Source organism: Streptomyces sp. NPDC059679 (genome assembly GCF_042734105.1).
GTDB lineage: Bacteria > Actinomycetota > Actinomycetes > Streptomycetales > Streptomycetaceae > Streptomyces.
Map to the genome: position 1 here is coordinate 15,749 of NZ_JBHWES010000028.1, position 57,671 is coordinate 73,419.

The 57,671-nt window shown below is 73.2% G+C and carries 15 protein-coding genes and 2 pseudogenes (1 of these 17 cut by a window edge); 10 read left to right on the forward strand and 7 right to left on the reverse strand.

Annotation, left to right across the window (positions count from 1 at the left end):
• Window positions 1-138: 138 nt before the first annotated feature.
• Window positions 139-1,605, reverse strand: coding sequence for a non-reducing end alpha-L-arabinofuranosidase family hydrolase (locus ACFV2X_RS27610; RefSeq protein ID WP_385621298.1), 1,467 nt, complete (start codon window positions 1,603-1,605; stop codon window positions 139-141).
• A gap of 778 nt (window positions 1,606-2,383) precedes the next feature.
• Between ACFV2X_RS27610 and ACFV2X_RS27615 the strand changes: the two genes are divergently transcribed.
• The 3 genes and pseudogenes from ACFV2X_RS27615 (at window position 2,384) to ACFV2X_RS27625 (ending at window position 5,097) form a co-directional block, all read left to right on the forward strand.
• Window positions 2,384-3,814 (forward strand): endo-1,4-beta-xylanase, encoded by a 1,431-nt coding sequence (locus ACFV2X_RS27615; protein ID WP_385621300.1) that lies wholly within the window; start codon window positions 2,384-2,386, stop codon window positions 3,812-3,814.
• Between the two features lie 99 nt (window positions 3,815-3,913).
• Window positions 3,914-4,368 (forward strand): annotated as a pseudogene (locus ACFV2X_RS27620) (RICIN domain-containing protein); the annotation flags it as partial.
• 405 nt (window positions 4,369-4,773) lie between these two features.
• Window positions 4,774-5,097, forward strand: coding sequence for a hypothetical protein (locus tag ACFV2X_RS27625; RefSeq protein ID WP_385621303.1), 324 nt, complete (start codon window positions 4,774-4,776; stop codon window positions 5,095-5,097).
• An 85-nt stretch (window positions 5,098-5,182) separates the two neighbouring features.
• Here the strand turns inward: ACFV2X_RS27625 and ACFV2X_RS27630 are convergent, their stop codons facing one another.
• Both ACFV2X_RS27630 and ACFV2X_RS27635 read right to left on the reverse strand, forming a co-directional pair.
• The gene (locus ACFV2X_RS27630) at window positions 5,183-6,208 is read right to left on the reverse strand and encodes an amidohydrolase family protein (protein WP_385621305.1); all 1,026 of its coding nucleotides are present in this window, start codon (window positions 6,206-6,208) and stop codon (window positions 5,183-5,185) included.
• A 20-nt stretch (window positions 6,209-6,228) separates the two neighbouring features.
• The gene (locus tag ACFV2X_RS27635; protein ID WP_385621308.1) at window positions 6,229-7,119 is read right to left on the reverse strand and encodes an NAD(P)H-binding protein; all 891 of its coding nucleotides are present in this window, start codon (window positions 7,117-7,119) and stop codon (window positions 6,229-6,231) included.
• A 66-nt stretch (window positions 7,120-7,185) separates the two neighbouring features.
• Between ACFV2X_RS27635 and ACFV2X_RS27640 the strand changes: the two genes are divergently transcribed.
• Genes ACFV2X_RS27640 through ACFV2X_RS27650 form a run of 3 tightly spaced genes read left to right on the forward strand, consistent with a single transcriptional unit; the run spans window position 7,186 to window position 8,984 of the window.
• A complete protein-coding gene (locus ACFV2X_RS27640) occupies window positions 7,186-7,824 on the forward strand; it encodes a TetR/AcrR family transcriptional regulator (RefSeq protein WP_385621310.1) in 639 nt (212 codons plus the stop codon).
• Window positions 7,724-8,683, forward strand: coding sequence for a carbon-nitrogen hydrolase family protein (locus tag ACFV2X_RS27645; protein ID WP_385621312.1), 960 nt, complete (start codon window positions 7,724-7,726; stop codon window positions 8,681-8,683). The genes ACFV2X_RS27640 and ACFV2X_RS27645 overlap by 101 nt, the downstream gene beginning before the upstream one ends.
• Before the next feature lie 4 nt (window positions 8,684-8,687).
• A complete protein-coding gene (locus ACFV2X_RS27650) occupies window positions 8,688-8,984 on the forward strand; it encodes a TetR/AcrR family transcriptional regulator (RefSeq protein ID WP_385621315.1) in 297 nt (98 codons plus the stop codon).
• A gap of 7 nt (window positions 8,985-8,991) precedes the next feature.
• Here ACFV2X_RS27650 and ACFV2X_RS27655 read toward each other — a convergent pair whose 3' ends face one another.
• From ACFV2X_RS27655 to ACFV2X_RS27670, 4 genes are read right to left on the reverse strand one after another with little or no spacing between them, the layout of a single operon-like run.
• On the reverse strand, window positions 8,992-10,245 hold the full coding sequence (locus ACFV2X_RS27655) for a glycosyltransferase (RefSeq protein WP_385621317.1): 1,254 nt from the start codon (window positions 10,243-10,245) through the stop codon (window positions 8,992-8,994).
• Between the two features lie 49 nt (window positions 10,246-10,294).
• Window positions 10,295-11,032, reverse strand: a complete 738-nt coding sequence (locus ACFV2X_RS27660) for an NAD-dependent epimerase/dehydratase family protein (RefSeq protein WP_385621320.1) — start codon at window positions 11,030-11,032, stop codon at window positions 10,295-10,297.
• A complete protein-coding gene (locus tag ACFV2X_RS27665) occupies window positions 11,032-12,057 on the reverse strand; it encodes a Gfo/Idh/MocA family protein (RefSeq protein WP_385621322.1) in 1,026 nt (341 codons plus the stop codon). Before ACFV2X_RS27665 ends, ACFV2X_RS27660 begins: the two co-directional genes overlap by 1 nt.
• The gene (locus tag ACFV2X_RS27670; RefSeq protein ID WP_385621325.1) at window positions 12,057-13,838 is read right to left on the reverse strand and encodes an NDP-hexose 2,3-dehydratase family protein; all 1,782 of its coding nucleotides are present in this window, start codon (window positions 13,836-13,838) and stop codon (window positions 12,057-12,059) included. The genes ACFV2X_RS27665 and ACFV2X_RS27670 overlap by 1 nt, the downstream gene beginning before the upstream one ends.
• A gap of 209 nt (window positions 13,839-14,047) precedes the next feature.
• Here ACFV2X_RS27670 and ACFV2X_RS27675 point away from each other — a divergent pair, with 209 nt between their 5' ends.
• From ACFV2X_RS27675 to ACFV2X_RS27690, 4 genes and pseudogenes are all read left to right on the forward strand, one after another.
• Complete coding sequence (locus tag ACFV2X_RS27675) at window positions 14,048-24,928, forward strand: type I polyketide synthase (RefSeq protein ID WP_385621326.1); 10,881 nt, start codon at window positions 14,048-14,050, stop codon at window positions 24,926-24,928.
• 164 nt (window positions 24,929-25,092) lie between these two features.
• A pseudogene (locus tag ACFV2X_RS27680) lies at window positions 25,093-36,180 on the forward strand (type I polyketide synthase); the annotation flags it as partial.
• Between the two features lie 60 nt (window positions 36,181-36,240).
• A complete protein-coding gene (locus tag ACFV2X_RS27685; protein ID WP_385621329.1) occupies window positions 36,241-52,659 on the forward strand; it encodes a type I polyketide synthase in 16,419 nt (5,472 codons plus the stop codon).
• A 50-nt stretch (window positions 52,660-52,709) separates the two neighbouring features.
• Window positions 52,710-57,671 carry the 5' portion of an SDR family NAD(P)-dependent oxidoreductase gene (locus tag ACFV2X_RS27690; protein ID WP_385621418.1) on the forward strand. It continues 1,551 nt past the right edge of the window, so the window shows 4,962 of its 6,513 coding nt (coding positions 1-4,962); its start codon is at window positions 52,710-52,712; its stop codon lies off the right edge, out of view.

Genomic DNA, 57,671 nt, shown 5'->3' on the forward strand with positions numbered 1-57,671 from the left:
GCGGCGTGTGCCGGCCCCCCCCCCCGGGCGCGCGGCGTCGTTGGGGCCTGGTTGTTCGTGCCCGCCCGGGGGGGCCCCCCGCCCCCCCCCCCCCCCCCCACGCCGGCTCCATACCGGAGCCGGACTCGTGTCACGCCGTCAGCGCTGCAGTGTCAGCAGGCCCGGACGGTAGGGCAGGAGGCCGTAGTCGCCGCCGGAGTTGGGGCTGCGCCCCTGGTAGAGCAACTGCAGATTGCAGGGATCGACGGTCATGGTCTGATCGGGGCTGGTGCGGATCAGTTCGCCATGGCTGATGTCGTTGGTCCAGGTGGCGCCACTGTTGGCCTTGCCGGCGAAAGGATTGCTCTCGGTCGCGGCCTGGGGTGTCCATGAGCCGTTCAGACTGGTGGCCGTGAACGAGCGGAAGTAGCGGCCCTGCGAGCCGATCGCCTCGACGATCATGAGGTAGCGGTTCTGGCCCTGCAGCTTGTAGACCTGCGGGGCTTCGAACAGGTTGTTCGTCGTATCGCTCATGATCACTGTCGAGGTCGTGCCGAAGCTGCCCGGGAAGTTCCCGATCGGCATACTGGCCCGGTAGATCTTGCCGTTGTCACCGGCGAAGAACAGGTACATGTTCGTCCCGTCACCGATGAGCGTCTGGTCGATGGGTCCTGTTCCGGAGCCGGAGATGCTTCCGGAGAAGAGCACCTGCTGGGATGACCAGCCATTCGGGTTGGTGGGGTCGCTCGACGTCCGGTAGGAGAAGGCGGTCCCACCCCATTGGTAGGCGAGCACCCAGATGTCCTTCGGCGCGAAGTAGAAGAGCGTGGGCGCGACGGTGGAAGCCGACATCGTGTTCTGACTGGCCGAGGCCATCTCCGACCAATTGGTGAACAGGCCGAAGTTCATCGAACCCCATCTCGTCCCCGTGTCGTGTGTCGTCGCATAGACGAGTTGCCTGCCGTTGTAGGGGACGACGGTGAAGTCCTTGAGCGAGACCCATCCCGGCTTGGGCTGCGCCAGCGCGCCCGTTGATGTCCAGCGGTATGTCGATGGAAGATCGCACGGGCCAGGGTTGCCGCCGCCGACCTTGACGAGCTGCCACTGCTGGTTGGTGCCGCCCCAGTCGTCGTACTGGACGACGTTCGCGTCGTCGGCGGTGGAGGCACCTTGTACTTCGAGTGCCTTGTTGCTGTGGCGCGAAATGAACCTTACGTAGCCATCCGGGCTGTCGGCCAGCCGCCACTGCTGGTTGGTGCCGTTCAGGTCGGCCCACTGGACGATCGAGCCGCCGTTCGCGGTGGACCAGTTGTGGACGTCCAGGACCTTGCCGGAGTGGCGGGACTTGATGCGGTAGTAGCCGTCCCCGGAATCGACGAACTGCCACTGCTGCTGGTTCTGATCGTTCCTGGTCCACTGGGTGATGCGGGCACCGTCGTCGGTCGCCATGTTGTAGACATCCAGGGCCTTGCCGCTGTTGCGGTTGACCAGCACATACGAGGCGTTGAGGTCTACGGTCGCCGCGCCGGCGGGCTGGGCACCGAGGAAGGTAGCCACGAGCAGCAAGGGCGCAAGGGCGGCGAGTAAGCGTCTCAGACGGACCGGGGACGGGTGGCGGAACCACATAAGAGGGCCTCCTTTGGGGGGCGGGGGTGAGGTGACCTCGATGAACCGCGGAGCGCATGTGCCGAGGGACAGCAGCAATCCGGAAAGTTTCGAACAATTTCCGGATGCTTTGACGCCACAAGCTAGGAATGTGGGGCCCTCTGGTCAAGGCCTGTCGCCGATCTGTCCACAAACAGCGCCTCCCTTTTGGGCTTGACACGTCAAGTAAGTGGCGTCCGCGCAGCGTCCCGACCCCGACCTCGACTCTGGAATGTTTCGGGCGAGGAACCGAAATTTTTCTGCAGGGAGTATTGACGATCCATCGTCAATGCCTCAATCATCCCTGTCTGAGAAAGCGGTCATGGTTCGAGATGTCGAACCACATCGGCCCTGAGCAATCTGTGCTGCACGGCAGATCCATGCACAGCTGCACGACAGATCCGCGCACCAAAGCACCTGCGCCACCCCGTTTCGTTCCGGTGAGGTTCGCACCAGCGCCTCCTGGCTCTTCGCGCAGTTGGAGAGGTACGCGACGCCGCGGGGCGGTCCCCCCCGGCTGAGCTGCGATGGAGCACCCCATGCCTGTGTCGAAACACCGCCGCCGCCCGCCGTACGTCACCCGACGACCGACCGGGTGCCGTCCGTGCCGGTTGAGATCGTCCCGGTCCCATGATCGCGGTGTCCGGTGATTCCGTGCTGCCCGGGTTCCGGCCCGCCCCGTCCATCTGCCGACTGGGAGCGGACGACGCATTCCCCTGCCCTTCAGTCCTTCCGTGATTCCTACCTTGGAGGCACAGTCATGGGCTCGTATGCCCTTCCCAGACGCGTTATCCGCCAGAAGATCCGCGGCCTGCTGTTGGCGCTGGTCGTCGGCGTCCTCGGTGCGGTCGCCACACTGGTCGCGCCGCCGACCGCACACGCCGCCGAGAACACGCTCGGCGCCGCAGCGGCGCAGAGCGGCCGCTACTTCGGCACCGCCATCGCCTCGGGCAGGCTGGGCGACTCGGCGTACACGACGATCGCGGGCCGTGAGTTCAACTCGGTGACGGCCGAGAACGAGATGAAGATCGACGCCACCGAACCGCAGCGGGGCCAGTTCAACTTCACCGCCGGTGACCGCGTCTACAACTGGGCGGTGCAGAACGGCAAGCAGGTGCGCGGTCACACCCTGGCCTGGCACTCCCAGCAACCCGGCTGGATGCAGAGCCTCAGCGGCAGCACACTGCGCCAGGCGATGATCGACCACATCAACGGCGTGATGGGCCACTACAAGGGCAAGATCGTCCAGTGGGACGTCGTGAACGAGGCCTTCGCCGACGGCAACTCAGGAGCACGGCGCGACTCCAACCTCCAGCGCACCGGCAACGACTGGATCGAGGTCGCCTTCCGCACCGCGCGCGCCGCCGACCCGGCCGCCAAGCTCTGCTACAACGACTACAACGTCGAGAACTGGACCTGGGCCAAGACCCAGGCCGTGTACGCCATGGTCCGGGACTTCAAGCAGCGCGGCGTACCGATCGACTGCGTCGGCTTCCAGTCGCACTTCAACAACGACAGCCCCTACAACAGTAACTTCCGCACCACCCTGCAGAACTTCGCCGCCCTCGGCGTCGACGTGGCCATCACCGAACTCGACATCCAGGGCGCCTCGGCCACGACCTACGCCAACGTGACCAACGACTGTCTGGCCGTCCCGCGCTGCCTCGGCATCACCGTCTGGGGTGTGCGCGACTCCGACTCCTGGCGACCGGAGCAAACGCCGCTGCTGTTCAACCGCGACGGCAGCAAGAAGCCCGCCTACACCGCCGTCCTCAACGCACTCAACGGCGGCTCCACTACGCCCCCTTCGGATTCCGGACAGATCAAGGGCGTCGGTTCAGGCCGCTGCCTCGACGTGCCCGGCACCAGTACCACCGACGGCACCCAGCTCGACCTGTGGGACTGCAACAACGGCACCAACCAGCAGTGGACGTACACCGCCGCCGGTGAGCTCAGGGTCTACGGCGACAAGTGCCTGGACGCCGCCGGCACCGGCAACGGCACCAAAGTTCAGATCTACAGCTGCTGGGGCGGCGACAACCAGAAATGGCGCCTCAACGCCGATGGATCCATCGTCGGCGTCCAGTCCGGCCTCTGCCTCGACGCCGTCGCAGGCGGCACCGCCAACGGCACCCTGATCCAGCTCTACTCCTGCTCGAACGGCAGCAACCAACGCTGGACCCGCACCTGAGAGGACCTGCCACAAACGAAAGGGTGAATCGATGAAGACCTACGGTGCGGCTTCCCTTGCCCCCCACGAAGACTTCGCTGGTGGTCCCGGGTCGCCGCCGTGGTGGCGGCGACCCTCGCGATCGGCATGCTCGCCGCGGTGAATCCGGCGCCCGCCGAGGCGGCGACGGTGGACGCCAATGCCTGGTATGTCCTGGTCAATCGCAACAGCGGCAAGGCGCTGGACGTCTCCGGCGCGTCCACCGCCGACGGCGCGCGGGTCAGCCAGCGGACGCGCAACGACGGAGCCAACCAGCAGTGGAGTTCGTGGCCTCCGGCGACGGCTGCTACCGCCTCAAGGCCCGGCATTCGGGCCAGGTTCTCGACGTGGCCGGCGCCTCGACCGCAGACGGTGCCGCGATCCAGCAGTGGGCCCACCACAACGGGGCCAACCAGCAGTTCCGCCTGGCCGACTCCGACGCGGGCCACGTCCGGCTGATCAACCGCACCAGCAGCAAGGCGGTGGAGGTGCAGGGCGCCTCCACCGCCGACGGCGGCAACGTCGTCCAGTACAGCCCGCGCCGGGCAGCCGAACGCACATCACCACCTGCGGGCTCGAATAATCATCGCTCCTGGTCAAGCGGCATAGCCGTACTCGTTGATCACGCCGCCGAGAATGCGACCCTCACAGCATCAGTGCTGCATGGCCCACACCTACGGAGGCTCGATGAATGGGGCCTCCGAGGCGGCTGCCCCAGCCTGACGGGGAACGATCACCAGTCTCACGGGGAACGATCTGCAAAGCGCCGAGACGTTCCTGACCAGATGCACTCGTGAACACCCCGAGGCCCTGGTGGACCAGAGATTCAAGAGTGCCGTCGCCGCCCGCGGACAGAAGGTGGGTATCGAAGTCGAAGTGGTGAAACGCAACCCCGGCGACAGCGGGACCCCCGCCTGGCGAGGCGCATGAGTGGTGGGGAATTGCCTCTGGCAGCGGTGCCGGCCCGGCTGGAGGAGCGTGAGCGGGAGATCGCCGCGCAGGCCGAGGCGGCCCAGGAACACATCGCGGAGTTGACCGCGCAGTTGGATGGACTCGGCAAAGCTGCCGAGGAGATCCGGATCACCCGCAAGACCCTGCTGGAACTGCCCGAACCTCAACCGCCCGCGCCGCCGCCCGCCCAACTGCCCGACCATCCGGCCTACCAGCAGATCATGGCGGTGTTCGCCCAGGCCGACACCCCGCTGCGGGCACGCCAGGTGCCTCCGGCTTGGGCGGCGACGGCCTCGGCGTGGACGGTGTGGTAGCCGAGCATCCCAGCGCCGCACCGCCGCCTCCGGCGGCGCCTTGAGCCGCGGCGGGCCGAGCTGGTCGGCCCGTCGCGGCTACCGGTCAGAGCCCGAACAGCTGCTCCGCGTTGCGGTGGGTGATCGCCGCCCGTTCCTCGGCGGTCAGGTCGAGCCCGTCGATGAAGTCCGGCACCTTGCCGAGCCGCAGGAAGGGATAGTCGGTCGACCAGATCACCCGGTCGAGTCCGACGGTCGAGCGTACGAACTCGAATTCGGCGCGGTGCTCCATGCCGCTCGGGGTGATCCAGACGTTCGAGCGGTAGGTCTCGGTGATGGTCCGCGACAGCCCCGTGTCACCCGGCGACAGGACGTCGTCGAGGCGGTTCAGGAAGAACGGCACCATCTCGCCCCAGTGACCGCTGACGACCTGAAGGTCCGGGAGACGGTCGAAGACCCCGCCGAGGATCATCCGCAGCACCTGGATTCCTGCCTCGTGGTGCCAGCCCCAGCCGCCCAGCGACAGCTCCGCCGTGACCTTGTCACGGAACCCTGCGTAGTACGCCTGCTGGACCTGGGGAACCGGGACGAACGGGTGCACGTAGAGCGGCACTCGCAGCTCGGCGATCCGGGCCAGGACCGGCCGGTACACCGGGTCGTCGAGGAACCGCTCGCCCGGCCGGCCGAGGATCAGCACTCCACACATGCCGAGCCCGGACACGGCCCGGTCCAGCTCGGCGACCGCGGCGGCCGGGTCCTGCCATGGCAGGGCCGCGAACCCGTGCAGCCGGTCGGGGTGGGCGGCCACCGCGGCTGCGAGGCGGTCGTTGGCGGCACGACACAGCGCGATGCCCGGATCGGCCGGCACCATCTGGACCGGACTTGTCCAGGACACGATCTGCACGTCGATGCCATGCTCGTCCATCTGCCGGATCCGGTCTTCGCCGAGATCGGCGCCGAGCCGGTAAGCCGTCGTCCGGTCGACCGCGGGGGACCGTCCAGGACCCGGCCGCACAGGCGCCGAGCTTGCGCTCTGGAAGCGTAGGTAGGGCGCCTCGCGGGCAAGCACCGGGGCGGCTGCCTCCATGATCGCCGGGTCGATCGCGTGTTCCTCGACACAGATGAGAGTCATCTCGTCCTCCTGTGGTGCGGTCAGGAGCGGGCCGTGTCGACGGCGGGTCGGAGGGCCTCCGTGCACCACTGACGGAAGGTGGTCGGCGTGCTGTTCTCGGCGATGCGGAGGACGCCCTCGTCGAGGCCGTCGACCTTGGCCCTCGCCATGTCGGCCATCGCCCGAGCCATGCCGGGCGAGGCCCCGAAGGAGAGCATGGCGGTCTCCAGCGACGCAGCCTCGACCTGCACGTAGCGCACCGGGATACCGACCGCGTCGGTGATGACGGCGGCCATGTCGTTGCCCGACAGGTCCTCCGGGCCGAGCACCGGGACGTCGGCGAACCCGGCCCAGGTGCGGTCGAGGAGCAGGCCGGCGGCGACGGTGCCGATGTCCCGGGTGGCCACCAGCGGCAGCTTGCGGTCGGGCGCGAAGGGCCCCGAGATCACGCCCTCGCCCAGGATCGTGCGGATGTCGCGCAGCGTGTTGTCCATGAAGGTCGGGTTGGCCAGCGAGCGGTAGTTCGTGACCTCGGCGAACAGGTCGTCCATGGCCAGTGAGGCGGTGACGTTGCCGGCCCGGCCGGCGACGGCGGTCCCTCGGCCCAGCGCCGAGACCCCGACGACGTGGCGGACGCCATGCGCGGTGACGGCCTCGACGCCCGGCCTGCTGGCCTCGACATAAGCGGTCATCACGTCGGGGGCACGGAGGTCGCTGGGCATCAGCCAGAACACCGCGTCGGCGCCCGCGAACGCCTTGTCGACCACTGCGGCGTCCCGGTGGGAGCCCTCCACGATCTCGACACGGTCGCGGACGGTGGGAGAGAGTCGCCGCGGGTCGCGGACGACGACCCGGACGGGCTCGCCGGCGTCGAGCAGCTGCTCGACGACATGGCGGCCGATTTTGGCGGTGGGTGCGGTGACGACGATCATGAGCAGTCCTTTGTACGGCGCAGCATGTAAACTCGACCGTACCGTTTACTTTTGGAAGGGGCAACCATGGCGGCTCGACGAGGCGAGAAGCTCCGCGAGCACATCCTGTGGACCGCGAAGGACGTGTTCCTCGAATCCGGCTTCGAGCGCACCTCGATGGACGTCGTCGCCCAGCGGGCCGAGACCTCCAAGCGCTCGCTCTACGCCCACTTCCCCAGCAAGGACGCCCTCTTCTCCGGAGTGGTCGCCCTGGTGCGCGAGCTCTACCTCGATCGCCTGGGCTCACCGGAGCACTACGTCACCACGGAGCGGGCCGATCCGGCCGACGCCCTCGTGCGCTACTGCGGACGGCTGCTGCAGCTGCTGCTGTGGTCCTCGTCCCTGCGCACGCTGCGGATGGGGATCGCGGAGGCCGAGCGGGTACCCGAGATCGCGTCCGGCTACTACGAGGCGGTCTTCGAGGCCCCCATGGCGCGTATCGGCGCGTATGTCTCCCGGACCTGGGGCCTGACGCCGGAGGAGGCGCGGGAGGCGGCCGAGATCCTCGTCGGCCGGACGGTCTACCCCGGACTGGTGCAGGGCCTGCTCGGCGTGCGGGAGCCGATTGCCGAGCGCCCCGACGAGGCCACCCTGGCCGCCGACGTCGACCTCGACCGGATCGCCGCGAGCGTCCGGCGACTCGTCCCGGGCGAACCAGCGTCCTAGCCTCAATACCGGTAAAGCCTCCCTGCCGCACCCGCTCGGCGCGGACCTGGCCGTCTTCCCGGAAACCTGGCTCGGCGGCTATCCAGGGTGGGTGTTCGGGCTCGCGGCATGGAACGACGCCGAGGCCCGCCACTGGTTCCAGCGGCTGACCATGGCCAGCGACACCGCCGACGGCGACCACATGCGGGCCCTGCGCCAGGCCGCGGCCACCCACGGCATCAACGTGGTCATCGGTTTCAATGAGCGCAGCAGACCCCACTCGGCCACCCTGTACAACAGCGCCGCCACCATCAGCTCCGACGGGGACCTCCTGGGCGTGCACCGCAAACTGCTCCCCACCCACACCGAGCGTCTGGTATGGACCCCTGGCGACGCCCACGGCCTGCGCGCGTACGACACTTCGGCCGGACGGGTCGGCAGTCTGGTCTGCTGGGAACACTGGCGCCCCATCGCCCGGCACGCGCTGCATCACAGCGACGAACAGATCCATGTGGCACTCTGGCCGGACATGCCCGAAGCCCACCGGCTGGCATCCCGCTCATACGCCTTCGAAGGCCGCTGCTTCGTGGTCAGCGCCGCGACCTGGCTGCCGGTGACCGCCGTACCGGAGGAGGTCAGGGAAGCATACGCCTGCGGGGTGGGCACGGATGCCGACAGCGAGGCATTCTTCCCCGGCGGCTCAGGCATTGTGGGACCCGACGGAGAGTGGCGTACCGAGCCGGTCCTCGGCCCGGCCATGGTGCTGGCGGCCATCGACCTCGCGGATACCGTCGCCTACAAGCACGACCTCGATGTCACCGGTCACTACGACCAGCCCGACCTTCTTCAGTGGTCGGTCCAGGAAGCACGGATACGCTGAATGAATGCCGCGCACTCACAAGACCACGAACAGCACACGCCGTCGCATCCTCACGGAGGCCGCACTGCTGTTCCGCCGCCACGGCTACCGCGGTACCTCTACCCGTCAGATCGCCGAGGCAGTAGGCATCAAGCAGCCCTCCTTGTTCCACCACTTCCCGACAAGCAGCCGTCCGCACACCGACCGGCCGCTACAACGGCGGCCTCGCCGGCTGCGGTCCCGTCCGCCGGGCGACCGATGTCCCCGGTCTCGACCTGCCGACGTGGTCCGCGCCGGCGTCCTGGTGTCCCGGTTGCCGTAGCCGGGTGTCAGGCGGCGGGTTCGGCGGCCCGCTGTTCGCGCCAGCGCCGCACCCACTCCTCCATGATCTCGACCGCCTTGCCGGTGCCGTCCTCGGCGCGCACGGTCTCGCCGACACTCGCCGCCTTGGCGCGGAGTTTCTCGTCGTTCAAGGCCGTGCCGAGCGCCGCGTCCAGGGCCTCGGCGGTGAACTTCGCGTACGGCACGGGTTTGGCCGCCACCCCCAAGGTGTGCACCTGGGCCGCCCAGAACGGGGCGTCGCCGAAGGTCGGCACCACGACCTGGGGCGTGCCGGAGCGCAGCGCCTCTCCCGTGGTGTTGCAGCCGCCGTGGTGGATGACCACCGAGGAGCGTGGGAACAGCCACGGGTAGTGCACATCGTCGACGCGGAACACATCGTCCGGCACGGTGTCCGGGCCGCCGCCCACCAGAATGAGCCGGCGGTCGTGGGAGCGGACCACGTCCAGCACCTTCTCCAAGGTCTTGGCCGGCGGATGCACCGGCCAGATGGAGCCGAAGGACAGGGTCACCGGGGGAGTGCCGTCCGCCATGAACTTCTCCAGCTCGGGTGAGGGGTTCCACTTGCGGTCCCAGAACCAGTAGCCGGTGATGTGCGACAGCTCCGGCCAGTCGGACGGCTCGGTGAAGAGTGTCCGGCTCACCGGGCAGATCAGCGGGACTTCCCGGCCCAGGTTGCCGTATGGCTTGCCGAACGGGAGCTTGGACAGCCCCGCATCCTTGCGGTAGCCGCCCATGGTGACCGAGTCCAGCATCCCCGCCAGGCGGTGGGTCAGCCGGTTGTAGGCCCCTCCCAGCTTGACCTGGGGCGCCATCATCGCGGGCCACTCGGCGGTCGGGTTCAGCGGCCACCAGCTCAGCGAACACCACGGGACGGTGCCGTCGTCCTCGAACATGATCCGGCTCAGGATGCTGTTCACGACCAGATCGGCGCCCGAGCACACCTCCGCGATCCTGGCGGCGAGGCGGCGGTTGTGCTCGGGGCTCTGTCGCGGGACCTTGCGGGCGGCGCGGAACAGCGAGGCCCCCTGCTGGAGGGCCTCCGCGAGGGCCGGGTGGGCCAGGAAGTCGCGCGGGCTGCCCGGCAGGGCGGCAAAGTCCAGCCCGGCCTCTCCGACGAGTGCCTCGAAGTCCTCGTGGGTGGCCAGGGTCACCGTGTGCCCCCGGGACTCGAGGGCTCTGCCCAGCGCGATGAACGGCTGGACATCTCCGCGTGACCCCGTGACGACGAGCGAGACCTGCATGAATCCTCCGTACGAGTGTGACTGGTGGGACGGCTCGGACCGGGCGGGCTCAGTAATACGCGACGTACCGGTCGAGGATCCGGTCGAGATAGCCGGGCTCGGTGACCGAGCGCATCGGTGGCAGCAGCTTGCACAGCTTGTCGATGGAGACCCTGGTCAGCGTGGGTGCCACATCGACCACGTCGTATCGGGGGCGGGTGGACATACGGCGCTCGATGCCGCGCACGATCGACTCGACCGGCCAGGGGACTCCCGAAGCGACGTTCACCACCTCGTCCTGAACCCCCTGGGCGAGCAGCCCGTCGATCGCCAGCACCACATCGCTCACATCCACCAGATCGCGGTGTGCGTTGCGGTACAGGGTCACGCTGCCACTGCGGACCTGGCCCACGAACGACGGCAGCAGCTGGTGGGACCGCTGCCACCGGCCGATCGCGTGGCTCAGGCGTAGCGTCAGCCACCCCGGCCCGGCCTCGGCGACGGCGCCCTCCAGCATGAGCTTCTGTCTGCCGTACGGTGACGGAGGGTCCACGGGCGCGTCCTCGGCCACCGCGATCTCGGTGGATCCGTACATGGCGTGTGAGGCACTGGACAGATAGACGAGGAGACGGCCCTCGCGCCGACAGCGTCGTGCGACGTCGTGTACCAGCTCCGCCTCGCGGGCGAAGTCCCCCGGGGTGCCCGCGTTGGTACTGGACACCCCCGCGGCCAGTACGGTGGCGTGCGGGTGCCGGTCCGCGACGGCGGCCAGATTGCGAGCGATGAAGCCGTTGCCGATGATTTCCATCAGGGCCGCTTCCCGGAGGCAACACGGGTGGCGGACCCGGCGATCCGGTCCAGCAGCTCGGCCGTGCGCACCGTGGTGGCGGCCCAGGCGGCGTGGCCGGGGTCGGCCCCGGTGTCCTGGGCCCGGCGCACCGCCCCGGCGAAGGAGGCCACCGAGCTCGCGAACTGGTGCTCGGCGGGGAGCACGATCTCCTCCGCGTGGTCCTGCTCGTCGATGCGTAACAGCGGGGACAGAGTGGCGGGCGGGGTGAACGCCCGGTCCACGGTCAGCCGCCCGGTGTTGCCCCACAGGGTGTACCTCGCCCCGTAGCCGTGCTCGAAGCCGAAGGTCAGCGTCACCGTTTCCCCGGCCGCCGCCACCAGCAGGGCGCTGCCCGCCACATCCACCCCCGTCTTCGGGTCGTCGCGCAGCACCGCACCAGCCACGGAGAGGTCGTCGCCGAGGAAGTACTGGGCGAGCCGTACGGGGTAGATCCCCGCGTCGAGCAGGGCGCCGCCACCGAGTTCGGGCCGGTAGCGCACATCGGAGGCGGGCAGCGGGGGGAAGCAGAACGCGGCGTCGATGTGCTGGAGCCGACCGATGCGACCGGCCGCCAGCAGCTCGGCCACCCGACGGTGCAGCCCGTGGTGGACGAACGCGATGTTCTCGCGCAGCACCAGCCCGCGCTCCGCCGCCAGCCGCGCGAGCTCCGCGGTGTCCGCCGCCCTGGTGGTGAGTGGTTTCTCGGCCAGTACGTGAGTGCCGCACTCGAGGGAGCGGCGCGCCCACAGGTGGTGCAGGGCGTTGGGGACCGTGACGTAGACGGCGTCGATGTCGTCCCGGTCCAGCAGTCGCTCGTAGCCGTGGACCGGGACGCAGTCGAAGTCGTCGGCAAACCGTGCCGCCTTCTGCGGATCGCGGCTGGCGATGGCGGCGATGGTGACCTCTGGGAGGTCCCGCATCGCGGGGAGCGTCCGCCGCCGGGCTATCGAGGACGCGCCGAGGACGCCGACGCGCACGGGAGTGGGTTCGGAGGGCTTGTCCATCAGTCACTCAGTCCCGTTTCGGACATCAGGCCGTGCAGACAGGCGATGAGGCTTCTCGCCTGGACGTTCACATAATGGCTATGGCGCAGGAGGCGGGCCAGCTGGCGCATGGTCACCCAGCGGAAGTCGTCGGGGACCGCCAGATCGCGGTCCGCGTCGACCTCGACGACGAGATAGCGGCTGCGGGTGTGGAAGAACCGGCCGCCCTCCTCGGAGAGCATGGTGTCGAAGCGGATGGCGTCCGCCGGCGCGCCCAGCACCTCGTCCAGGAACGGGGGGTACGCCTCGGCCGGCAGGACCTTGTAGTTCTGTGGAGTGCACTGCACGGTCGGGGCCAGCTCGACCACGTCCACGAAGCCCGGCTCCGCCTTGAGATGAACCAGTGCGTGCAGCCACCCCGTCGCCGCGTCGCGCCTGACCAGGAACGCCACGATCCCGGTGTCCCGGCACTCGATCATCGGCTGCGCCCAGCCGCCGACCTCACGGCTGCCGGTGCGTACATCCACCGCCATGACGTCGAAGAACAGGCCGGATTCATGCGCTATCCGGTCCGCGGACCGGTGCCAGCCCTGGACCTCGCCGAGGCCGGTGAGGGTGGCGTCGAGGTCCGAACGGACCCGCGCGTCGTTGATCCAGCTGCGGAGGTGACCCATGGTGTGCGGCGCTCGCCTGTCGCCGTTCTCGTCGCCCCCGTCCGGGCCGCCCGCGAACGGGAGGCAGGACAGCACGGTCCGCGAGTCCATGTTCACCAGGTCGTCCTCGGCGAGCAGGGCGTGCAACTGGCCGATGGTCAGCCAGTGGAAGCCGTCCAGCGGCTCCACGTCCTCGGTCACTTCGACAATCATGTTTCGATTGCGTTTCCGATGGAACCAGGAGCCCTGTTCCGAATGCAGGACGTCGGCCAGCACCTGTCTCGACGGCGGATCCCGGAAGTACTCCAGATAAGGCACAGGCCGTCCGCCGTGCACCCCGGTGTAGTTGCTCCTGGTCGCCTGCACGGTGGGGGAGAGCTGTATACCGTTGCGGTTTCCGGGTTCCATCTTGGCCTGCATCAGACAATGCAGTACGCCATTGAACTCCTTGACCAGGATTCCTAATATGCCGACTTCTCGCTGGACGATGATCGGCTGTGCCCAATCGCGAACGGGTCCCTGGTCGTTCCGTATCCGCAAACCTTGTATCGAAAAGAATCGGCCGGTCTCATGGACGAGGTTCCCCGTCCTATCCTCGAATCGCCAGCCTGTCAAATCGTCCCACGGGATGCGGCGCACCCGCGACGAATCGCTCGCACTGTACTCCCCGAACCACTGGTGAAATTCCCAGAGGCTGCGGCCCGCGCCGTCGACGGCCTGCGCGGACCGCGCGATCCGCGCCGGTAAGCAGGCGTCCGGCTCGCCTGACGACGTGGGACGGCCTGGAGAGTTGCAGGTCACCGGTCCACTCCTCGTTTCCCCTGCTACCGCGCAGCGCTGTGTGGTCGCTTGTGGGTTGGCTTGAATTCGACCGCCGCCTGCGGGCGGTGTGGCAGCCGGAATCCGGCGATCCGATCCGATGCCGACCGACGTCGCTGTCGTGTCGCACGGAGTCTGTTGGCCGGATGGTTTCCGGTCAGATTGATTGGGGTCGCCGTGTTGTCCGGTGATGCGTTGCGTGATCACAGCCAAACGTGATGCGCCCCGGGCTGTCAAGCGGCCACCGTGTTCATGTTCCGGCCGTGTGTCGCGGGAGGTTGTGAGACCGCCGGTCGGTTCCACAAGTCCGTGACATGTGATCAGCGTCACTTTTGACTTGTGGTCCGAACAGGCAGCTATAGAGTGATTGCGGAGATCACGTTGACGCCGGAGTTCACCCCGACGGCTGTCTGAAGTTGCAACAGATGTTCGGAAGATTTATTCGAACGGTTATCAGGTCGTCGGCAGATGGCCTTTCAGTGATCATCTCTAATATGCTGAGCATAGGAACCGAAGCGCGACGGGGGATGTAATTGTCCATGTCAGTGGATGCGTTACGGCATGCTCGCGTCGACAGGGGGATCGCAGTAGTCGGGATATCCACCCGCTTACCCGAAGCGAATTCACCGGCGGACTTCTGGCGCCTGCTCCACGACGGCGCCGACGCGGTGACCCCGGTGCCGCCCGGCCGGTGGGCCCGCCACCCCGACGAGGCCGCACAGGCCCCGGGACACGGCGCCTTCCTCGATCAAGTGGACTGCTTCGACGCCGACTTCTTCGGCATCTCGCCGCGTGAGGCGGCGGCCATGGACCCCCAGCAGCGACTCGCCCTCGAACTCGGCTGGGAGGCCCTCGAGGACGCGGGGCTCACCCCGGACCGGGTCTCGGGGAGCCGGGCGGGCGTTTTCATCGGAGCCATCAGCGACGACTACGCCACGCTGACCCGGCGGCGGGACACCACGGCGGTCACCCATCACACGCTGACCGGCCTGCACCGCAGCATGATCGCCAATCGGCTCTCCTATCTGCTCGGCATCCGCGGACCGAGCCTGGTCGTCGACTCCGGCCAGTCCTCCTCCCTCGTCGCCGTGCACATGGCCTGTCAGAGCCTCCGCAACGGAGAGTGTGAACTCGCCCTCGCCGGCGGGGTCAACCTCAATCTCACCTTCGACGGCACGCTGAGCGTCTCCCGGTTCGGCGGACTCTCACCGGACGGCCGCTGCTTCACCTTCGACGCCCGCGCCAACGGCTATGTCCGGGGCGAGGGCGGTGGTTTCGTCCTCCTCAAGCCCCTCGCGCGGGCGCTCGCCGACGGCGACCGTATCCACGGTGTGCTGCGCGGCAGCGCGGTCAACAACGACGGAGGCGGCGACAGCCTCACCACCCCCAGCCAGGCCGCCCAGGAAGACGTGCTGCGCCGGGCCTGCGCCGACGCCGGGATCGGCCCCGGCGAGGTGCAGTACGTGGAACTGCACGGCACCGGCACCGCGGTCGGGGACCCCATCGAGGCGGCCGCCCTGGCGTCGGTGTTCGGCGCGTCGCGGCAGCCGGACACCCCGCTGCTGGTCGGTTCGGCCAAGACCAACGTGGGACACCTGGAGGGCGCCGCCGGTATCACCGGTCTGATCAAGGTGCTGCTCGCCCTGAAGTCCGGCCGGCTCCCCGCCAGCCTCAACTTCGAGACGCCCAACCCCCGTATTCCGCTGGAGGAGTGGAACCTCCGGGTGCAGACCGGGCTGACCCCGTGGCCGCGGCCCGAGGCACCGCTGCTGGCCGGCGTGTCCGCGTTCGGGATGGGCGGCACCAACGCGCATGTGGTGGTCGAGCAGGCGCCCGCTGTCGACGAGCCGACCCCCGTGGACCAGGCGACCCCGGTCCTGGACGTCGGCTCCGTGCTGCCCTGGCCGGTGTCCGGCCGCAGCGCGCGCGGACTGCGCGGACAGGCGGCACGGCTCAGGGAGTTCGCCGCCGACACAACCGGCGCCGCGACCGTCGCCGCACCCGCCGACCCGGCGGACATCGCATGGTCGCTGGCGTCGTCGCGGGCCGCGCTGGAACACCGCGCCGTGGTGCTGGCCGGAAACCGTGAGGAGTTCCTCGGCGGGCTGGCCGCGATCGCTTCCGCCGACCCCGCGGAACACGTCGTACACGGCACCGCCACGGGCGAGGCCGCCGATGTGGTGTTCGTCTTCCCGGGGCAGGGGTCGCAGTGGGTCGGCATGGCGACCGAACTCCTCGACTCATCGCCGGTGTTCGCCGACTCCGTCGAGAAGTGCGCGGCGGCGCTGGCGCCGTACATCCAATGGGACCTGCTGGACGTCCTGCGGAACACCTCGGGCGACAACCCGCTCGAGCGCGTGGACGTGGTACAGCCGGTGCTGTGGGCCGTGATGGTCTCGCTCGCCCAGGTGTGGCGCGCGGCAGGCATCTCCCCGGCAGCGGTGGTCGGGCACTCCCAGGGAGAGATCGCGGCCGCCTGCGTCTCCGGCGCACTGTCGCTGGACGACGGCGCCCGGCTGGTGGCGCTGCGCAGCCGCGCCATCGCCGAGGAGCTGGCGGGCCTGGGCGGCATGGTCTCGATCGCGGCCCCCGTCGCATGGGTGCGGGAGCTCCTGGCCGACCGGGACGGCGTCTGGGTGGCGGTCGTCAACGGCCCCGCCGCCACGGTCGTCGCGGGCGGCCCCGACGCCCTCGCCGGGACCGTCACCGCCTGTGAGCGGGCCGGTGTACGGACCCGGACCATCGCGGTGGACTACGCCTCGCACACGCCGCATGTCGAGCGGGTGCGTGAGCGGCTGCTGGAACTGGCCGCCCCCATCGCCCCGCGCACCGGCGAGGTGCCCCTGTACTCGACCGTCACCGGCGCGCCCGTCGACGGCGCGGAGCTGGACGCCGGGTACTGGTACCGGAATCTGCGGGAGCCGGTGCTCTTCCAGGACACCCTCGGTGCCCTGCTGGGGGCCGGGAAGACGGTGTTCCTCGAAGTAAGCCCGCATCCGGTGCTCACCACCGCGGTGGCCGAGGCCGCTCAGGCAGCCGGCGCCGACGTCTTCGCCGGCGGAACGCTGCGCCGCGACCAGGGCGGCGCCAGGCGGTTCCTGACCTCCGTAGCCGAGCTGTGGGCCCACGGCGTCGCTCCCGACTGGGCCCGGCTGTTCGCGGGCACCGGTGCCCGCCGTACCGACCTGCCCACCTACGCCTTCCAGCGCGACCGCCACTGGCTCGACGCCCCCGGCGCCGACGCGCCGCCCGTCGCCGTCGCGGAGCCGGAGCAGGAGCAGGAGCCGGAGCAGGAGTCCCCGGCCGCGGACGGGCCGGAGGATGTGCTGCGGGTGGTGCGGGGCAACACCGCCGCCGTGCTGGGGCAGCCGGTGTCGGCGGAGCTCGACGTACGACGGACGTTCAAGGACCTCGGGTTCGACTCCGTCATGCTTGGCGAACTCTGCGGCCGGGTGAACACCGCCCTCGGCATACGGCTGACCACCGCCACCCTTTTCGACCACCCCACCCCGGCCGGGCTGGCCGGCCACATCGAGACCGCGCAGACCGGCCACCGGCCCGCGGCGGCCACCGGTCAGGGCGTCCGCGCCCTGACCGCGGCCGACCCCGACGAGCCGATCGCCATCATCGGGATGAGCTGTCGCTTCCCCGGCAAGGTGGCCTCCCCCGAGGATCTGTGGCGGCTGGTCGCCACCGAGGGGGACGCGATCTCGGGGTTCCCCGAGGATCGCGGCTGGGACCTGGAGCGGCTGCGCAAGGCCGACGCCACCGGCGGCAGCTTCGCCGAGGGCGGTGGATTCCTCGACCAGGTCACGGACTTCGACGCGCGCTTCTTCGGGATATCGCCGCGCGAGGCGCTGGCGATGGACCCGCAGCAGCGGCTGCTGCTGGAGACCTCCTGGGAGCTGCTGGAGCGGGCGGGCATCGACCCGGACACCCTGCGGGACAGCAGGACCGGTGTCTTCGTCGGCACCATGGACCAGGAGTACGGGCCGCGGCTGCACGACGCCCCCGAGGCCCTGGACGGCTATCTGCTCACCGGCAAGACCACCAGCATCGCCTCCGGGCGCATCGCCTATCTGCTCGGGCTGACCGGCCCCGCCATCACCGTCGACACGGCGTGCTCCTCGTCGCTGGTGGCCCTGCATCTGGCGGTGCGGTCCCTGCGCCAGCGGGAGTCCTCGCTGGCGCTGGTCGGCGGGGTGACGGTGCTGTCCACCCCGGGCATCTTCACCGAGTTCAGCCGCCAGCAGGGCCTGGCGCGGGACGGCCGCTGCAAGGCGTTCGCGGCCGCGGCCGACGGCACCGGCTTCGCCGAGGGCGCCGGGATGCTGCTGGTCGAGCGGCTGTCGGACGCGCGGCGCAATGGACACCGGGTACTGGCCGTGGTGCGCGGCTCGGCGGTCAACCAGGACGGCGCGTCCAACGGTCTGACGGCACCCAGCGGGCTGTCCCAGCAGAGGGTCATCCGCGACGCGTGGGCCGACGCGGGCCTGGCCCCCTCCGACGTGGACGTGGTGGAGGCCCACGGCACCGGAACCGCGCTGGGCGACCCGATCGAGGCCCAGGCGCTGCTGGCCACCTACGGCCAGGAGCGCCCCGGCGACGATCCCCTGCTGCTGGGTTCGGTGAAGTCCAACATCGGTCACACCCAGGCGGCCGCGGGCATCGCCGGAGTCATCAAGACCGTGATGGCCATCCGCCACGGGATGGTCCCCGCCACCTTGCACGTGGACGCGCCGACGTCACAGGTCGACTGGGCCACCGGCGCGGTCGCGCTGGTGACCGAGGGCACGCCCTGGCCCGAGCGCGACCGGGCGCGGCGCGCGGCGGTGTCGTCCTTCGGGATCAGCGGGACCAACGCGCATGTGATCATCGAGCAGGAGCCCCTCGCAGCCGAGCCCGCACCAGCGGGCGCGCCCGCGCCCGCGATGCGCGGCCGCGGCGCGCTGCCCTGGGTGGTGTCGGCCCGTACCGCCGGCGGGCTGCGGGCCCAGGCCGAGCGGCTGCGCGCGTTCGCCGCCGCCTGCGACGCCACGCCCGAGGACCTGGGCCGGTCGCTCGCGACGACGCGCGGCGCGCTGGAACACCGCGCCGTGGTGGTCGCTGAGGACCGGGACGCCTTCTTGGCCGGTCTCGGCGCCCTCGCGACCGGGGAGCCGGCCGCGGGCGTGGTGAGCGGGACCGCCCCGGCCCAGCCGGGCGGAGTGGTGTTCGTCTTCCCCGGCCAGGGCGGCCAGTGGGCCGGCATGGCCACCGAACTGCTCGCGTCCTCCCCGGCGTTCGCCGCCTCGATGGACGCGTGCGCCCAGGCGCTGGCGGCCGAGGTCGACTGGGACCTGATCGCGGCCGTACACGACGCGGACGCACTGCGGCGCGTGGAGATCGTGCAGCCGGTGCTGTGGGCCGTGATGGTGTCCCTGGCACAGATGTGGCAAGCGGCCGGCATATCCCCGGCCGCGGTGGTCGGACACTCCCAGGGAGAGCTCGCGGCCGCCTGTGTGTCCGGCGCGCTGTCGCTCGCCGACGGGGCGCGGCTGGTGGTCCTCCGCAGCCGCCTGGCCGCGGCCGAACTGGCCGGCGGCGGCCGGATGCTGTCGATCACCGCCTCGGCCGACCGCGTCTCGGAGCTGCTCGCGGACCGCGCCGACGTATGGATCTCGGTGGTCAACGGCCCGGCCGCCACGGTGGTCGGCGGCACGCCCGAGGCCGTCGCCGAGGTGATGGCCGAGGCCGAGAGCGCCGGGCTGCGCCCGAAGATGATCGCGGTCGACTACGCCTCGCACACCCCCCATGTCGAGCGCATCCGGGAGCCGTTGCTGGCCGGTGCCGCCTCGGTGGCGCCGCGGCCCGGCGCCGTCCCGATGTACTCGACCGTCACCGGCGCACCGGTCGAGGGCCGGGCACTCGACGCCGAGTACTGGTACCGCAATCTGCGGGAGCCGGTGCGGTTCCAGGACACCGTGCGGGCCGTGCGCGACGCGGGACACACGGTCTTCGTCGAGGTCAGCCCGCACCCGGTGCTCACCGCGGTACTTCAGGCCGAAGGCGGCGGCGAGGCCGAGGGCCCCGATGTCCTCGCGGTCGGCACCCTGCGGCGCGAACAGGGCGGGATCGACCAGGTCCTCACCTCCCTGGCCGCGCTCTGGATCCGCGGACTGGCCCCCGACTGGTCGCGGGTGTTCGCCCCCGGCGGCGACCTTGTCGAGCTGCCGACCTACGCCTTCCAGCGCGACCGTTACTGGCTCGCGCCCACGTCCTCCGGCGCCGAGGTCCGCGTCGACCTACCGTCCTCGCCCGTGCCCGAGGCGCTCGAGGGCTTCCCCCGGAGGGTGGCCGAGGCGACCTCCGCCGCGCACCGGACGCGCGTGGTGCTGGACGAGGTGTGTGCCCACGCGGCCGCTGTACTGGGCTGGTCAGCGCCCGGAGACGTCGAGGTCGGGCGGGCGTTCCGCGAGGCGGGCTTCGACTCGCTGACGGCCGTGGAGCTGCGGAACCGGCTCGCGGCCGCGACCGGGGTGAACCTCTCGCCCACCGTTGTGTTCGACCACCCCACGCCGCTCGCGCTCGCCGAGCACCTGCGGGACCGGCTCCTCGGCGAGGACGGGACGGCCACGGCGGACGACGCCCCCGTGGCCGCCGACGACCCCATCGCGATCGTGTCGGCCGGCTGCCGGTTCCCCGGCGATGTGCGCTCCCCGGAGGACCTGTGGCAGCTTCTGCTGTCCGACCGGGACGTGATCTCCGGCTTCCCGGTCGACCGCGGCTGGCCCCTGGAGGACCTGTCCCACCCGGACCCCGGCCGGCCCGGCACCAGCTCTGTCCAGCAGGGCGGTTTCCTCCACGACGCCGCCGAGTTCGACGCGGAGTTCTTCGGGATATCGCCGCGCGAGGCGCTGGCGATGGACCCGCAGCAGCGGCTGCTGCTGGAGACCTCCTGGGAGGCCCTGGAACGGGCCGGGCTCGACCCTGCGGCGCTGCGCTCCAGCCGGACCGGCGTGTTCATCGGCGCCGTCCCGCACGGCTACGGCAGCGGCTCGGCCGATCCGCAGGGCACCGAGGGCTATCTGTTCACCGGCGCCGCGGGCAGCGTGGCCTCGGGCCGCGTCGCGTACACCTTCGGCCTGGAGGGTCCGGCCATCACGGTGGACACCGCGTGCTCCTCGTCGCTGGTGGCGTTCCACCTGGCGGTGCAGTCGCTGCGGCAGGGCGAGTGCTCCCTGGCGCTGGTCGGCGGGGTGACGGTCATGTCCACCCCGACGGTGTTCACCGAGTTCAGCCACCAGGGCGCGCTCGCGCCCGACGGCAGGTGCAAGCCCTTCGCCGCCGGCGCGGACGGCACCGCGTGGGGCGAGGGCGTCGGCGTGGTGCTCCTGGAGCGGCTGTCGGACGCGGTGCGAGGCGGCCATCAGGTGCTGGCCGTGGTGCGGGGCAGCGCGGTGAACCAGGACGGCGCGTCCAACGGGCTCACCGCGCCGAACGGTCCGTCGCAGCAGAGGGTGGTCCGCCAGGCCCTGGCCAACGCCCGGCTGTCGGCGGCGGATGTGGACGTGGTCGAGGCGCATGGCACGGGTACGTCGCTGGGCGACCCGATCGAGGCGCAGGCGCTGCTGGCGACGTACGGCCGGGACCGGCCCGCCGACCGCCCGCTGCTGCTCGGCTCGGTCAAGTCCAACATCGGCCACACCTCCGCGGCCGCCGGCGTGGCCGGGGTCATCAAAATGGTGATGGCGATGCGCCACGGGGTCGTGCCCGCGACGCTGCACGTGGACGAGGTGTCCCCGCATGTGGACTGGGAGTCCGGTGCGGTCGAGCTGGTGACGGAGAATCTGGCCTGGCCCGAACTCGACCGGGTGCGGCGGGCTGCCGTCTCCTCGTTCGGGGTGAGCGGCACCAACGCGCATGTGATCCTCGAGCAGGCCCCGGCGGCCGGAGACCTCTCCGCCGACGAGCGGCCGGCGCACACGGGGGCGCTGCCCTGGGTGGTGTCGAGCCGCTCGGCGGAGGGCCTGCGCAGCCAGGCGCACCGGTTGCGGGAGTTCGCCGCCGCCTCGGAGGCCGACACCGCCGACATCGGCTGGTCGCTGGCGTCGACCCGGGCGGGGCTTGAGCACCGCGCGGTGGTCGTGGCGGACGATCGGGAGGGCTTTCTGCGGGCGCTCGACGCCCTCGCGGCCGGGGAACCCGCGGCCCATGTGGTGACCGGCGAGGTGTCCGGCGGGTCCCGCGGCGCGGTGTTCGTCTTCCCCGGGCAGGGTTCGCAGTGGGTCGGCATGGCGACCGAACTCCTCGAAGTCTCAACGGCGTTCGCTGATTCCATCGAGAGGTGTGCGGGGGCGTTGGCGCCGCATATCGAGTGGGATCTGTTGGAGGTGTTGCGCGAGGAGGGTCCGCTGGAGCGGGTGGATGTGGTGCAGCCGGTGTTGTGGGCGGTGATGGTGTCGCTGGCCGAGGTGTGGCGTTCGGTGGGGGTGGAGCCGTCGGCGGTGATCGGCCACTCGCAGGGTGAGATCGCGGCGGCTTGTGTGTCGGGGGCGTTGTCGTTGGAGGACGGGGCGCGGCTGGTGGCGCTGCGCAGCCGGGTGATCGCCGAGGACCTGGCCGGCCAGGGCGGGATGGTGTCCGTGGCGGCCTCCGTCGAGCGCGTCGAGGAGCTCCTCGAAGGACGCGACGGCGTGTGGATCGCGACCGTCAACGGCCCGGACAGCGTCGTCGTCGCGGGCGATCTGGCCTCCCTCGACGAGACGATGGCGGCGGCTGAGGGGGCGGGGGTGCGGGCGCGTCGGGTGGCGGTGGATTACGCGTCGCATACGCCGCATGTGGAGCGTATCCGGGGGCGGTTGCTGGAGTTGGCGGCGCCGATCGTGCCGCGTGCGGGCGATGTGCTGATGTATTCGACGGTGACCGGGGCGCCGGTGACGGGTGTGGAGCTGGACGCGGAGTACTGGTATCGCAATCTGCGGGAGCGGGTGGCGTTCCATGACACCGTGCGGGTCCTGCTCGACCAGGGCGACCGGGTGTTCCTGGAGGTCAGCCCGCATCCGGTGCTGGCTGGCGCCATCCAGGAGGCCGGCCGCGTCCGGTCGGTGGACACCGCGGTGACCGGCACCCTCAGGCGCGGCGAAGGAGGCTCCCGGCGGTTCCTGACCTCGCTCGGCGAGCTGTGGGTACGGGGCACCGGCCCCGACTGGGCCCGGGTGTTCGCGGGCACCGGAGGCCGCCGCGTCGACCTGCCCACGTACGCCTTCCAGCCCAAGCGCTACTGGCTCGACTCCGCCGCCCCGCGCTCCGCGGCGGCCGCCGACGAGAACGCCGCTTTCTGGGAGGTCGTGGAGCGCGAGGACCTGGAAGGACTCGCGCGAACCCTGCGGCTGGAGGACGCGGGCCCCGAGCTGACGGCCGTCCTGCCCGCCCTGACGGCGTGGCACCGGCGCCACAAGGCGGCCTCCGCGATGGAGTCCTGGCGGTACCGGGCCGACTGGAAGCCGCTGACCGGCCACGCGCCGGCCACCCTCTCCGGCACCTGGCTGGTGGCCGGCACCCGCGAGCAGCTCGAGGGCGAGCTGTACGAGGCGGTCGCCGGGGCCCTGCGCGACCACGGAGCGGCCGTCGAACCGCTGACGGCCCCCGAGGACGGGCAGCGGTGGGCCGATGTGCTCGCCGCGCACACCGAGGCGGCCGGGGTGCTGTCGCTGCTCGCCGACGACGAATCGCCGCTCGACGGCACGCCCGCCGTGCCGGCCGGTTTCGGCCGGACACTGCTGCTGATCCAGGGACTTGAGAAGTCGGGCGCGACCGCCCCGCTGTGGTGCCTCACCCGGGGCGCGGTGTCCGTCGGCGGCCAGGACCCGCTCACCGGCCCGGCCCAGGCGCTGGTCTGGGGGCTGGGCCGCGTCGTGGCGCAGGAACTGCCCACGCGCTGGGGCGGCCTGGTGGACCTGCCCCTCGCCCCGGACACCAAGGACCTCGGCCGGCTGTGCGCGGCGCTGGCCGATCGGAGCGGCGAGGACCAGGTCGCGGTCCGTCCGTTCGGGACCTTCGGCCGCCGGATCGTCCGGGCGCCGCTCGGCGACGCGGCGGGCGACGGCTGGACCCCGGGCGAGGGAACGGTGCTCATCACCGGCGGCACCGGGGCCCTCGGCGGGCAGGTGGCCCGCAGGATGGCCGCCCAGGGCGCCCGGCATCTGCTGCTCGTCAGCCGCCGGGGGCAGGCCGCCCCCGGCGCGGCCGACTTGGTGGCCGAGCTGGCCGCCGCGGGCGCCGAGGTGACGGTGGCCGCCTGCGACATCGCGGACGCCGACGCGCTGCGCGACCTGCTGGCCTCAATCCCCGACGCGTACCCGCTGACCGCGGTGTTCCACACCGCCGCCGTACTGGACGACGGGGCCGTGACCGCCCTGACGCTCGACCAGGTCGACAGCGTGCTGCGGGTCAAGGCCGAGGCGGCCTGGCGGCTGCACGAGCTGACCGCGCGACTGGGCTCGGACCTGTCCGCCTTCGTGCTGTTCTCCTCGCTGGCGGGCACCGTCGGCATGGCGGGCCAGGGCAACTACGCCCCCGGCAACGCCTACCTGGACGCGCTGGCCGCCTACCGGCGCTCGCGCGGGCTCGTGGCCACCTCGGTGGCCTGGGGATCCTGGGCGCAGGGCGGCATGGCCGAACGGGACGCGGTGACCGATGTCCGGGTCCGGCACGGTGTACCGCTGCTGCCTCCGGAGTCCGCCGTCCTGGCGCTGGAGGCAGCGCTCGCCCACGGCGACGCGGCCGTCGTCATCGCCGACATCGACTGGGACCGGTTCGCCCACGCCTACACCGCGACACGCCCCAGCCGTCTGCTCGACGAGCTGCCCGAGACCCGGCAGGCCCTGGGCACTGGCCAGGCCACCGGCACGGACACCACCCACGCGCTGCGCGACCGGCTCGCCGGCCTGGGCCCGCAGGAGCGCGAGCGGCAGCTGTTCGACGCCGTACGCACCCAGGCGGCGGCCGTGCTCGGACACGACTCCGCCGATGCGGTGGACCCCCGGCGGCAGTTCCTCGAACTCGGTCTGGACTCGGTCACCGCGGTGGAGCTGCGCAACCGGCTGGGCCTCGCGACCGGTCTGCGGCTGCCCGCCACCGTGGTCTTCGACCGGCCGACCGTGGCCGACCTCGCCCGACACCTCGACGACGAGATGTTCGGCGGGCTCCAGGAGCCGGAGAACCCCGGCGCCGCGGAACTCGACCGGCTCGAAGTCCTGCTGAAGGAGCTGCCGGACGGGGCCCCGGCGAGAGCGGCCATCGCCGGGCGGCTGCGGCATCTGCTGTGGTCGTCCACCGGCGACCGCCCGGCCGAGGACGCCGTGGACTCCGCGGAGCTCGAGGACGCGTCGAACGACGAGATCTTCGACTTCATCGAGAAGGAATTCGGGATCTCCTGACCCGCCCCGCGCCATCGGCAACGACATCGCGCGGACACGCCCACAACTGACCCACGATCGAGGGCAAGAACATGGATGACGTCAAGAAGCTTCGCCACTTCCTGACCCGGGTCACCGCGGAGCTTCAGGAGACGCGGTCGCGGCTGCGGGCCGTGGAGACCGCGGACAGCGAGCCCGTGGCGATCGTCGGGATGAGCTGCCGCTATCCCGGCGAGGTCGCGTCGCCCGAGGACCTCTGGCGGCTGGTGTCCGGCGGCGGGGACGCCATAACCGGGTTCCCCGCCGACCGCGGCTGGGACCTGGCCGGCCTGGTCGACCCCGCGGGCGACCGGCCGGGCACCTCGTATGTGGACCGGGGCGGATTCCTGCACGACGCCGCCGAGTTCGACGCCTCCTTCTTCGGGATATCGCCGCGCGAGGCGCTGGCGATGGACCCGCAGCAGCGGCTGCTGCTGGAGACCTCCTGGGAGCTGTTCGAACGCGCCGGTCTCGACCCGGCGGCGCTGCGCGGGAGCCGGACGGGTGTCTTCATCGGCTCCAGCTTCCGCGACTACGGCAGCAGGCTGCCCGCGGTCCCCGAAGAGGTCGAGGGCCACGCCATGACGGGCGTGGCGGGCAGCGTGGCGTCGGGCCGGATCGCGTACACCTTCGGTCTGGAGGGCCCGGCCCTCACCGTGGACACCGCCTGCTCGTCGTCGCTGGTGGCGCTGCACCTGGCGGTGCGTTCGCTGCGGCAGGGCGAGTGCTCCCTGGCGCTCGCCGGCGGTGTCGCCGTGATGTCGACCCCGGACCTGTTCACCGAGTTCAGCAAGCAGCAGGGCCTGTCACGGGACGGCCGGTGCAAGGCGTTCGCGGCCACCGCGGACGGCATGGGGGCGGCCGAGGGCGTCGGGCTGCTGCTGGTGGAGCGGCTGTCGGACGCGGTGCGAGGCGGCCATCAGGTGCTGGCCGTGGTGCGGGGCAGCGCGGTGAACCAGGACGGCGCGTCGAGCGGCCTGACCGCGCCGAACGGTCCGTCGCAGCAACGGGTGATCCGTCAGGCGCTGGCCGACGCCGGAGTGTCCGCCGCCGCCGTGGACGCCGTGGAGGCGCATGGCACGGGTACGTCGCTGGGTGACCCGATCGAGGCGCAGGCGCTGCTGGCGACGTACGGCCAGGACCGGCCCGGGGGCCGGCCGCTGCTGCTCGGCTCGGTCAAGTCCAACATCGGCCACACCCAGGCCGCGGCGGGCGTGGCCGGGGTCATCAAGATGGTGCTGGCCATGCGCCACGGCGTCGTACCGCGCACCCTGCACGTGGATGAGCCGACCCCGCATGTGGACTGGGAGTCCGGCGCGGTCGAGCTGGCCACGGAGAATCTGGCCTGGCCCGAACTCGACCGGGTGCGGCGGGCCGCGGTGTCCTCGTTCGGGGTGAGCGGCACCAATGCGCATGTGATCCTCGAACAGGCCCCGGCGGACGAGCGCGAGCCCGCCGAGGCCCCCGTCCCGGCCGCGCTCACCGGCGCGCTCCCGTGGCCGGTGTCGGCCCGGTCCGCCGCCGCCCTGAAGGCCCAGGCAGGACGGGTGCGCGCCGTCGCCGCCGAACACGGGGACCCGGCCGGTATCGGCTGGTCGCTGGCGTCGGCCCGGTCGGGCCTTGAACACCGCGCGGTAGTCGTGGGCGACGCCCCGGACACCTTCCTGAGCGGCCTCGACGCCCTCGCGGCCGGGGAACCCGCGGCCCATGTGGTGAGCGGCGAGACCACCGGTGCGCCCACGGGCGTGGTGTTCGTCTTCCCGGGCCAGGGCTCGCAGTGGGTCGGCATGGCCTCCGAACTCCTCGGCTCCTCCCCGGCGTTCGCTGATTCCATCGAGAGGTGTGCGGGGGCGTTGGCGCCGCATATCGAGTGGGATCTGTTGGAGGTGTTGCGCGAGGAGGGTCCGCTGGAGCGGGTGGATGTGGTGCAGCCGGTGTTGTGGGCGGTGATGGTGTCGCTGGCCCAGGTGTGGCGTTCGGTGGGGGTGGAGCCGTCGGCGGTGATCGGCCATTCCCAGGGTGAGATCGCGGCGGCTTGTGTGTCGGGGGCGTTGTCGTTGGAGGACGGGGCGCGGCTGGTGGCGCTGCGCAGCCGCGCCATCGCCGGAGAGCTGGCGGGCCTCGGCGGGATGGTGTCCGTGGCGGCCTCCGTCGAGCGCGTCGAGGAGCTCCTCGAAGGACGCGACGGCGTGTGGATCGCGACCGTCAACGGCCCGGCCGCCACCGTCGTGGCCGGATCCCCGGAGGCGCTGGACGCGGTGCTGGCGGCGGCTGAGGGGGCGGGGGTGCGGGCGCGTCGGGTGGCGGTGGATTACGCGTCGCATACGCCGCATGTGGAGCGTATCCGGGGGCGGTTGCTGGAGTTGGCGGCGCCGATCGTGCCGCGTGCGGGCGATGTGCCCATGTATTCGACGGTGACCGGGGCGCCGGTGACGGGTGTGGAGCTGGACGCGGAGTACTGGTATCGCAATCTGCGGGAGCGGGTGGCGTTCCATGACACCGTGCGGGTCCTGCTCGACCAGGGCGACCGGGTGTTCCTGGAGGTCAGCCCGCATCCGGTGCTGGCTGGCGCCATCCAGGAGGCCGGGCACGCCGTCGACACCGACGTCCTCGCCGTGGGCACCCTGCGACACGACGAGGGCGGCCCGCGCCGGGTGCTGACCTCCCTGGCCGAGCTGTGGGTACGGGGCGTCGAGCCCGACTGGAAGGCGGTCTTCGGCGGCGCCGCCGCGCCTGTGGACCTGCCCACCTACGCGTTCCAGCGTGACCACTACTGGCTGCGCGGCACCGCCGGCGTCGGCGATGTCGCCGGGGCCGGGCTGTCCGTCGTGGGCCATCCGCTGCTGGCGGCCGCCGTCACGCTGGCGGACGGCGACGGCTGTGTCTTCACCGGCCGCCTCTCCACGGCCGCCCAGCCGTGGCTCGCCGACCACGCCGTACTGAACCGGGTCCTGCTGCCGGGCGCGGCCGTCATGGAGCTCGCGCTGCGCGCGGGCGAGTCGGTCGGCAGCGACCACTTGGACGAGATCGTGCTGCACGCGCCCCTGGTCCTGCCCGCCGACGGCACTCCCCTCGACATCCAGGTCGGCGTCGACGCCGCCGACGAACTGGGCCGCCGAGCCGTCCGGGTGCACTCCCGGCCGCACCGCCCGGACCAGACCGAGGACGAGGCGGAGTGGACCGGCCATGCCACCGGAACCCTCATCACCGCCCCATTCGGCGAGCCCGCGGGCGAGGACACCGCCTGGCCGCCCGCCGACGCGGTCGCCGTGGACATCGACGGCCTCTACGAGCGCCTCGCGGAGGCCGGTTACGCCTACGGACCGGCGTTCCGGGGCGTGCGCGCGATATGGCGGCGCGGCGCCGAGATGTTCGCCGAGGTCGCGCTGGACGAGGCCGGCGCGGGCGAGGCGGACCGGTTCGGCGTACACCCCGCGCTGGTCGACGCGGCGCTTCAGACACGGCTCGTGACGGTGCTGGAGGGCGAGGCGGAGCGGATGATGCCGTTCTCGTTCACCGGCGCCCGTATCCACGCCACGGGCGCCACCTCGGCTCGGGTCCGGGTGGCCCCGGCCGGCCCCGACGCGATCTCGGTGCGGATGACCGACCAGGCCGGGCTGCCGATCCTCACGGTCGACCAGATCGTCTCGCGCCCGCTGTCCGCCGACGCGATGTCCGGCACCGCGGTCAACTCGATGTACGAGGTGACCTGGGTGCCCCTGGACGCGGTCGACGCGCCGGAGCAGGGGCTCGCGATCCTCGGCGACGCCCTGCCCGGCCTCGACGCGCCGCGCTACCCGGACGCCGCCGCCGTGGCCGAGGCCGTCCGCGCCGGCGAGCCGGTGCCGTCGTTGGTGCTGCTTCCCTGCCCGCGCGGGGACGGCGGCGACATCCCCGCCGCGAGCCGGGAGGTACTGACCGCGGTGCTCGGCCCGGTGCGCGAGTGGCTCGCGCACGACGAGCTGGAGGCCGTACGGCTGGTTCCGCTGACCCGGGGCGCGATCGCCGTGGCCCCGGGCGACCGGCTCGACATGGCGCAGGCCGCCGTGCGCGGACTGCTGCGCTCGGCCGCGTCGGAGCACCCGGACCGGATTCTCCAGGTGGACATCGACGGTGCCGCCGACCCGGAGACCGACCCGGGGGCGGTGGCGGCGCTGTCCGCGGTGGCTGCCGCCGCGGTGGCCGCGGGCGAGTCGGAAGCCGTCGTCCGCTCCGGTGTGGCGTCCGTACCGCGGCTGGCCCGCGTGTCCTCGGCGGACCCGGGGACGCTGCCGCTGCCCGGCACGGCCGGAGCCTGGGGGCTCGACCTGGACACCGCGGGCACCCTGGAGGGGCTGACCCTGACCGCGTCCCCGCGGGCCGAGGCGCCCTTGGCGGCGGGCCAGGTGCGGGTCGCGGTGCGCGCGACCGGCGTCAACTTCCGGGATGTCCTGGTCGCGCTGGGCGTGGTCCCCAACACCGAATCGCTCTTCGGGTGCGAGGGCGCGGGTGTGGTGGTCGAGGTCGGTCCGGAGGTGACCGGTCTCGCGGTGGGGGACCGGGTGATGGGTCTGCTGTCGGGTGCGTACGCGGGTCCGCTGGCGGTGGCGGATGCGCGGATGGTCGTGCGTATGCCGGGTGGCTGGTCGTTCGCCGAGGCGGCTTCGGTGCCCGCCGTGTTCCTGACCGCCTACTACGCGCTGGTGGACCTCGCCGATCTGCGGGCCGGCGAGTCGCTGGCGGTGCACGCCGCCGCGGGCGGGGTGGGCATGGCGGCCGTCCAGCTGGCCCGCCACCTGGGCGCCGAGGTGTACGCGACGGCGAGTGAGCCGAAGTGGCCCGTGGTGCGCGGCATGGGAATCCCCGCGGAGCGGCTGGCGTCCTCGCGCTCACTGGAGTTCGCCGACCGGTTCCTCGAGGCGACCGGCGGCCGGGGTGTCGATGTCGTACTGAACTGTCTGGCCCGGGAGTTCGTCGACGCCTCGCTCGGGCTGCTGCCGCGCGGCGGGCGGTTCGTCGAGATGGGCAAGACCGATATCCGTGACGCCGGTGAGGTCGCCGCGGCCCGCTCCGGGGTGCGATACCGCGCGTTCGACCTCGGCGAGGCCGGTGCCGACCGGCTCGGGGAGATGCTCACCCACCTGGCGGAGCTGTTCGAGCAGGGGGTGCTCTCGCCGCTGCCGGTGACCGCCTGGGACACCCGGCAGGCGCCGCAGGCCTTCCGCCACCTCAGCCAGGCTCGTCACACCGGCAAGGTCGTGCTGACCACCCCGCCGTACGGTCCGCTCGACGGCACCGTGCTGATCACCGGCGGCACCGGCCTCATCGGATCCGCCCTGGCCCGCCACCTGGCTACCGAACACCACGTCACTGACCTGGTGTTGACCAGTCGTCGTGGGCTGGAGGCGCCGGGTGCCGCGGAGCTTGTCGTGGACTTGGCCGAGCTGGGGGTCACGGCGCGGGTGGTGGCGTGTGATGTGGCGGATCGTGAGGCGTTGGCGGGGCTGTTGGGTGAGTTGCCCGGGTTGTGTGGTGTGGTGCATGCTGCGGGTGCGCTGGACGATGGGGTGGTGTCGGCGCTGACCCCGGAGCGTTTCGACACCGTGTTGCGGCCGAAGGTGGACGCGGCGTGGCATCTGCACGAGCTGACCCGCGATCGCGATCTGTCGCTGTTCGCGCTGTTCTCCTCCGCCGCAGGTGTCCTGGGCGCCGCCGGGCAGGGCAGCTACGCGGCCGCCAACGCCTTCCTGGACGCCCTCGCCTGGCACCGCCGCGCCCAGGGGCTGCCCGCGCACTCCCTGGCCTGGGGCCTGTGGGCCGACCGCAGCGTCATGACCGGCGCGCTCGGCGCCGCCGACCTGGAGCGGATGCGCCGCAGCGGGGTCCAGGCGCTCACCACCGACGAGGGCCTGGCGCTGTTCGACGCCGCCGTCCGGATGCCGCGTCCGCACACGGTCCCGGTGAGGCTCGACGTGTCCGCGCTCGGCAGGCACAAGGACCCCGCCCCGCTGTTCCGCGCCCTGGTGCGCACCCCGGCCAAGCGGGTGGCGGCGAACGCGCCCGCGGATGGCGGCGGTCTGCGTGAGCGTCTGGCCCTGTTGCCGGTGGTCGAGCGGGATCGGGTGCTGACGGAGTTGGTGCGGGCTCAGGCGGCGGTGGTGTTGGGGCATGGTGGTGCTGAAGCGGTGGGTGCGGACCGGGCGTTCAAGGATGTGGGGTTCGACTCGCTGACGGCGGTGGAGTTGCGGAACCGGCTGGGTGCGGCGACGGGGCTGCGGCTTCCGGTCACGGCGGTGTTCGACCATCCGACGCCGGTGGCGCTGGCCGCGGAGCTGGCTGTACGGCTGGGGGCGGACGGCGAGGGCGTGTCCGCGCCGGTGGTTCCGGTTGCTGCGGCGGTGGCTGTGGTGGCGGACGAGCCGATCGCGATCGTGGGCATGAGCTGCCGGTTCCCCGGCGGGGTGCGCTCACCGGAGGACCTGTGGCAGCTGCTCATCGACGAGCGGGACGCCACCGGCGCCTACCCCACCGACCGCGGCTGGCAGGTCGACGACCTGGGCGACCCCCACTTCCCGGACGACTCCTACGCGCGGGTCGGCGGATTCCTGCACGACATGGCCGACTTCGACCCCGAGTTCTTCGGCATCTCGCCGCGTGAAGCGCTGGCCACCGACCCGCAGCAGCGGCTGCTGCTGGAGACCACCTGGGAGGCGTTCGAGCGCGCGGGCATCGACCCCGCCACGCTCCGTGCCACCTCGACCGGCGTCTTCACCGGGCTGATCTACAACGACTACGCCTCGCGGTTCCCCCGGCTGCTCAGCGGCTTCGAGGGATACCTGGGCAACGGCAGCGCCAACAGTGTGGCCTCCGGCCGGATCGCCTACACCCTGGGTCTTGAGGGCCCGGCGATCACGGTGGACACCGCCTGCTCGTCGTCGATGGTGGCCCTGCACCTGGCCGCCCAGTCGCTCCGGCAGGGCGAGTGCGCCCTGGCCGTCGCGGGCGGGGTGACCGTCATGTCCACCCCGCGGCCGCTGATCGAGTTCAGCCGGATCGGCGGGCTCGCGCTCGACGGCCGCTGCAAGGCGTTCGGCGCCGACGCCGACGGCATGGGATTCGCCGAGGGCATCGGCATGCTGGTCGTCGAGCGGCTCTCCGACGCCCGGCGCAACGGACACCGGGTGCTGGCGGTGCTCCGCGGTTCCGCGCTGGGCCAGGACGGCGCGTCCAACGGCCTGACCGCGCCCAGCGGCCCCGCCCAGCAGCGGGTGATCCGCCAGGCCCTGGCCAACGCGGGTCTGAGCGCCGCCGACGTGGATGTCGTGGAGGCACACGGCACGGGCACCTCCCTCGGCGACCCGATCGAGGCGCAGGCCCTCCAGGCCACGTACGGCCAGGACCGGGCCGAGGACCGGCCGCTGCTGCTCGGCTCGGTGAAGTCCAACCTCGGCCACACCCAGGCTGCGGCGGGTGTCGCCGGTGTCATCAAGACCGTGCTGGCCCTGCGCCACGGCGTCGTCCCGCGCACCCTCCACGTCGAGCGGCCCACCTCGCACGTCGACTGGGCGGCCGGGGGGCTGCGGCTCGCCGACGGAAGTGTGCCGTGGCCCGAGACCGGGCGGGCGCGGCGGGCCGCCGTGTCGTCCTTCGGCATCAGCGGCACCAACGCGCATGTGATCCTGGAGCACGTTCCCGAGCAGACGCCCGAGCCCAAGGCGCCCGCGGTCCCGGCCACCGGCGCGCCGGTCCCGTGGGTCATCTCGGCCAAGAGCGCCGAGAGCCTCCGCGACCAGGCCCGCCGACTGCACGAGCGGGTGACCGCCACCCCGGACCTGGCCCCCGCCGACATCGCCCGGTCCCTGCTGACCACCCGGGCCGTCTTCGACCACCGCGCGGTGGTCGTCGGCCGGGACCGGGAGGAGCTGCTGCACCGCCTCGCCGCGCTGGCCGGCGGCGAACCGGCCGCCGGTGTGGTCCAGGGCGTCGCGGTCGCGCGCGCGAAGACCGTGTTCGTCTTCCCCGGACAGGGCTCGCAGTGGGCCGGCATGGCCACGGAACTCCTCGACACCTCCCCGGTTTTCGCCGAACGCCTCGAAAGCTGTGCCGCGGCTCTCGCGCCGCACATCGACTGGTCCCCGCTCGACGTGCTGCGCGGCCGCCCCGGCGCGCCGTCGCTGGACCGGGTCGACGTGGTGCAGCCGGTGCTGTGGGCGGTGATGGTGTCCCTCGCCCAGGTGTGGCGGACCCATGGGGTCGAGCCGTCCGCCGTGGTGGGCCACTCCCAGGGGGAGCTGGCGGCGGCGGCCGTGTCGGGTGTGCTGTCGCTCGACGACGCCGCCCGGATCGTGGCCCTGCGCAGCCGGCTCATCGCGCGGGAGCTGGCGGGGCAGGGCGGCATGGTCTCGCTCGCCCGGCCCATGGGCGCGGTCCAGGAGCTGCTGAAGCCGTGGGGCGAGCGGATCAGCGTCGCCACCGTGAACGGGCCCGGCTCCACCGTCGTCGCCGGTGAACCGGACGCGCTGGAGGAGCTGATGGCCGCCTGTGAGCGCGAGGGGGTGCGGGCGCGCCGTATCCCGGTGGACTACGCTTCCCACTCCCCGCAGGTAGCGCGGTTGCGCGAGGCCCTGCTCGAACTGGCCGCGCCGGTGGTGTCCCGGCCACCGGAGCTGCCCATGTACTCCGCCGTCACCGGCGAACTCCTCGCCACCGGCGCGGCGGACGCCGAGTACTGGTACCGCAACCTGCGCCGGACCGTGCTCTTCGAGCAGGCCACGCGCGCCTTGGCCGGCGCGGGACACGAGGTGTTCGTCGAGGTCAGCCCGCACCCGGTGCTGACCACCGGCATGGCGGAGACGCTCGAGGACCACCCCGGCGAGATCGCGATCGGCGGCACTTTGCGGCGCGACGAGGGCGGCCGGGACCGGCTGCTGACCGCGCTGGCCGAGGTGTTCGTGACCGGGGTGGCCGTGGAATGGGCGACCACCTTCGAGGGCGGGCGGACCGTGGACCTGCCGACCTACGCCTTCCACCGGCAGCGCTACTGGCTGGACGCGCCGCCGGAGCCCGAGGCGACCCGGGGCAACGCCGCCGTGGACGAGGCATTCTGGGCCGCGGTGGACCAGCTCGACCCGGACGGGCTGGCGTCGACCCTCGGCGTCGAGGACGCGTCCGTACGGTCCTCGCTGAACGCGGTGCTGCCCGCGCTCTCGGACTGGCACCGGCAGCGGAGCGAGCGCGCCACCGTGGACACCTGGCGCTACGGCATTGCCTGGGCGCAGGTCCCCGAGGCTGCGCCGGCCGCCCTGTCCGGCACCTGGCTGCTGGCCGTCTCCGCCGGGTTCGAGGCGGACCCCCGGGTGGCCGCGCTGGTGGCGGGCATCGAGCGCCGCGGCGCCCGGGCCCTGCCGGTGGTGATCTCCTCCGACCGCCCCGCCGACATCGCCGCACAGCTGCGGACGGCCTGCGAGCCGACCGAGCCGACCGAGCCGGGCGAGCCGGGCGAGCCGGCTCAGCCGGCCGGAGTACTGTCGGTGAGCGCCTGGGACGAGCGGCCACACCCCTCCTTCCCGGCGGTGCCGGGCGGCTTCGCCCATGTCCTGGCGCTGTGCCAGGCGCTGGAGGCCGCCGGTGTCACGGCGCCCCTGTGGTGTGTGACCAGCGGCGCGGTGACCACCGGAGCCGACGACGCCCCCGTCAGCCCGGCGCAGGCGCTGGTGTGGGGGCTGGGCCGGGTGGCCGCGCAGGAACACCCCGATCGCTGGGGCGGTCTGATCGACCTTCCGGCCGAGCCGGACGAGCAGGCCGTGAACCGGCTGTCCGGGCTGCTGTCCGGGGGATCCGGGGAGGACCAGCTCGCCGTACGGGCCGGCGGTGTCCTCGCCCGCAGGCTGGCCCGCACCCCGGCGCCCGCCGCCCCCGGCCGCGAGTGGACCCCCACCGGAACCGCGCTGATCACCGGGGGCACCGGCGCCATCGGCGGCCATGTCGCCCGCTGGCTGGCCGCCCGCGGCGCCGAACACCTGCTGCTGCTCAGCCGGAGCGGACCGGAGGCCGAGGGGGCCGCGGAGCTGCGGGCCGGTCTGGAGGCGGCCGGCGCCCGGGTGACCCTCCTCGCCTGCGACGCCGGGGACCGCGAGGCGCTGGCGGCCGCGCTGGCCGACATCCCGGACGAGCTGCCGCTCACCGCCGTCTTCCACACCGCCGCGGTGCTGGACGACGGCCCGCTGGACGCGCTGACCGCAGACCGGGTGGACGCCGTGCTGCGGGCGAAGACCGGCGCCGCCTGGAACCTGCACGAGCTGACCGCGGATCTGGACCTGTCGGCGTTCGTCCTGTTCTCCTCCACCGCCGGCACCTTCGGCGCCGCCGGACAGGCGAACTACGCGCCTGGCAATGCCTACCTCGACGCGCTGGCGTGGCACCGGCGCGCCCACGGCCAGGTCGCCACCTCCATCGGCTGGGGTGCCTGGGCCCAGGGCGGCATGGCCGAGAAGGAGGCCGTCGCCGATCTGCGGCGCCGGCACGGTGTCCCGGTGATGTCTCCCGAGCGGGCGGTCCTGGCGCTGCGCCAGGCGCTCGACGGCGACGACACCTTCCTGGTCGTCGCGGACATCGACTGGGACCGGTTCTACCTCGCGTACACCGCCGCCCGGCCGAGCCCGCTGCTGCACGATCTGGAAGAGGTGCGCCGCATCCGGGAGTCGGCCACCGGCGGGGCCGCCCCCGACCAGGCGGGGCCGTCGCTCGAGGAGCGGCTGGCCGGCCTCGGCCGGACCGAGCAGGAGCGGGTGCTGCGCGACCTGGTGCGTACCCACGCCGCGGCCGTCCTCGGCCACGACGGGCCCGAGTCGGTGCCCACCGGCCGCCCGTTCTGGGAGCTCGGCCTGGACTCGGTCACCGCCGTCGAGATGCGCAACCGGCTGGGCGGCGCCGTCCAGCGCAAGCTCCCCGCCGGGCTCATCTTCGACTACCCGACCGTCACCGGTCTGGTCGGCTACCTCCGGGACGAGCTGTGCCGGGACGAGACCGAAGTCAGCCCGGTGATGTCCGATCTGGACCGGCTGGACATCGCGCTGGCCACCATGCCCGACGACGACCCGGTCCGGAACGAGGTGGCCGAGCGGCTGGAGAAGCTGCTGCGCCGGGTGAGCCCGGCCTCGGTCGTGACGCGGGCACCCGCGACGGACTGGGGCCTGGACTCGGCCTCCCAGGACGAGGTGTTCGCGCTCATCGACGAAGAACTGGGAGAGCCGTAACCCGGCTCCCGGCACACGCCTTCCCGACCGCTAGGGATCACAAGGATGGACCAGTCACCCATGGCGAATGAAGAAAAGCTCTTCGAGTACCTCAAGCGTGTCACCGCGGAGCTGAAGGAGACGCGGGCGCGGTTGCGGGACGCGGAGGCGGCGGCTGGTGAGCCTGTGGCGATCGTCGGCATGAGCTGCCGCTACCCCGGCGGGGTGACCTCGCCCGAGGAGCTGTGGCGCCTGGTGGCCGACGGCACGGACGCCATCTCCGAGGTGCCGGCGGACCGCGGCTGGGACCTGGCGGGGCTGTTCGACGTGGCCGGGGAGCGGCCCGGGACCTCGTATGTGAACCGGGGCGGTTTCCTGTACGACGCCGCCGACTTCGACGCGGGCTTCTTCGGCATCTCACCGCGCGAGGCGCTGGGCATGGACCCGCAGCAACGGCTCCTGCTGGAGACCTCCTGGGAGCTGTTCGAGCGGGCCGGAATCGACCCGGCGTCGCTGGGCGGCAGCCGCACCGGCGTGTTCATGGGGTCCAGCTTCCACGGCTACGGCGGCGAGCTGACCGACGCCCCCGAGGAGGTCCAGGGCTATCTGCTCACCGGCCGCGCGGACAGCGTGATCTCCGGCCGGATCGCCTACACCCTGGGTCTTGAGGGCCCGGCGATCACGGTGGACACCGCCTGCTCGTCGTCGCTGGTGGCGCTGCACCTGGCGGTGAACGCGCTCCAGCGGGGCGACTGCTCGATGGCCGTCGCCGGCGGGGTGATGGTGATGGCCACCCCCGAGGTGTTCGTCGAGTTCAGCCGCCAGCAGGGCCTGTCGCGCGACGGCCGGTGCCGGGCCTTCGCGGGCAGCGCCGACGGCACCGGCCTCGCCGAGGGCGTCGGCGTCCTGCTGGTGGAGCGGCTGTCGGACGCGGTGCGCAACGGCCACCAGGTGCTGGCCGTGGTGCGCGGCAGCGCGGTGAACCAGGACGGCGCGTCCAACGGGCTCACCGCGCCCAACGGGCCCTCGCAGCAGCGGGTCATCCGGCAGGCCCTGGCCGCCGCCGAACTGTCCCCGGTGCAGGTCGACGTCGTGGAGGCGCACGGCACGGGCACCACGCTGGGCGACCCGATCGAGGCGGACGCGCTGCTGGCGACGTACGGCCAGGACCGGCCCGCCGACCGCCCGCTGCTGCTCGGCTCGCTCAAGTCGAACCTCGGCCACACCCAGGCCGCGGCGGGCGTGGGCGGAATCATCAAGATGGTGATGGCGATGCGGCACGGCACCGTGCCCGCGACGCTGCACATCGACGAGCCGACCCCGCATGTGGACTGGGAGTCCGGCGCGGTGCGGCTGGTGACCGAGAACACCGACTGGCCCTCGACCGGGCAGCCCCGGCGCGCCGCCGTGTCCTCGTTCGGGGTGAGCGGCACCAACGCGCATGTGATCATCGAGCAGCCGCCGGCCGTCACGGCACCCGAGGCCGAGGAGGTCTCCGACGCGCCCGCCCCCTTCGCGCCCGCGGCGGCGGACAGCGTGGTGCCCTGGGTGGTGTCGGGCCGTTCCGCCGAGGGACTGCGCGCACAGGCCGCCCGGCTGCGCACCTTCGCCGCCGACTCCCGCGAGGCGGACCGGTACCTGGGATGGTCGCTGGCGTCGTCGCGCGCCGCGCTGGAGCACCGCGCGGTGGTGGTCGCCGGGGACCGGGACGCCTTCCTGACCGGTCTCGACGCCCTCGCCGCCGGGGAGCCCGCCGCCCACGTGGTGAGTGGCGCCGCCGGGGCACAGACCCCCGACGGCGTGGTGTTCGTCTTCCCGGGGCAGGGCTCGCAGTGGGTGGGCATGGCGACCGAACTGCTGGAGTCCTCGCCCGAGTTCGCCGAGTCGGTCCAGCGGTGTGCCGAGGCCCTCGCGCCGCACATCGACTGGGATCTGCTCGACGTGCTGCGGGACGGCGGCTCGCTGGAGCGGGTGGACGTGGTGCAGCCCGTGCTGTGGGCGGTCATGGTGTCGCTGGCAGCGCTGTGGCGTTCGATGGGCGTGGTGCCGTCGGCGGTGGTCGGACACTCGCAGGGCGAGATCGCGGCGGCGTGCGCGGCCGGGGTCCTCTCGCTGGAGGACGGGGCCCGGCTGGTGGCGCTGCGCAGCCGGGTGATCGCCGAGGACCTGGCCGGCCAGGGCGGGATGGTGTCCGTCGCCGCCTCGGCCGAGCGGGTGACGGAGCTGCTGGCCGATCGCGACGGGGTGTGGATCGCGGCCGTGAACGGCCCCGCCGCCACGGTGCTCGGCGGCAGCCCCGACGTACTGGCCGAGGTGATGGCGGCGGCCGAGGCCGAGGGGCTGCGGGCCCGGTCGATCGCGGTGGACTACGCCTCGCACACACCGCATGTCGAACAGGTCCGCGACGCCCTGCTGGAGCTGGCCGCCCCGATCACCCCGCGGGCCGGGGACATCCCCATGTACTCCACCGTCACGGCCGCGCTCGCCGACGGCGAGGCGCTGGACGCGGAGTACTGGTACCGCAATCTGCGCGGACAGGTCCGCTTCCATGAGACCGTACGGACCCTCATCGGCGCCGACAGCACGGTGTTCCTCGAGGTCAGCCCGCATCCGGTGCTGGCGGGCGCGATCGAGGAGGCCGGGCACGCCGCGGACACCGATGTGACGGCCGTGGCGACGCTCCGGCGCGGCGAGGGCGGTCCGGGGCGCGTGCTGACCTCCCTGGCCGAGCTGTGGGTGCGTGGCGTCCAGCCCGACTGGCGGGCCGTGTTCGGCGGCGACACCGAGCGGGTGGACCTGCCCACATACGCGTTCGAGCACCGCCGCTACTGGCTGTCGGGGACCGGCTCCGGAGTAGGTGACCTGGCGGGGGCCGGCCTCTCGCCGCTGGGGCATCCGCTGCTGGCGGCCGGGATCGGCGTGGCCGAGGGCGGCGGGGCCCTGTTCACCGGCCGGCTGTCCACCGGCTCGCACCCCTGGCTCGCCGACCACGCGGTGGCGGGCCGGGCCCTGGTGCCGGGCGCCGCCGTGCTGGAGCTGGTGCTGCGCGCCGGGGAGTACGCCGGCTGCGACCGGCTGGAGGAACTGGTCCTGCGGGCCCCGCTGCTGGTGCCGGACGACGGCACCGCGGTCGAGGTGCAGGTCGGCGTCGACCCGGCCGACGAGCAGGGGCGGCGCGCGGTACGGCTGCACTCCCGGCCGCACCGCCCGGGGCCGGACGAGGACGGCGCGGAGTGGATCTGCCACGCGACGGGCACGGTGACCGCCGGTGGCGCCGAGCAGCCCGCGGCGGCCCCGGAGACGGTGTGGCCGCCCGAGGGCGCGACGCCGGTGCCGACCGAGGGAGTCTACGAGCGCCTCGCGGAGGCGGGGTACGCCTACGGGCCGGTATTCCAAGGGCTGCGCGCGGTGTGGCGGCGCGGCGAGGAGGTGTTCGCCGAGGTCGCGCTGGACGAGCCCGCGGCGGGCGAGGCCGGGCGGTTCGGGGTGCACCCGGCCCTGGTGGACGCGGCGTTGCAGAGCAGCCTTGTGGTCCTGCTGGAGGACGGAGGGGAGCGCAAGCTGCCGTTCTCCTTCTCCGGCGCCCGTATCCACGCCACGGGCGCCACCTCGGCTCGGGTCCGGGTGGCCCCGGCCGGCCCCGACGCGGTCTCGGTGCTGATGACCGACCACGCCGGGCTTCCGGTCCTCACCGTCGACGCGCTCACCTCCCGACCGCTCGCCGCGGCCGCGGCGGCGGGCCCGGCGGTGGACTCGATGTACGAGGTGGTCTGGGCGCCGCTACCGGTGGCCTTCGGCGCGGCGCCGGAGCGGGTCGCGATCCTGGGCGAGATGGCCGTACCAGGCCTTGACGCCCCGTCGTACCCCGATGTCGCCTCCGTGGCCGCGGCGGCGCGCGGCGGCGAGTCGCTGCCCGTGACGGTGCTGCTGCCCTGCCCCGCCGCAGCCCCGGGCGCGGACGCCCCGGCGGCGAGCCGGGCGCTGCTGGCCGAGGTGCTCGGCGTGGTACGGGAGTGGCTCGGCCACCCCGAACTGGAGGACACCCGGCTGGTCCTGGTGACCCGCGGGGGGATCGCGGCGGAGCCGGGCGAGCGGGTCGATGTCGCCCAGGCCGCCGTGCGGGGCCTGGTGCGCTCGGCGAGCTCCGAGCACCCCGGCCGGATTCTCCAGGTGGACATCGACGGTGCCGCGGAGTCGGCGGCGGCGGTGGCCGCCGTGGTGGCGGCCGCGGCCTCGGCCGGCGAGTCGGAGGCCGTGCTGCGCTCGGGCGTGGCCTCGGTGCCACGGCTCGGCCGGGTCTCCCCGTCGGACGCGGGAGCCCTGGCGGTGCCCGACGGCGCGGAGGCGTGGAGCCTTGATCTGGACACGGGCGGCACCCTGGACGGGCTGCGCCTGGTGCCGTGCCCGGAGGCCGAGGCGCCGCTGGGCGCGGGCCGGGTGCGGGTGGCGGTGCGGGCTACCGGCGTCAACTTCCGGGATGTCCTGGTCGCGTTGGGCGTCGTTCCGCTGTCCGGCGCGGTGTTCGGGTGCGAGGGCGCGGGTGTGGTGGTCGAGGTCGGTCCGGAGGTGACCGGTCTCGCGGTGGGGGACCGGGTGATGGGTCTGCTGTCGGGTGCGTACGCGGGTCCGCTGGCGGTGGCGGACGCGCGGATGGTGGTGCGTATGCCGGGCGATTGGTCGTTCGCCGAGGCGGCTTCGGTGCCCGCCGTGTTCTTGACGGCCTACTACGCGCTGGTGGACCTGGCGGGGGTGCGGGCGGGCGAGTCGCTGCTGGTGCACGCTGCCGCGGGTGGGGTGGGCATGGCGGCCGTCCAGCTGGCCCGCCATCTCGGTGTCGAGGTGTACGCGACGGCGAGTGAGCCGAAGTGGCCCGTGGTGCGCGGCATGGGAATCCCCGCGGAGCGGCTGGCGTCCTCGCGCACCCTGGAGTTCGCCGACCGGTTCCGCGCCGTGGACGTGGTGTTGAACTCGCTGGCCCGGGAGTTCGTGGACGCGTCGCTCGGCCTGCTGGGGCCGGGGGGCCGGTTCCTCGAGATGGGCAAGACCGACATCCGTGACGCCGACGAGGTCGGCGCCGCCCGGCCCGGCGTGTCGTACCGGGCGTTCGACCTGGGGGAGGCCGGCCCCGACCGCGTCCAGGAGATGCTGGCGCACCTGGTGGAGCTGTTCGAGCAGGGGGTGCTCTCGCCGCTGCCGGTGACCGCTTGGGACGCCCGTCAGGCGCCGGATGCCTTCCGCTACGTCAGCCAGGCTCGTCACACGGGCAAGGTGGTGCTGACCACGCCGCCGTCCGGCCTGCTGGACGGGACCGTGTTGATCACGGGGGGTACGGGGGTCATCGGGTCGGCGGTGGCCCGTCATCTGGCCGCGGAGCACCGGGTCACCGAGCTGGTGTTGACCAGTCGTCGTGGGCTGGAGGCGCCGGGTGCCGCGGAGCTTGTCGTGGACTTGGCCGAGCTGGGGGTCACGGCGCGGGTGGTGGCGTGTGATGTGGCGGATCGTGAGGCGTTGGCGGGGCTGTTGGGTGAGTTGCCCGGGTTGTGTGGTGTGGTGCATGCTGCGGGTGCGCTGGACGATGGGGTGGTGTCGGCGCTGACCCCGGAGCGTTTCGACACCGTGTTGCGGCCGAAGGTGGACGCGGCGTGGCATCTGCACGAGCTGACCCGGGACCGCGATCTGTCGCTGTTCGCGCTGTTCTCCTCCGCCGCGGGCGTGTTCGGCGCGCCCGGGCAGGGCAGCTACGCGGCCGCCAACGCGTTCCTGGACGCCCTGGCGCAGGCCCGCCGCCGGGCGGGGCTCCCGGGGCAGTCGCTGGCCTGGGGCCTGTGGGCCGACCGCAGCGCGATGACGGGGCAGCTGGACCAGGTCGACCTTGACCGGATGGGCCGTACGGGTGTCCAGGCGCTCGCCACCGACGAGGGTCTGGCGCTGTTCGACGCGGCGGCCCGGATGCCGTGTCCGCAGGTGGTGCCGATCCGGCTCGATCTCTCCGCACTGCGCAAGCAGGAGGCCGTGGCTCCGCTGTTCCGCGGTCTGGTGCGCGCCTCGGCGAAGCGGGTGGCCGCGAACGCCGTTGCCGGGCAGGGCGGTCTGCGTGAGCGTCTGGCCCTGTTGCCGGTGGTCGAGCGGGATCGGGTGCTGACGGAGTTGGTGCGGGCTCAGGCGGCGGTGGTGTTGGGGCATGGTGGGGCCGAGGCGGTGGGTGCGGACCGGGCGTTCAAGGATGTGGGGTTCGACTCGCTGACGGCGGTGGAGTTGCGGAACCGGCTGGGTGCGGCGACGGGGTTGCGGCTTCCGGTGACGGCGGTGTTCGACTACCCGACGCCGGTGGCGCTGGCGGCGGAGCTGGCGGTACGGCTGGGGGCGGACGGCGAAGGTGTCTCCGCGCCGGTGGTTCCGGTTGGGCCGGCGGTGGCTGTGGTGGCGGACGAGCCGATCGCGATCGTGGGCATGAGCTGCCGGTTCCCCGGCGGGGTGCGCTCACCGGAGGACCTGTGGCAGCTGGTCGCCGAGGAGCGGGATGCCATGTCGCCGTTCCCCACGGACCGTGGCTGGGACCTCGACGCGCTGTTCGACCCGGACCCCGACCGGCCGGGCACCTCGCACACCCGCGTGGGCGGGTTCCTGCACGACATGGCCGACTTCGACCCCGAGTTCTTCGGCATCTCGCCCCGCGAGGCGCTGGCCATGGACCCGCAGCAGCGGCTGCTGCTGGAGACCACCTGGGAGGTGTTCGAGCGCGCGGGCATCGACCCGGGCGGCCTGCACGGCTCCCCGACCGGTGTCTTCCTCGGCGGCTCGGTGTCCGGCTACGGGGTGAATCTGTTCACCGCCTCCGACGGCCTGGATGGACACCTGCTGACCGGCAACGCGAGCAGCGTGGCGTCCGGCCGGGTGGCCTACACCTTCGGCCTGGAGGGCCCGGCGATCACGGTCGACACCGCCTGCTCGTCGTCGCTCGTGGCCCTGCACCTGGCCGTCCAGGCGCTGCGGCAGGGCGAGTGCACCCTGGCCGTCGCCGGTGGCGTCACCGTCATGCCCAGCCCGGCGCTGATGGTGTCGTTCAGCAGGCAGCGCGGGCTGGCGCCGGACGGCCGCTGCAAGGCGTTCGCGGCGGACGCGGACGGCACCGGATTCGCCGAGGGCGTCGGCGTCCTGCTGGTGGAGCGGCTGTCGGACGCGGTGCGCAACGGCCATGACGTCCTGGCGGTCGTGCGGGGTTCGGCGGTGAACCAGGACGGTGCGTCGAACGGGCTGACGGCGCCGAACGGCCCGTCGCAGCAGCGGGTCATCCGTCAGGCTCTGGCCAACTCCGGGGTGTCCGCGGCCGAGGTGGATCTGGTGGAGGCGCACGGCACCGGCACAGCCCTGGGCGACCCCATCGAGGCGCAGGCGCTGCTGGCCACCTACGGCCAGGACCGGCCGGAGGACCGGCCGCTGCTGCTCGGCTCGGTCAAGTCGAACCTCGGCCACACCCAGGCCGCGGCGGGCGTCGCCGGGGTCATCAAGGCCGTCATGGCCATCCGCCATGGCGTGGTGCCGCGTACGTTGCACGTGGATGAGCCGACCCCGCATGTGGACTGGTCGGCGGGTGCGGTGGAGCTGGTGACCGAGGGCCGGCCATGGCCCCAGGACGAGCGGCCGCGCCGTGCGGCCGTGTCCTCGTTCGGCATCAGCGGCACCAACGCCCATGTCGTACTGGAGCAGGCGCCCATGGCCGACGCACCTCCCGCGCGGGAGCGGCAGGCGGCGCCCGCGGCAGGCGCGGTCGTCCCGTGGGTGGTGTCGGGCCGCTCGGCGGCCGGGCTGCGCGGCCAGGCCGCCCAGCTGCGCGCGTTCGTGGCCGACCGCGCCCCTGAGACAGCGGACGTGGCCTGGTCGCTGGCGAGCTCGCGGGCCGCTCTGGAACACCGTGCCGTGGTGGTCGCGGCGGACCGCGAGGAGTTCCTGGCAGGGCTGGACGCGGTGGCCGCGGGGGAGTCTGCGGGCGGAGTGGTCAGTGGTGCCGTCCAGGACGGTCGGCGGGTGGCGTTCCTGTTCTCGGGGCAGGGTTCACAGCGGCCGGGTATGGGGCGTGGTCTGTCGGCGCTGCCGGTGTTCGCCGAGGCGTTGGAGGAGGTCTGCCGGGCGTTCGACGGGCTGTTGGGTGTGCCGTTGGGCCGGGTGTTGTCCGCCGAGGCCGGTTCGGCGGAGGCGGAGCTGGTGGATCGGACGGATTACACGCAGGCGGGGCTGTTCGCGTTCGAGGTGGCGCTGTTCCGGACGCTCCAGCGTTGCGGGGTGGGTGCTGATTTCCTGATCGGGCATTCGGTGGGGGAGTTGGTGGCGGCTCATGTGTCGGGCGTGTGGTCGTTGGGGGATGCGGCGCGGGTGGTGGCGGCGCGGGGCCGGTTGATGGCGGGGCTGCCCGCTGGTGGTGCGATGGCGGCGGTGGAGGCGACGGAGGCGGAGGTCTCCGGGTGGATCGGCGGGGACGCGGAGCGGTTGGCGGTGGCCGCGGTGAACGGCCCGCGGTCGGTGGTGGTGTCCGGTGCCGAGGAGGCGGTGGAGCGGGTGGTGGGTCTTGCGCGTGAGGAGGGTCGGCGGACGCGGCGGTTGCGGGTGGAGCGGGCGTTCCATTCGCCGTTGGTGGAGCCGATGCTGGCGGAGTTCGCCGAGGTGCTGGGTGGTGTGGCGTGGGGTGAGCCGCGTATTCCGATCGTGTCCAATGTGACGGGTGAGGTGGTCGCGGCCGAGGAGATCGGCAGCGTGGAGTACTGGTTGCGTCATGCCCGGCAGGCGGTGCGGTTCGCCGACGGTCTGAAGTGGCTGGGCGAGCAGGGCGTCACCGACTTCGTCGAGATCGGCCCCGACACCACGCTGAGCAGTCTGGCCGCCGACCAGTCGGCCCCGGCCGGCACGGCGGTCGCGGTGCCGACCAGCCGGCCGGACCACGACGAGATCACCACGTTCACCCAGGCTCTGGCCAGGCTCCACACCCGGGGCACGGCCGTCGACTGGCCCACGCTGACCCCGGCCGCACGGCTCGACCTGCCCACCTACGCCTTCCAGCGGCAGCGCTACTGGCCCGAGCGGACCGCCCCGGTGGGCGTGGACGCCGCCGTCGGCTCCGTCGGGCTCGAGGCCACCGACCATCCGCTGCTCGGCGCGCGCGTCGGCCTGGCCGATGGCGACGGCGTACTGCTCACGGGCAGGCTCTCGCTGGCCGAACAGCCCTGGCTGGCCGACCACGCGGTGCTGGACACCGTTCTGTTCCCCGGCGCCGCCTTCGTCGACCTGGCGCTGCGCGCGGGCGACGAAGTGGGCTGCGACGTGGTCGAGGAACTGACCCTGCACGCGCCCCTGATCCTGTCCGAGGACGTCACCGCGCGGGTCCAGCTGACCGTGGGCGGCGCCGACGACAGCGGCCGCCGGACCCTCGCGGTGTACGCGCGGCGCCAGGACACCGAGGAGTGGACCACCCACGCCACGGGCGTGCTCTCCGAAGGCGCGCCGACGGGCCCCGCCGAGCCGGGCGTATGGCCGCCCGAGGGCGCCGCGCCCGTCGCGCTGGACGGCGTCTACGACCGGCTGAACGAGGGCGGGCTCGGCTACGGACCCGCGTTCCAGGGGCTCACCGCGGCCTGGCGGCGCGGCGTCGAGGTGTTCGCCGAGGTCCGCCTGCCCGAGGCGGCGGCCGCCGAGGCCGACCGCTACTGCCTGCACCCGGCGGTGCTCGACGCGGCGCTGCACGGCATCTCCCTGCTGACCGCGGCGGACGGCACCGACGCTCCGAGCGGTCTGCCCTTCTCCTGGCAGGGCGTGCGGCTGTACGCCACCGGGGCCACGGCGCTGCGCGTCCGTCTGTCCCCGACCAGCGCCGCCGGGATCGCGGTGACGGTGGCCGACGGTGAGGGGCTGCCGGTGGCGTCGATCGACGCGCTCGCCCTGCGCCCGGTCACCGGCCAGCAACTCCAGGCGGCGCGCGGCCACGGCGATTCGCTCTTCCGGCCCGGCTGGGCCGAAGTGGCCCCGGTGGCCGGGGAGGACGGCGCGGCCGCCCTCCGGTGGGCCGCCCTCGGGGCCGACGCGGCCGCGCTGATCGACGCGGCGGGGATCGACGCCGAGCGATACGAGGACCTGGCCGCGCCGGCCGCCGCCGACCGCGGGGACACCCCCGCGCCGGACGCGGTGCTCGCGGTGTGTCCGGACTTCCCCGGGGACACGCCGGACGCGACCAGGGCGGCCACCGGCTGGGCACTGGAGACCGTACGCGCCTGGCTCGGCGGCGACCGGCTCGGCGGGGCCCGGCTGGTGCTGGTCACCCGTCACGCCGTCTCCGTCGACGGGCGGGCCCCCGACCTGCCGCAGGCCGCGGTGCGGGGTCTGGTGCGCTCCGCCCAGTCGGAGCACCCGGACCGCATCGTGCAGCTCGACCTCGACATCGAAGACCACCCCGACACCGAGGACAACCTCGACGCGGTGGCTGCCGGGCTGATCCGCGCCGTACTGACCGCGCGGGCCGCGGACGAACCCGAACTGGCGCTCCGCGACGGCGTTCTGTACGCGCCCCGGCTGACCCGGGCGGCGGCGCCCGGCGACGCGGCGGCGCCCGTCTGGGATCCGAGCGGCACCGTTCTGATCACCGGCGGCACCGGCACGCTGGGCGGCGCCGTGGCCCGCCACCTGGCCGCCGTCCACGGCGTGGCCCATCTGCTGCTGGTCGGTCGGCAGGGCGCCCGGGCCGCGGGCGCCGGGGAACTCGTGGCCGAACTGGCCGAGCTGGGCGCCGAGGCCACCGTGGTGTCCTGCGACGCCGCGGACCGCGACAGCCTGGCCGCCGTGCTGTCCGTCATCCCGGCCGACCGGCCGCTGCGCGGCGTGGTCCACGCCGCCGGTGTGGTCGACGACGGAATCGTGTCCTCCTTGACGCCCGAGCGGCTCCACGCCGTGCTGCGTCCCAAGGCGGACGCGGCCTGGAACCTGCACGAGCTCACCGCCGGAATGGACCTGACGGCCTTTGTGCTGTTCTCCTCGGCGGCGGGTGTGACGGGGGCCGTCGGCCAGGCCAACTACGCCGCGGCCAACACGTTCCTGGACGCGCTGGCCCGCCACCGCCACGCCCGGGGCCTGGCCGCCCGGTCGCTGGCCTGGGGCCTGTGGGAGCAGCGCTCCACCATGTCCGGCGCGATGAGCGAGCGCGACCTGGCGCGGGTGTCCCGCGGTGGGATCTCGGCCCTGTCGGTCGAGGACGGGCTCGCACTGTTCGACGCCGCGCTCGCCGCCGACGAGCCGGTGCTCGTGCCGATGGCGCTCGACCTCGCCGCCGTACGTGGCGGGGGCTCGGCCGTCCCCGCGGTCCTGCGGGCGCTGGTGCGCACCCCGGCCCGGCGCGCCGCGCGGGCCGGCGCGAACACGGGGCTGCGGGAGCGGCTGCACACGATGTCCGAGGCCGAGCGGGACAGGGCCCTGCTCGAGCTGGTGCTGCGGCACGTCGGCGCCGTCCTGGGCCACGCGCCGGGCAGCGCCGTCGCGGACGACCGGCCGTTCTCCGAGCTCGGCTTCGACTCGCTGACCGCCGTGGAGCTGCGCAACCAGCTGGCCACCGCGACGGGTGTGCGGCTTCCGGCCACCTTGGTGTTCGACTACCCGACCCCCGCGGCGCTGGCCGCCCATCTGCGGTCCCAGCTGGTGACCGGCGAGGCCGTCGCCGACGAGGCGCGCACGGTGGCCGCGGCCGACGAGCCGATAGCGATCATCGGGATGAGCTGCCGCTACCCCGGCGGGGTGCGGTCGCCCGAGGATCTGTGGCAGCTGGTCATGGACGGCCGGGACGCGATCTCCGGGTTCCCCGACGACCGCGGCTGGGACGTCGCGGAACTCCACGGCCCCGACGGCCCGGTGGGCGCGGGTGGTTTCCTCTACGACGCCGCCGAGTTCGACCCCGCCTTCTTCGGCATCTCGCCGCGCGAGGCCGTGGCCATGGACCCACAGCAGCGGCTGCTGCTGGAGACGTCATGGGAGGCGTTCGAGGACGCGGGCATCGACCCGGGCGCCGTACGGGGCAGCCGGGTCGGGGTGTTCGCCGGGCTGATGCACCACGACTACGCCACCCGGCTGCGGACCATCCCGGAGGATGTCGCGGGCTTCCTCGGCAACGGCAACACCGGCAGCATCGCCACCGGCCGCCTGGCCTACACCTTCGGCTTCGAGGGCCCCGCCGTCACGGTGGACACCGCCTGCTCGTCCTCGCTGGTCGCCCTGCACCTGGCGGCGCAGGCGCTGCGTCAGGGCGAGTGCTCGCTCGCCCTGGCCGGCGGCGTGGCCGTGATGTCGACCCCGGCCGCCTTCGTGGAGTTCAGCAGGCAGCAGGGGCTGGCGCCGGACGGCCGGTGCAAGTCCTTCGCGGCCGGCGCGGACGGCACCACCTGGTCGGAGGGCGTGGGCCTGCTGCTGGTCGAACGGCTGTCGGACGCGCGGCGCAACGGACACCGGATCCTCGGTGTGGTGCGGGGTTCGGCGGTGAACCAGGACGGTGCGTCGAACGGGCTGACGGCGCCGAACGGCCCGTCGCAGCAGCGGGTCATCCGTCAGGCGCTCGCCAGTTCCGGGGTGTCCGCGGCCGAGGTGGACGTGGTGGAGGCGCACGGCACCGGCACCCCGCTCGGCGACCCCATCGAGGCACAGGCGGTGATCGCGACCTACGGTCAGGAGCGGGCGGGCGACCACCCGGTGCTGCTCGGCTCGCTGAAGTCGAACCTCGGCCACACCCAGGCCGCGGCGGGCGTCGCCGGGGTCATCAAGATGGTGCTGGCGATGCGCCATGGCGTGGTGCCGCGTACGTTGCACGTGGATGAGCCGACCCCGCATGTGGACTGGTCGGCGGGTGCGGTGGAGCTGGTGACCGACGGTCGGCCATGGCCCCAGGACGAGCGGCCGCGCCGTGCGGCTGTGTCCTCGTTCGGCATCAGCGGCACCAACGCCCATGTGGTCATCGAGCAGGCGCCCGTGGACCGGAACGACGACCGGAACGATGGCGGGGCGCCGAGCGATGCGGCTCCGGTTTCCGGCCCCGTGCCGTGGGTGGTGTCGGGCCGCTCGGCGGCCGGGCTGCGCGGCCAGGCCGCGCGGCTGCGCGAGTTCGCCATCGCGAGCGAGGCGGACACCGCGCGAATCGGCTCGTCGCTGGCGGCCTCGCGCGCGGCGCTGGAACACCGCGCCGTGGTGATCGCCGAGAACCGCGAGGACCATCTGCGCGGTCTGGCCGCGGTGGTGTCGGGGGAGACCACGGAGCACGTGGTGTCGGGAGTGGCGACATCCGGCCGCTCGACCGCGTTCCTGTTCTCGGGGCAGGGTTCACAGCGGCCGGGTATGGGGCGTGGTCTGTCGGCGCTGCCGGTGTTCGCCGAGGCGTTGGAGGAGGTCTGCCGGGCGTTCGACGGGCTGTTGGGTGTGCCGTTGGGCCGGGTGTTGTCCGCCGAGGCCGGTTCGGCGGAGGCGGAGCTGGTGGATCGGACGGATTACACGCAGGCGGGGCTGTTCGCGTTCGAGGTGGCGCTGTTCCGGACGCTCCAGCGTTGCGGGGTGAGCGCGGACTTCCTGATCGGGCATTCGGTGGGGGAGTTGGTGGCGGCTCATGTGTCGGGCGTGTGGTCGTTGGGGGATGCGGCGCGGGTGGTGGCGGCGCGGGGCCGGTTGATGGCGGGGCTGCCCGCTGGTGGTGCGATGGCGGCGGTGGAGGCGACGGAGGCGGAGGTCTCCGGGTGGATCGGCGGGGACGCGGAGCGGTTGGCGGTGGCCGCGGTGAACGGCCCGCGGTCGGTGGTGGTGTCCGGTGCCGAGGACGCGGTGGAGCGGGTGGTGGGGTTGGCCCGGGTAGAGGGCCGACGCACGCGGCGGTTGCGGGTGGAGCGGGCGTTCCATTCGCCGTTGGTGGAGCCGATGCTGGCGGAGTTCGCCGAGGTGCTGGGCGGTGTCGCGTGGGGTGAGCCGCGTATCCCGATCGTGTCCAATGTGACGGGTGAGGTGGTCGCGGCCGAGGAGATCGGCAGCGTGGAGTACTGGTTGCGTCATGCCCGGCAGGCGGTGCGGTTCGCCGACGGTCTGAAGTGGCTGGGCGAGCAGGGCGTCACCGACTTCGTCGAGATCGGCCCCGACACCACACTGACCGCGCTCGCCGCCGACCACCTCGCCTCGATCGCCACGGAGATCCCCTCTGTCGCGGTGCCGACCAGCCGGCCGGACCACGACGAGATCACCACGTTCACCCAGGCTCTGGCCAGGCTCCACACCCGGGGCACGGCCGTCGACTGGCCCACGCTGACCCCGGCCGCACGGCTCGACCTGCCCACCTACGCCTTCCAGCGCGAGCGCTACTGGCTGGACGCGCCCGCGCCCACCGCCGACGGCAGCCCCGCCACGGCGGCCGACCAGGCGTTCTGGTCCGCGGTGGAGAGCGGGGACGCGGACGCGCTGGCGCGCACGCTGGGCGTGGACGGAGAGGAGAAGGGACACTCCCCGCTGCGGGAGATGCTGCCCATGCTGTCGGACTGGCGCCGCCGCTCCCAGGAGCGCTCGGCGCTCCAGGACCTGCGTTACGGGGTGACCTGGCGGCCGATCGCCGAACCGGCCGCCACGCTCACCGGCACCTGGCTGGCCGTCACCGCGGGCGGAGCGGCCGCCGACGAGTGCCTCGACACCCTGGCCCGCCAGGGGGTCGATGTCGTACGCGCCGACCTCACCGGCCACGCGCCCGAGGCCATCGCCGCCCGGCTGCGCGCCGCCCGGCCCGACGCGCCCGTGCGGGGCGTCCTGTCCCTGCTGGCGCTCTCCGGCACCGCGGACCCGTCGGGCACCCTGGGCTCGTCCTTCGCCCTCGTACGGGCCCTGGGCGAGCTCGGGATCGCGGCGCCCCTGTGGTGGGTGACGCGTGGCGCGGTGGCGGTCCCGGGCGACGAGGACGTCGACCCCGACCAGGCCCAGCTGTGGGGTCTCGGCCGGGTGGCCGCCCTCGAACACCCCGACCGCTGGGGCGGGTTGGTCGATCTGCCCGCCGACGCGGATCCGCGCGCCGCCGCCCGGCTGTGCGCCGTCCTGACGGGCGCCACGGGCGAGGACCAGGTGGCCGTACGGGCCGGCGGGCTGCTGGCCCGGCGGCTGACGCGGGCGCCGCTGACCGCCCCGGACGCCGGACCCCGCTGGACACCGCGCGGAGCCGTACTGATCACCGGAGGCACCGGGGCGCTGGGCGCCCATGTGGCCCGTCGGCTGGCCCGCGCCGGAGCCGAACACCTGGTCCTCACCAGCCGCCGGGGCCCGGCCGCGCCCGAGGCCGCGGCGCTGGAGGCCGAACTCACCGAGCTGGGCGCCCGGGTGACGGTGGCCGCCTGCGATGTCGCCGACCGGGAGGCGCTGGCCGCCCTTCTCGGCGAACTCACCGCCGACGGTGTCAAGGTCGGCGCGGTGATGCACACCGCGGGCATCGCGTCGCCCACCGGCATCGCGGACACCGGCCCCGCGGAGCTGGCGGCCGTCTGCGGTGGCAAGGTCGACGGCGCCCGCAACCTCGACGAGCTGTTCGCCGACACCGACCTGGACGCCTTCGTGCTGTTCGCGTCGACCGCCGGGGTCTGGGGCGGCGCCGGCCAGGGCGCGTACGGCGCGGCCAACGCGTATCTCGACGCCCTGGCCCAGCGGCGCCGGGCCCGTGGCCGCACCGCCACCTCGATCGCCTGGGGACCCTGGGGCGGGGGCGGCATGGCCGCTCGCGACGACGCCGAGGCGCATCTGCGGCGGCGCGGCGTCCGCCCACTCGCGCCACAGGCGGCGCTCGATGTGCTCCAGCAGGCCATCGACCACGACGAGCCGCTGCTGACCGTGGCGGACGTGGACTGGGAGCGGTTCGCGGTGTCGTTCACCGCGGCGCGGCCGAGCACCCTGCTCGACGAGATCCCCGAGGCCCGGCGGGCCCAGGCCCCCGCCGAAGCCGCGCCGGACACCGCGGCCAGGCTGGACCAGCGGCTCGCCGGACTCTCCGGCCCCGAGCGGCAGCAGGCGCTGGTCGAGCTGATCCGCACCCAGGCGGCCCAGGTGCTCGGACACGCCACCATCGACGGGATCGAGCCGGGCAAACCCTTCCGGGACCTCGGTTTCGACTCCCTGGCGGCGGTCGAGTTCCGCAACCGGCTGAGCGAGGCCACCGGGCTGGCCCTGCCCGCCACCTCGATCTTCGACTATCCGACGCCGCGTGAACTCGCCGGGCATCTGCGGGCCGCGCTGGGCGAGGACGAGGTCACCGAGGCTTCGGTGCTCGCGGAGATCGACCGGTTGGAGAGCAGCCTCGCGACGGTCGCGGCGGGCGCGGGCTCCCACCCGGACATCGTGGCCCGGCTGGAGGCGCTGCTGGCGCGCTGGGGTGGTGACGCGGACGAGGCGGCCACGGAGACGACCACGGCCGAACACATCCGCTCCGCGACGCGGGACGAGGTCTTCGACTTCATCGACAACGAACTCGGTATCTGAGCGTGAGCGGCGAGCAGGAAAAGGGGCGCAGGACACGGATGGGATCCACGATGGGTGACGACGACAAGACTCTCGACTACCTCAAGCGGGTGACCGCCGACCTGCACAAGGTCCGCGGGCGGCTGCGCGAGGTCGAGCAGGCCGAGCGGGAGCCGATCGCCATCGTCGGGATGAGCTGCCGGTTCCCAGGCGGCGTCGGCTCCCCGGAGGACCTGTGGCGGCTGCTGGCGGACGGCACCGACGCCATCGCGGAGTTCCCCGCCGACCGCGGCTGGGACCTGGGCGGACTGTTCGGCGCCGACCAGGGCCAGGGCGGCACCTCGGCCACCCGGGCGGGTGGATTCCTCTACGAGGCCGCCGAGTTCGACGCCGAGTTCTTCGGGATCTCGCCCCGTGAGGCGCTGGCGATGGACCCGCAGCAGCGGCTGCTGCTGGAGACCTCCTGGGAGGTGCTCGAGCGGGCCCACATCGACCCGCGGTCGCTGCGCTCCAGCCGGACCGGTGTCTTCGTCGGCACCAACGGCCAGGACTACGCCACCCTGTTGCTCGGCGGGTCCCAGCAGGACGTGGCGGGCCACGTGGGCATCGGCAACGCGGCCAGCGTCGCCTCCGGCCGGATCTCCTACACCCTCGGCCTGGAGGGCCCGGCCCTCACCGTGGACACGGCCTGCTCGTCGTCGCTGGTGGCGCTGCACCTGGCCGCGCACTCGCTGCGCACCGGAGAGTGCACGATGGCGCTGGTCGGCGGAGTGACGGTGATGTCGACACCCAGCATGTTCACCGAGTTCAGCAAGCAGCAGGGCCTGGCGCCCGACGGCCGGGTCAAGGCCTTCGCCGCCGGGGCGGACGGCACCGCGTGGGGCGAGGGCGTCGGCGTCCTGCTGGTGGAGCGGCTGTCCGACGCGCGCCGCAACGGCCACCGGGTGCTGGCCGTGATGCGCGGCAGCGCCGTCAACCAGGACGGCGCGTCCAACGGGCTGACCGCCCCCAACGGCCCGTCCCAGCAGCGGGTGATCCGCCAGGCGCTGGCCGCCGCCCGGCTGTCCGCATCCGAGGTGGACATGGTCGAGGCCCACGGCACGGGCACCTCGCTGGGCGACCCGATCGAGGCCCAGGCGCTGCTGGCCACCTACGGCCAGGACCGGCCGCAGGGCCGGCCGCTGCTGCTGGGCTCGGTGAAGTCCAACATCGGCCACACCGCGGCCGCCGCGGGCGTGGCGAGCGTCATCAAGACCGTGATGGCGCTGCGCCACGGCGTCGTGCCGCCCACCCTGCACGTGGACGAGCCCACCCCGCACGTCGACTGGAGCGCGGGCGCGGTGCGGCTGGTGACCGCCGCCACCGAGTGGCCCGACACCGGGCAGCCCCGCCGGGCCGGGGTCTCCTCGTTCGGCGTCAGCGGCACGAACGCGCACCTCATCCTGGAGCAGGCCCCCGCGGACGACGAGCCGGCCCCGGAGACCGACCGGAGCACCCCGCTCGCCGAGGCGGGAGCGGCGCTGCCGTGGGTGGTGTCCGGGCACACTCCGGAGGCGCTGCGCGCCCAGGCGGCTCGGCTGCGCACAGCCGCCGCCACCGCCGACCCGGTCGGCATCGGCCGGTCCCTGGCCCTGACCCGGGCCGGTCTGCGGCACCGGGCCGTCGTGCTGGCCGGGGACCGGGACGGGCTCCTCGGCGGGCTGGACGCGGTCGTCGGCGACGAGCCGTCCGCACACGTGGTGACCGGCGCGGCCGCGGCCGACGCCTCCGGCGTGGTGTTCGTCTTCCCCGGCCAGGGCTCCCAGTGGGCCGGCATGGCCACCGAACTGCTCGACACGGCCCCGGTGTTCGCCGACTCGATGGACAAGTGCGCCCAGGCGCTGGCGCCGCACCTCGACTGGGACCCGATCCAGCTGCTGCGGAACGGGGCGGCGCTGGAGCGGGACGACGTGGTCCAGCCCGTGCTGTGGGCGGTGATGGTGTCCCTGGCCGCGCTGTGGCGCTCCCTCGGCGTGGTCCCGTCCGCGGTGGTCGGCCACTCCCAGGGCGAGATCGCCGCCGCCTGCGCCGCCGGCGCGCTGTCGCTGGAGGACGGGGCGCGGCTGGTGGCGCTGCGCAGCCGGGTGTTCGCGGAGCACCTGTCCGGCAAGGGCGCGATGGTGTCCGTCGCGGCGTCGCCGGAGCGGGCCGGCGAGCTGATCGAGGGCCGGGACGGGGTGTGGATCGCGGCCGTCAACGGGCCGGAGTCCACCGTCGTCGCGGGCGACCTCGACGCGCTGGCCGAGGTGCGCGCCGCGGCGGAGGCGGCCGGGCTGCGGCCGCGCAAGGTCGGTATCGAGTACGCGTCGCACACGCCGCACACCGAGCGGGTGCGCGACCAACTGCTGGAGCTGGCCGCGCCCGTGACGCCCCGGCCCGGCGACGTGGCCATGTACTCGACCGTCACCGCAGCGCCGGTGCGGGGCGAGACGCTGGACGCCGAGTACTGGTACCGCAATCTGCGCGAGCCGATCCGCTTCCAGGACACCCTCGACGCCCTGCTCGCCGAGGGCAACAGCGTCTTCGTGGAGGTCAGCCCGCACCCGGTGCTGCTGCCGCCGGTGCAGGACACCGCGCAGGCGAGCGGCCGGGACGCGGTCGTCACCGGGACCCTGCGGCGCGACGACGGCGGGGTCCGGCGGATGCTGACCTCGCTGGCGCAGCTGTGGGTGCACGGCGTGGACGTGGACTGGCGCGCGGTGTTCGGCGACGGCACACCGGTGGACCTGCCGACGTACGCCTTCGAACGGCGGCGCTACTGGCTGGCCGGGCCGGGCCACGCGGTGGGCGATGTGTCCGGGGCCGGTCTCTCGCTCGTGGGACATCCCCTGCTGGCCGCCGGTGTGGAGGTGGCCGAGGACGACCGGTTCGTGTTCACCGGCCGGCTGTCCCGGGACACCCACCCGTGGCTGGCCGACCACACGGTGCTCGGACGGGTGCTGGTGCCGGGCACCGCGCTGGTGGAACTCGCCCTGCGCGCCGGGAGTTACGTCGGCTGCGAGCAGGTGGCGGAGCTGGTGCTCCAGAGCCCGCTGGTGCTGCCCGCCGAGGGGGCCGTGGACGTCCAGGTGACCGTGGGCGGGCTCGACGAGCACGCACAGCGTTCGGTGCGCGTCTTCTCCCGCGCCACCGCAGGGGACGACGGCGTACCGGCCGAGTGGACCGGCCACGCCACCGGCACCCTGACGGCCGATCCGGTCGGCGTCCCGGAGGCCGGGGCGGGCGCCTGGCCGCCGGACGGGGCCCAGCCGGTGAGCACCGACGGGCTGTACGAGCGCCTGCGGGAGTGGGGATACGCGTACGGCCCGGTGTTCCAGGGGCTGCGCGCCCTGTGGCGGCGCGGCGAGGAGCTGTTCGCGGAGGTCGCGCTGGGCGAGCCCGGCGCGGAGGAGGCCGGACGGTTCGGGGTGCACCCGGCGCTGGCGGACGCGGCCCTGCACAGCCAGGTGGCCTCGGCCCTCGACGGCGGCACCGAGGTGGAGCCCCGGCTGCCGTTCTCCTTCGGCGGGGTCCGGCTCCATGCCACCGGCGCCACCACCGCACGCGTCCGGCTGGCGCCGAACGGCGCCGACTCGGTGTCGGTGACCATGACCGACACCGCCGGGCTGCCCGTCCTGACCGTCGACGCCCTCGCCATGCGGCCCGTGTCGGCCGCCGGCCTCGACGCCGGACCCCGCCTGGACGCGCTGTACCAGCTGGACTGGACCGCCCTGCCCGCGGCCCCGGCCGACGAGCCGCGCCTGGCCCTGCTCAGCGGCGACGGCGGCGACGGCCCGGCGATCGAGGGCGCAGGGTCCTTCGCCGACCTGGCCGCCCTGCGGGACGCCGTACGGTCCGGCGACCCGGCGCCGGACGTGGTCGTCCTGCCCGTGCCGGACACCGGCCCGCACGACGTCCCCGACGCGGCCAGGTCCGCCGCGGGCACGGTGCTCGCCGCCGTCCAGGACTGGCTCACCACCGAGGAGACCATGTCGGCCTGTCTGATGGTGGTGACCCGCGGCGCGGTGTCCGCCGCGCCGGGCGACACGGTCGACGTCGCCCAGGCCGCCGTACGCGGCCTGGTGCGCTCGGCGTGTTCGGAGAACCCCGGCCGGATCGCGCAGCTGGACCTGGACGGCGACGTCCGGTCGGCCACGGCGCTGGCCGGCGTGGTGGCCGCGCAGATGGCGGCGGGCGAGCCCGAGGCCGCAGTGCGGTCGGGGGAGGCGCTGGTGCCGCGGCTGGGCCGGGTCGCGCGGCAGTCCGCGCTGACCGTGCCCGAGGGCGGGGCGTGGAGCCTGGACGTGGACGGCAGCGGCTCCCTGGAGGGTCTGGGCCTGGTGCCCTGCCCGCAGTCCGAGGCGCCGCTCGCCGAGGGACAGGTGCGCCTCGCGGTGCGCGCCACCGGGGTGAACTTCCGGGATGTGCTGCTCGCCCTGGGCGTGGTCAAGATGGCCGAGTCCTTCATGGACGTGGCGTTCGGCTGCGAGGGCGCCGGCGTGGTGGTCGAGGTCGGCCCCGGCGTCACCCGCTTCGCGGTCGGCGACCGGGTGATGGGGCTGCTGTCGGGCTCGTATGCCGGGCCGCTGTCGGTGACCGACAGCAGGACGCTGGCGCCCATGCCGCGCGGCTGGTCGTTCGCGCAGGCGGCGGCCGTGCCCACGGTGTTCATGACCGCCTACTACGGGCTCCAGGACCTGGCCCGGATCCGCGAGGGCGAGTCGCTGCTGGTGCACGCGGCGGCCGGCGGCGTCGGCATGGCGGCCGTACAGCTGGCCCGCCACTGGGGCATCGAGGTGTACGCGACCGCCAGCGAGCCCAAGTGGCCGGTGGTCCGGGGGACCGGGGTGCCGTCCGAACGGCTGGCCTCCTCCCGCACCCTGGAGTTCGGCGAGCGGTTCCGCACCGCGACCCAGGGGCGTGGCGTGGATGTCGTACTGAACTGCCTGGCGCGGGAGTTCACCGACGCCTCGCTCGACCTGCTGGCCCCGGGCGGCCGGTTCATCGAGATGGGC

Coding starts and splice junctions, on each gene's coding strand:
- ACFV2X_RS27660 (WP_385621320.1), bottom strand. CDS start 11,032: ATGGAAATCATCGGCAACGGCTTCATCGCTCGCAATCTGGCCGCCGTC.
- ACFV2X_RS27640 (WP_385621310.1), top strand. CDS start 7,186: ATGGCGGCTCGACGAGGCGAGAAGCTCCGCGAGCACATCCTGTGGACC.
- ACFV2X_RS27635 (WP_385621308.1), bottom strand. CDS start 7,119: ATGATCGTCGTCACCGCACCCACCGCCAAAATCGGCCGCCATGTCGTC.
- ACFV2X_RS27610 (WP_385621298.1), bottom strand. CDS start 1,605: ATGTGGTTCCGCCACCCGTCCCCGGTCCGTCTGAGACGCTTACTCGCC.
- ACFV2X_RS27630 (WP_385621305.1), bottom strand. CDS start 6,208: ATGACTCTCATCTGTGTCGAGGAACACGCGATCGACCCGGCGATCATG.
- ACFV2X_RS27655 (WP_385621317.1), bottom strand. CDS start 10,245: ATGCAGGTCTCGCTCGTCGTCACGGGGTCACGCGGAGATGTCCAGCCG.
- ACFV2X_RS27675 (WP_385621326.1), top strand. CDS start 14,048: ATGTCAGTGGATGCGTTACGGCATGCTCGCGTCGACAGGGGGATCGCA.
- ACFV2X_RS27685 (WP_385621329.1), top strand. CDS start 36,241: ATGGCGAATGAAGAAAAGCTCTTCGAGTACCTCAAGCGTGTCACCGCG.
- ACFV2X_RS27665 (WP_385621322.1), bottom strand. CDS start 12,057: ATGGACAAGCCCTCCGAACCCACTCCCGTGCGCGTCGGCGTCCTCGGC.
- ACFV2X_RS27650 (WP_385621315.1), top strand. CDS start 8,688: ATGCCGCGCACTCACAAGACCACGAACAGCACACGCCGTCGCATCCTC.
- ACFV2X_RS27615 (WP_385621300.1), top strand. CDS start 2,384: ATGGGCTCGTATGCCCTTCCCAGACGCGTTATCCGCCAGAAGATCCGC.